Origin of the sequence: Noviherbaspirillum sp. Root189 (genome assembly GCF_001428545.1) — a bacterium.
Classification (GTDB): Bacteria; Pseudomonadota; Gammaproteobacteria; order Burkholderiales; family Burkholderiaceae_D; genus Noviherbaspirillum.
Genome location: NZ_LMHZ01000005.1, coordinates 1 through 57,671, shown reverse-complemented (window position 1 = coordinate 57,671; position 57,671 = coordinate 1). Strand labels below are relative to the sequence as shown.

The window sequence follows — 57,671 nt, the reverse complement described above, 5'->3', positions numbered from 1 at the left end:
GACACGTTCCTGTTCCTTATCACCGGTGCCGCATACATCAATACCCTGCCACAGCGGCAGGCTTCCAAGCTCGATATGCACCTGCTGCCTTGGCAAATCGACAGTGCCTGGAGCGAACACTCCTTGTCCAATGAAGTCGGCGACAAAGCGATCACCGGGTCGATGATAAAGGTTGTAAGCGTTGTCCCATTGGACGATCACACCCTGATGCATCACACCGATTTGGTCGGCAATCGCGAATGCTTCATGCTGGTCATGGGTGACCAGCACGGCAGTCGTCCCGAGTTCCTTGAGGATGTCCCGTACTTCCAGTGCAAGCCGTTCGCGCAGATCGACGTCAAGATTGGAGAAGGGCTCGTCCAGCAGAAGCAGGTCCGGTTGTGGCGCCAGCGCCCGTGCAAGGGCGACGCGCTGCTGCTGGCCTCCCGAGAGCTCATGCGGATATTGGCGTGCGTGGGTAGCCAGGCCGACAATACCCAGCAGGCGGTCGACACGTGTCTTGCGTTCGCTGGCAGACAATTTGCGCAAGCCGAAGGCGATGTTTTCCCAGACCGATAAATGCGGGAAGAGGGCATAGTCTTGAAACACCACGCCGACATGGCGGGTTTCCGGGGCATCTGTTCGGGTTGGATTGCTCAATTCGCGGCCGCCAAGCGAAATACTCCCGTCCAGCACGGACTCAAAGCCGGCGATGGCCCGTAACACCGTGGTCTTCCCACAGCCCGAAGGTCCGAGCAGGCAGCCAATTTCGCCCCTGCCCAAGGAAAAGGACAAGCCATGAACAATTTCCTGGATCGATCTGCCAAGTGGGTAGCCCACGCGGATGGATTGGACCCGTAAATGGACTTCTGGGACCTCGGGGACCTCTGAGACCTCTGGAGAAAAATACGGCGTATTCATAGGCATAGGATTGCTGGTTTGGAATTCGATATTGATTATAATTCTCATTTACCTACCTAGACAGGCGATTGTGGATTTCCAGCGTATTCCGATGGCGCTCCCGCGTGGCGGCCGCCAAAGCCACATAGGCAGAGGCCGTATCCATCCTTTGCTGCTCATATCCCTAGCAGTAGCCATTCTGGTTGGCATTCCGATTATTGGCGTACTGTCCAATCTGCTTGCCACAGGCGATGCGTCCGCAAGTGGTACAGGCACCTTTAGTCACCTGTGGGCAACTGTCCTGCCTGAATATCTTTTCAACAGTCTTGCCATTGCGGCAATTGTCGCGGTGCTGGGCGGCATGGGTGGAGTAGGCTGTGCCTGGCTCGTGGCTGTGTTTGATTTCCCCGGTAAACGGATATTCGAATGGGCCCTGATCCTGCCACTGGCAATGCCCGCGTACGTCGTCGCCTATGCCTATACGGATTTCCTGCAGTTTTCCGGACCGGTACAGTCAGCGTTGCGCGCAACATTCGGCTGGCAGGCGAGGGAATATTGGTTTCCCGAGATCCGTTCCATCGGCGGCGCCGGAATCGTGTTTGCGATGGTGCTGTATCCATATGTTTATCTGCTGGCCCGGACAGCCTTTCTGGAGCGTAGTCCCCGGATGTGGGATGCGGCCCGCACTTTGGGCGCTGGACCATGGGAGGCATTTGTCAAGGTCAGTCTGCCGTTGGCCCGGCCTGCTGCTGTCGCCGGCATTGCGCTGGCCCTGATGGAAACGCTGGCCGATTATGGCGCGGTGGCCTATTTCGGCGTGCCCACCCTGACCACGGGGATTTACAAGTCCTGGTATGCATTCTCTGACCGCGCCGCTGCAGCCCAGATTGCCGCCGTGCTGCTGATGGCCATCACGCTGCTCATGCTACTCGAGCAGACCAGCCGTGGGCGCGCACGTTATTACGCGGTGGGAAGTCGTACCCGGCTACAAATCCCACTGCGCCTCAACGGAATTCATGCGGCGGGCGCAGCGGTATTTTGCGCATTGCCGGTATTCGTCGGTTTTCTGGTGCCGGTTGGGATTCTGCTTCGCCTGGTCGCGCGTGAGGATTCGGTCGAGTTTGGGGAGCGTTTCTATGGCTGGCTATATAACAGCGTTCTGCTCGCCGGCGTGACGGCGCTGATCGCCATTGTGGTTTGCGTGCTTTTGGCTTATGCGGCGCGTGTGACACGCAGTCAGCTGCAGGCGATATCCAACCGCGTTGTCAGCATGGGCTACGCAGTCCCCGGCGCTGTCATTGCAGTCGGTATCCTGATTCCCCTGTCGCGGCTCGATGCCTGGAGTGCTGAACGTGGCCTGGGATTGGTCCTGACCGGTAGCGCGGCGGCGCTTGTGTACGCCTATCTGGTGCGCTTTCTGTCCGTGTCGTACCAGACTGTGCAAGCCGGCCTGACCAAGATTACACCCAGTATGGACGCCAGTGCGCGAGTCCTCGGGCATGGCATTGGCTCCATGCTGCTGAGGGTGCATGCGCCTTTGTTATGGCGTAGCGTTGCGACCGCCGGATTGCTGGTGTTCGTGGATGTGATCAAGGAACTGCCGGCGACACTAACGATACGGCCATTCAATTTCGATACCCTGGCCGTGATTACTTACCAGCTGGCCGCCGATGAGCGTCTTGGCGAAGCGGCGTTGCCGGCACTGACCATCGTATTGATCGCATTCATCCCAGTGGCTGTCCTTGCGCGTTCCATCGCAAAAGCCGATCGCTAAAGACAGCACGTTTCAACCTCGTGCGGATCGTCGTGTGGACAAAAAAATAGCCCCGCGTTGCGGGGCTATTTTACTTACCGGCTAATGCCGATTACTTTTTCGCTGTACGTGCCGCTGCCTTGGCAGCAGTCGCTGCAGGCTGTGCAAACTGCGTCACCGCATTGTTGACGTTCGCTTCAATCGTTTCGACAGCTTGCTTGGTGGACTTGGTGAACTGCTGGTAACCGGCGCTGGCGTTGCCGATCGCGGATTTAAACAGGGCGATCGCATTTTCTGAACCGGCGGGAGCATTCTTGGTGACTTCTTCCAGTAACTCAAGCAGCTTGCGGCTGTTGTCGGCGATCTGGCTTTCTGCAGCCTTGGCGAATTCGGCCTGCACGCCGCTGGTGATTGCGCTCAGCTGACGGCCGAATGCGAGGGCTTTTTCTGTGTTTGGCTGTGCTTGCGCAGTAGCCAGAGACAGCCATTCTTGCGGGTCCTTCACGCTCAACAATTGTTTCGCTGCAGCATTGGATTCTTCCAGGGAAGCTTTTGCGGTGTTCAGGTTGAGTTCGATAAGCTTCTCGACGCCTTCAAAGGTCTTGGCGGTCAGGCTGTTAAACAAGGCAAGCTGTGCTTCGAAGTTAGCTTTGGAAGTCGCGGAAAACTGCTCGGGAATGGCAAACATGACGGTCTCCTAAAGAGAAAATACGGCTCAAATTTGGGAAATGTGACACACAGCCCATCTCTTTTTTGTGCGTCGCAACAAACACATTTTTCATTAAAACTTGGGAGCAGTCAACAACTTTGTTGCGAAGCACAAAAATGACGAGACTGGCAGGTTGATTGACTTCTATTTAGATTTCTCTGAAAAGTGTTCGTTTGTGACTGCGTGATAAACTCGCCAGCTTGTCCCGATTACTCCGCCCTGCTCAGTGAAAGCGTTCTACAGCGATCATTTCGTTCTCCCCCTGCCTGAAGGGCATTGTTTCCCGATGCAGAAATATCGGCTGGTGCGTGAAGGCGTGCAGGTAAACGTCCCCTCGATAGAGTTTCACGAAGCCCCCTTCACCACGGACGGGGTTCTTGCACTTGCTCATCATCCCTCTTATATAGAGCGTGTCTCGAATGGCAGCCTGTCGACTGCGGAGCAAAAGGCAATTGGCTTCCCATGGACACCCCAGATGGTCGAACGCTCCCGGCGTTCCGCAGGCGCTACCATCAGCGCCTGCCGCATGGCGCTAGAATCGGGCGTCGCCGTTAACCTGGCAGGCGGTACACATCACGCTTACGCCGATCACGGCGAAGGCTTTTGCGTATTTAATGACGCAGCCATCGCTGCCCGGCTCATGCAAGCTGAGCGGCGCGCCAGGCGCGTGGCTATCGTCGATCTCGACGTCCATCAGGGAAACGGAACGGCATCCATCCTCGCCAGCGACGACTCCGTCTTTACGCTGTCGCTTCATGGCGAACACAATTATCCATTCAGGAAGGAGTCCAGCGATCTGGATGTCGCTTTGCCGGATGGGACCGGCGATGAGGCTTACCTGACTGCTCTGGAACAGGCGCTCGCCTCGATGAGGCATCGGTTTTCGCCCGACCTCATCATCTACCTGGCCGGTGCCGATCCGCACGAAGATGATCGGCTGGGACGCCTGCAATTGACCATGCAGGGATTGGCGGCACGCGACCGCATGGTACTGGACCATGCGGCTGAAAGGCAGACTCCAGTCGCCATTGCCATGGCCGGCGGTTATGGCAAGAACATCCAAGACACTGTTGCAATCCACGTCCAGACTATCGGTATCGCATCACACTATATATGGCCCACGCAGGTCACCCCCCATTCATGAGTTCTTCAGTATCATCCGAGTCCATTGTGCAGTCTTCGCAAAGTCCCTGGCTGTCGGCCATGCCGTTCGTGTTTGTCCTGATCTGGAGCACGGGCTTTATCGTCGCCAAGTTCGGATTGCCTTATGCGCCACCGCTGACTTTTCTGCTTCTGCGCTTCCTTGGCGTTCTGGCGGTACTGCTGCCGCTCGTGTTCATCATGCGCGCGCCTTGGCCGCATGGACGAATCGGTCATATTGCGCTGGCGGGAATTCTGGTTCAGGCCGGCTATCTTGGGGGCGTCTGGTGCGCCATCAAGCTTGGCATGCCGGCGGGCTTATCAGCCCTGATTGTCGGCATGCAGCCCATCCTTACTGCGTTTGCCGCACCTCTCGTCGGCGAATCGGTACGGGGACGCCAATGGATAGGATTGGGGTTCGGTATTTGCGGCGTTGGCCTGGTAGTCGCCAACAAGATTTCGCTGATCGGCTTATCATGGCAAACCATTGCACTGTGTGTGTTTGCGCTGCTGTCGATCACGATAGGGACGCTTTATCAAAAGCGTTATTGCGCAAGCTTCGACCTGCGAACCGGGACGATCATCCAGTTTGCCGCCTCCATTGTCGTCGTGTTACCGCTGGCGATCATGTTTGAGGGGCTTACTCCTCTGCTCGACACCGTGCAATGGACGCCGCGTTTCGTCGGTGCCTTAGTGTGGTCCATCCTGGCACTGTCGATCGGCGCGATATTCCTGTTGTTTGCCCTGATCCGAAAAAGCGCGGCGACGCAGGTGACCAGTTTGTTGTATCTGACCCCGCCAACCACTGCGGTGATGGCGTGGGCGATGTTCGGGGAGGCGTTCAGCATCGTTGGCATGTTCGGCATGGTGCTGGCCGTCATTGGAGTGGCTTTGGTAGTGAGAAAATAACGTATGCGGGTTGAAGCAAAAAAACGGTCCGACTTCAAGCACTTTCACACAATTACGACGCGTTGGATGGACAACGACGCTTATGGACACGTAAACAATGTGGTGTACTACAGCTGGTTCGACACAGTCGTCAATCAGTTCCTGATCGCCAACGGCGTACTCGACGTGGAACGTAGCCCGGTCATTGGGCTGGTGATTGAAACGCAGTGCAACTACTTTGCGTCGGTTGCTTTTCCTGAACCGATCACGGCAGGCCTTCGAGTAACAAAACTTGGTAATTCAAGTGTGCGTTACGAGGTCGGGATCTTTAAGGAAGAAGAGGATACGGCCTCTGCGCAGGGACATTTCGTGCACGTCTACGTCGACCGGGAGTCACGAAAACCAAGTGCCATTCCCGAGGCAATGCGCGCGCTGTTAAAGACAGTCGAAGTCGCACCCTCCTGAACCTCGACGGCCCCTGCCGGTATTAAAATCCTCTGTTGGCAGGGGGCGGACGGTACACCGTCGCTACGTTTCGTGCGTTGCACGCCGAGAGCACGCTGGGTCGATATAGCATTGATGGCAGCGTCGGAATGCGGTCGTCTCAAGATTGCGATTTCTCAACGACTTGTAAGAATTTTGTTTAATAGCCTGCGCTAAGCTCCTAATTTGCTTGCTGATTTTCACTATTTTGCTAGACTGCAAGATATAATGCCGGCATGTAAAATCAGGGAGAGGTGCAGATGTTCAGGTCCGCGCTGGGTGTCTTTATTTCTTTAGTTGCGTTGAGCGTGGCTGCACCTGCTGCGAGTGCGCAGAGCTCGACTGCCAAAACCGCTAAAACGGCGAAAACCGGCAAAAAGCAGGTGGTGAAAAAAGCGGCTGTCAAAAGTAAGAAAGCAACTGCACTCAAAGCCTCCCACCCGATTGTCAAGACTTCCATACGTGGTGCCGTCGCACACAAGCGTCCTCACAAGTCGGGATATCAACGTGTTTCATTTGCGCCGCCCATTCCGTCCACGCCGCCTGCTCCACCAGTTCTGACAGCCGGCGACATCGCTGGCCTGAATCTGACCCGCGACGCTGTCGGATTGAAATCCAGTGCTGCGGTAGTCATTGACCAAGTGACATCTCAGGTTCTGTTTGAGAAGAATGCCAAGGTTGCCCTGCCGATCGCTTCTCTGACAAAGCTGATGACTGCTGTCGTGGTCGTCGAAGCACGTCAAAACATGGATGAAATTCTTGAAGTTACATCCGATGACGTCGACCGTGAAAAAAACAGCAGTTCCCGCCTGCGTGTTGGAGCGCATATGACGCGTGCCAACATGTTGCATATCGCTCTCATGAGTTCCGAAAATCGCGCAGCGTCGGCGCTCGGTCGCCATTATCCGGGCGGACTGACTGCCTTTGTTGCGGCCATGAATGCCAAGGCAAAGGCACTCGGCATGGCGGATACGCATTTTGTCGATTCGACCGGTCTGTCCAGTCAGAACATCGCGAGCGCGCGTGATCTCTCCAGACTCGTGGTCGCCGCTTATCAGCACCCAATCATCCGCGAGTACTCTACCGATGCGCGCTATGCGGTCGCTACCGGCACTGGCCATCAGCTGCAGTACATGAATTCCAATCGTCTGGTGATGAATCCGGACTGGGAAATCGGCCTGCAAAAGACCGGCTATATTTCGGAAGCCGGTCGTTGTCTGGTCATGCAGACACGCATCGATGGCCGCCCGGTCGTCATGGTGTTTCTTGATTCAAAAGGCAAAGATTCCCGTCTCGCCGATGCTGGACGTATTCGCAAATGGCTCGCCAATATGCGGCCGGAGACGGTCGTTCAGGCCTCTGCAAATCAAAGCTGATCTCGATACTTAACTTGTTTGAAGGCGGGCTGCGCGTGTTGTCCGCGCCACGTGCGCGATGCACGCGCAAGAGGGGTAAGCCGATTTTATGTTACATTGGTTTGTGGTGATGGGCGGAATGTTTCTGTAATGTAATGCCAAAAAGGCGCTGAAGCCCGCTCATACAACTTCGTGCAGAAGTTTTTATTAACCATTACGAACGGCGGCCTCAAGACCTTCGCGCTGCAGTCATCGGCTGTGGACTTGCAGGTTAATCATGGCCGCCTTTCTATTGCAAAAGCCTTCATCACCTGTGTTTACACCCAAGGTCCTACTTGTCAATGACGATGCGGCGAGCCTGCTTGCCCTCGCCAGCCTGCTCACCGACCGTGAAGACTATGAAGTCATCACCGCACGCTCGGGCGAAGAAGCATTGCGTCAAGTATTGACCAATGATTTTGCGGTAATCCTGCTTGATGTCAGCATGCCAAGCATGGATGGTTTTGAAGCGGCCGAGGCAATTCACTCGCACCCTCGCTCCGCTGCGGTGCCAATTATTTTCGTGACCGCGCATTACGCTGATGAAATGAATCGGCTCAAGGGCTACCAGCGCGGTGCCGTTGATTATCTGTTTACGCCGATCATTCCGCAAATCCTGCAGACCAAAGTCGCCGTCTTCGTTGAACTGGCCAAGAAAAATCTACAGCTTCAGCATCAAAAACAAGAACTCGAAAAGCTGAACCTCGACCTCAAGGAACAGCGTAAACAGGATTTGGAGCATATCAACGAGCGGCGCCTTGCCGAAGAGGCATTGCGGCAATCGCAGGAAGAGCTGCGCCAGCTGGCTAGTTATCAGGAACGCATCAAAGAAGATGAGCGCAAGCGTATCGCGCGTGAGATTCACGACGAGCTGGGGCAGAACCTGCTGGCGCTGCGTATCGATATCGCCATGCTGCATGCGCGCACCGGCGCCACCCACCCCAAGCTGAACAAGAAGGTGCATTCGGTCCTTGACCATATCGACAGCACCATGAAAGCCATGCGCGCCATTATCAACAACTTGCGGCCGACTGTGCTTGATCTGGGCTTGAACGCGGCGTTCGAATGGCAGGTCAAGGAATTCCAGCGTCGTACCGGCATTACCTGCGAACTTCTCATGCCTGAAGCCGAATTGGTGATGGATGATGGCAGGGCGACTGCGTTGTTTCGTATTCTGCAGGAATCATTGAACAACGTGTTCCGGCACGCACGGGCATCCAAGGCCACGATTAAGCTCGAACATACGGGATCGCGTCTGCTGATGAGCATCGCAGACAATGGCGTAGGTATCTTCCCTGGATGCCGGCGAAAAGCAAATTCCTTTGGGCTTGTCGGTATCAAGGAACGCGTCAGCACCCTAGGCGGAGACTTTGCGATTAATACCGGGCAGGACATCGGCACCACGCTAACCGTATCGATCCCGCTCGAAAACACTGAGCATGGATCCGGCATATCTTTCGTCGCAGCGGACGGTTCGCCGGCCAATTATGACCGTCGTGCAACCGATGTTCCGCTTACTCAAAAACCGGCTCGCAAACGGACTTCCATCAGTCGGCGCAAGGTGGACGTAGCCTGACGGGACGCTTTCCGGTACGGATCACATAACCGGCGCATCTGCGACGTGTTGGCTAGTTTGATTTTCCTCAAATATCGGTCGTCTTGCCGATTTTTGCCAAGCGCTTTAATTGCCTGTCATCACTGTTTAGCACAAAATACGGGATTCCTTGCTTTTTGGAAATGAGCTCACGCGACATGTTGTCCGCAGTGACATTCTGCGTACGAGGCAATTCAATATGCACAACACTCTTTACCAGATTATGCTTGCGATAATGCCTTGCTGGCTGCTGGCTGTGCCGTTTCGGTAACGGTAGCCATGCTGCTTCATTCGTACTTGACCGAACTAATTAACAGGCTAACAGGCGGCCCGGCATGGGCGCTGCGTCACTCAATTTGAACCTTGCATGAAGCATCGGAGACTGTAAATGGATACCAGGACGAAGTTGACCGACGAGCTGGATGCCAAGCTGCTGCTTGGTGTTTTGACCGCGCTGAAAAAAGGCGATTTCTCGATCCGGATGCCGTCCGATCTGACCGGCCTGGCTGGCAAGATCGCCGATATCCTGAATGACATCATGGAAACCAACGAGCAGCTTACCCGTGAAATCACGGAAGTGAGCCGCGTTGTCGGTCGGGAAGGGCGTCTCACGCAGCGTGCATCGGTGCCAAGTGTCGCCGGCGGATGGGCGACCATCGTCAAATCGGTGAATACCCTGATCGATGACCTGGTACACCCAACTACCGAAATGGCACGTGTCATTGGCGCGGTCGCAAAAGGCGACCTTTCCCAAACCATGGCGCTCGATGTGGACGGCAGGCCGCTCAAGGGGCAATTCTTGCGTGCGGCATCCACGGCAAACACGATGGTGGACCAGTTGTCTTCATTCGCGTCGGAGGTAACGCGCGTGGCGCGTGAAGTGGGTACCGAAGGCAAGCTCGGCGGACAGGCCAACGTGCCGGGCGTTGCAGGTACCTGGAAGGACTTGACCGACTCGGTGAACTCGATGGCCGGTAACCTGACATCGCAGGTGCGTAACATCGCGGACGTGACCACAGCGGTGGCGGACTTGACCGACTCGGTGAACTCGATGGCCGGTAACCTGACATCGCAGGTGCGTAACATCGCGGACGTGACCACAGCGGTGGCCAACGGTGACTTGTCGAAGAAGATTACGGTGGACGTGCGCGGCGAGATCCTGCAGCTCAAGGACACGATCAACACCATGGTGGACCAACTGCGCTCCTTCGCATCGGAAGTGACCCGTGTGGCGCGTGAAGTGGGTACCGAAGGCAAGCTCGGTGGTCAGGCGTATGTGCCGGGCGTCGGCGGTACGTGGAAGGACTTGACCGACAACGTGAACTTCATGGCGTTCAACCTGACGGGCCAGGTGCGTAACATTGCGGAAGTGACGACGGCAGTGGCGAACGGTGACTTGTCGAAGAAGATTACGGTGGACGTGAAGGGCGAGATTCTTGAGCTCAAAGACACGATCAACGTGATGGTGGACCAGTTGTCTTCATTTGCATCGGAAGTAACGCGCGTGGCGCGAGAAGTGGGTACCGAAGGCAAGCTCGGTGGTCAGGCAAGGGTGCCTGGCGTTGCGGGTACCTGGAAAGACTTGACCGACTCGGTGAACTCGATGGCCGGTAACCTGACTGCGCAGGTGCGTAACATCGCAGACGTGACCACAGCGGTGGCCAACGGTGACTTGTCGAAGAAGATTACGGTGGACGTGAAGGGCGAGATTCTTGAACTGAAAAACACCATCAACGTGATGGTAGACCAGTTGAACTCGTTCGCGTCGGAAGTAACCCGTGTGGCGCGAGAAGTGGGTACCGAAGGCAAGCTCGGTGGACAGCAGGTACCTGGAAGGACTTGACCGACTCGGTGAACTCGATGGCCGGTAACCTGACATCGCAGGTGCGTAACATCGCGGACGTGACCACAGCGGTGGCGAACGGTGACTTGTCGAAGAAGATTACGGTGGACGTGCGCGGCGAGATTTTCGAACTGAAGAACACCATCAACGTGATGGTGGACCAGTTGAACTCGTTCGCATCGGAAGTCACCCGTGTGGCGCGTGAAGTGGGTACCGAAGGCAAGCTCGGTGGTCAGGCGCAGGTGAAAGGCGTCGGCGGTACGTGGAAGGACTTGACGGACAACGTGAACTTCATGGCGTCCAACCTGACGGGCCAGGTGCGTAACATTGCGGAAGTGACGACGGCGGTGGCGCGGGGCGACTTGTCGAAGAAGATTACGGTGGACGTGAAGGGCGAGATTCTTGAACTCAAAAACACCATCGGAAGCGGCAAAGGTGATCGAAAACACGCAGCGCGACCTGAGGACTTGACCGACTCGGTGAACTCGATGGCCGGTAACCTGACATCGCAGGTGCGTAACATCGCGGACGTGACCACAGCGGTGGCCAACGGTGACTTGTCGAAGAAGATTACGGTGGACGTGCGCGGCGAGATCTTGCAGCTCAAGGACACGATCAACACCATGGTGGACCAGCTGCGTTCCTTCGCATCGGAGGTCACCCGCGTGGCGCGTGAAGTGGGTACCGAAGGCCGTCTCGGTGGACAGGCGAACGTTCCTGGTGCATCCGGTACGTGGAAGGACTTGACGGACAACGTGAACTTCATGGCGTCCAACCTGACGGGCCAGGTGCGTAACATTGCGGAAGTGACGACGGCGGTGGCGCGGTACGTGGAAGGACTTGACGGACAACGTGAACTTCATGGCGTCCAACCTGACGGGCCAGGTGCGTAACATTGCGGAAGTGACGACGGCGGTGGCGCGGGGCGACTTGTCGAAGAAGATTACGGTGGACGTGAAGGGCGAGATTCTTGAACTCAAAAACACCATCAACGTGATGGTGGACCAGTTGTCTTCATTTGCATCGGAAGTCACTCGTGTGGCGCGAGAAGTGGGTACTGAAGGCAAGCTCGGTGGTCAGGCGCAGGTCGAAGGCGCGGCCGGTACGTGGAAGGATTTGACCGACAACGTGAACTTCATGGCGGCAAACCTCACTGCGCAGGTGCGCGGTATCGCGGGCGTGGTGACGGCAGTGGCGAACGGTGACCTGAAGAAGAAACTGACCGTGGCGGCGCGAGGCGAAATCGCGGCGCTCGCCAATACGATCAACGAAATGACCGATACCCTCGCGGTGTTCGCGGACCAGGCAACCACTGTGGCGCGTGAGGTGGGTGTCGAAGGTAAGCTGGGCGGGCAGGCATCGGTGCCGGGCGCATCCGGTACCTGGAAAGACTTGACGGAAAACGTTAACCAGCTTGCGGCAAACCTGACCACGCAGGTACGTGCGATTGCGGAAGTGGCGACTGCGGTGACGCGAGGCGACTTGTCACGCTCGATCCAGGTGGAAGCCCGAGGCGAGGTAGCGGACCTCAAGGACAACATCAATGAGATGATCCGCAACCTGAAAGAAACGACGCAGAAGAACGCGCAGCAGGATTGGCTGAAAACCAACCTTGCGCGCTTTACCCGGTTGCTGCAGGGCCAGCGCGATCTGACCGCCGTGACCACGCTGATCCTGTCGGAACTGGCGCCGCTGGTATCGGCACACCACGGCGTGTTCTACATGATGGACTCGCAGGAACAGGATGCCCGCCTGCGCATGATCGCCAGCTACGGTTATCGTTCCAGTCGCAAGCTGTCGACGTCCTTCCTGCCGGGCGAAGGCCTGGTTGGACAATGCGCGCTCGAGAAGCAGCGTATCTGGCTGACCAATGTGCCACGTGACTACATCCAGGTGTCGTCCGGCCTCGGCGCTGCGCCACCGACCAACATCGTGGTCTTGCCGATCTTGTTCGAGCAACAGGTCAAGGCCGTGATTGAAATTGCGTCGCTCGATCGCTTTACCGAAACCCACCTCTGGTTCCTTGACCAGTTGATGGAATCGATCGGCGTCGTGTTGAACACCATTGAAGCGAACAGCCGTACCGAGAGCTTGCTGACTCAGTCCCAGTCGCTGGCGCAAGAGCTGCAGCAGACCAACCTTGAGCTGGCGGAAAAAGCACGCTTGCTGTCTGAACAGAACATCGAGGTGGAGCGCAAGAACCGCGAGGTGGAACAGGCGAAACTGGCGCTGGAAGAAAAAGCCACACAGCTGGCCCTGTCGTCCAAGTACAAGTCCGAGTTCCTTGCCAACATGTCGCATGAACTCCGTACCCCGCTCAACAGTTTGCTGATTCTTGCCCAGCAGCTTTCGGACAACCCTGACGGCAACCTCAGCGAACGTCAGGTCGAATTCGCAAAGACCATTTATGGCTCGGGCAGCGACCTGCTGACACTGATCAACGACATTCTGGACCTGTCGAAGATCGAATCGGGTACCGTGACGCTGGAACTCAGCGAGTATCGTTTCCGTACGCTCTCCGGCTATGTCGAGCGGACTTTCCGTCACATGGCCGAAGCAAAACAGTTGAACTTCTCGGTCGATCTGGCCGACGAATTGCCGGTCGCGATGATGACCGACACCACGCGTCTCCAGCAGATCCTGAAGAACCTGTTGTCCAACGCATTCAAATTCACCAGCCATGGCGAAGTGTCATTGCACATTGGGCGCGCGCTGACAGGCTGGACGTCCGATCATCCGAACCTGAATCACGCCGACGCGGTGCTTGCATTCTCCGTCACGGATACAGGTGTCGGTATCGCGTCCGACAAGCTGCAACTTATCTTTGAAGCTTTCCAGCAAGCTGACGGCAGTACCGCGCGTAAATATGGCGGTACCGGCCTTGGTCTGTCGATCAGCCGTGAGCTGGCCCGTTTGCTTGGCGGTGAAATCCGCGTTGAGAGTGTGGTCGGAGTAGGAAGTACGTTTACTCTTTTCCTGCCCTACAACCGCGCCGGGTTCATTAACCAGGAAACGGTGAAGGCGTCAGCACCTGCCATGGCAATAAACGCGGCATCAATGTATACGTCTGCCGAGGTGACCGATGTCGAAGAACTGCATCCCTCGCAGATCAGCGTACAGGCTTCGATGGCCGGGTTTGAGAGCACATCGGATGACCGTGCGCTCGTCGCGCCTGGCGACCCGTCGGTGCTGATCGTCGAGGACGATGCGCGCTTTGCCGGTATCTTGCTCGACTACGCACGCGAAAAGAACTTCAAGGGCATCGTGACGCATCATGGCGATTCGGCGCTGACACTGGCCCGGGATTATCTGCCCGCCGCTATCCTGCTCGACATTGACTTGCCGGACATCGATGGTTTCACTGTGCTGGATCGCCTCAAGCGCGATCCCGGAACCCGTCACATTCCGGTGCATGTGATGACCAACTTGAAGGAGCGTGAGCGCGTCCTTCGGCAGGGAGCAATTTCTTACCTGCACAAGCCGGTGAATCGGGAACGGTTGCAGGAAGAATTTACCCGAATTCAGCAGTTCCTGATTCGCGGCAAGCGCAGCTTGCTCGTGGTTGAAGACGATGTGATGCAGCGTGACGCGATCGTTAATCTGATCGGCACCGGCGACGTGCATATCGTTGCTGTCGGAAGCGGCAAGGAGGCACTGGAAGCCTTGCATGCCAACCAGTTCGATTGCATGGTGCTTGATCTCACTCTGCCGGATATCAACGGCTTCGAATTGCTGGAAAAAATTGGTGACGATGCAAGCCTGCGCAATTTGCCGGTGGTGATTTACACGGCCAAGGAACTGAGCCGCAAGGAAGTCACGAACCTGAAGCGTATCGCGAAAACCATCGTGATCAAGGATGCGCGTTCGCCGGAACGCCTGCTCGACGAAACCGCGTTGTTCCTGCATCGCTCGCCGACCAGTCTGCCGGAAATGCAGCGCCGCATGCTGGCCGATATCCAGGAGTCCGATGGAGGGCTGGTCGGGCGCAAGGTACTGATCGTCGACGATGACCTGCGTAACATCTTTGCGCTGAGTTCTGTCCTCGAGCGTCAACAGATGAAAGTGCTGTTTGCAGAAAACGGCCGCGACGGTATTGAAGTGCTGGAAAAAGACCCGACTATCGAGATCGTCCTGATGGACATCATGATGCCGGAAATGGACGGCTACGACACCATGCGGGCGATACGCGCAATTCCGAAGTTCAAATCGCTGCCCATCATTACCTTGACGGCAAAAGCGATGAAGGGTGACCGCGACAAGTGCCTGGCTGCCGGCGCATCGGATTACATCACCAAGCCGGTGGACGTCGCTCAGTTACTGTCGCTCATGCGCGTGTGGCTCCATCAATAGTCTCAAGTCACGACGGACCAGAGGACTAAAGGACTAAAGGACTACTAAAGGACTACTAAAGGACCAATGCCATGGTACCTACAGGACCCATAGTGGAAGATCAGCCGCACGACGTTGAAGACCTGGAAGTCGATCTCCTGCTGGAGGGCGTCTTCCGGCTTTTCGGCCATGATTTTCGTGGATACCAGCGCGAGCCGGTGAAGCGGCGTTTGCACGCAATGATGAAAGACATCGGCGCAACCACCATCTCCGCATTGCAAGAGCAAGTCTTGCACCAGCCCGCCACTGCTGCAGCCTTGCTGCGCGGTCTCAGCACCCGTCCGGCCGCGTTGTTCGACGATCCGGATTATTATCGGTCGTTGCGTGATGCCATGGTTCCCTTGCTGCGTTCCTGTCCGTCGCCGCGTATCTGGGTCGCTGAATGCGTGGCTGCGGAAGATGTCTGCGGTCTCGCTATTCTGCTTGCAGAAGAAGGTTTGCACGACAGGACCCAGATATTTGCGACGGCGGAAAATCCTTGCCTGCTGGAAGAGGCTAGCGATGGCAGTTTTTCCCTTGATCGACTGTCCGCCTATGCAAAGAACTATGAAGAGAGCGGCGGAAAACGCAGCTTGAGCGACTATTGCGATGAACGGCACGGAAGGGCGGTATTCAGCGCGCAATTGCGCAGTAACATCACCTGGGCGCAATACAGCCTCGCAACCGATGCGTCGTTCAATGAATTCCAGCTGATTGTCTGTCGTCGAGCAATGCCCGACTTCGGCGCTTATTTGCAGCGGCGCACACTGCAACTGTTTTATGAAAGCATGCCGTTATTTGGCATCCTGAGTGTGGATCGAAGCGACGGATTGATGGCGGCGCCTTTCGTATCGCGATACAAGCCGCTTTCCGCTGAGAGCGGCTTGTACCGTCGGGTCGCCTGAGGTGTTGGTTGCGCGTGGTGCGGCACAGACTCGCGTGCTCGGGCGGCGCTTCTTCAGGCAGCCGCGCCCTGCGGTACGTGACCCAGCACGGACGAGATTTCGTTTGCGGTGGTGATCAGGTCTTCTACCCATTCTTCCTGCAGGCGGTCCGCCGGTGCAGAAATCGACAGGCCCGCGATCAGCTTCCCTGAATCGTCATGGATTCCGGCTGCCATGCAGCGTACGCCGAGTTCCAGTTCCTCGTTGTCCCTTGCATAGCCGCGTGCTCTGACCAGGCTCAGTTCCCTTTCCAGTTTCACCAGATCGGTAATTGAATTTTTGTTATGGCCGGCAAGACCGGTGCGGGTCGCATAGGCACGCACCTGTTTCGGGTCATCGGCGGACAGGAACAGCTTGCCGGTCGATGTCAGATGCAATGGTGCGCGCCCACCGATCGCACGTACCACCTGCATGCCCGAACGCTCCGAAAAGGAACGGTCGATATAGACGATCTCGTCGCCCTGCCGGACCGACAGGTTGATGGTCTGGTGTGTCTTGCGGTGCAACGCTCGCATGTACTCGAGCGCGGCTTCGCGTACATCCAGTCTGCTTTTGACGATATTGCCCAACTCCAGGAGGCGCATACCGAGCCGATAGGAACCCGCTTCCGCACGGTCCACGAAACGCTTGACGACAAGGTCGTTCAAAATGCGGTGGGCGGTTGACGGATGCAGGCCAGTTACGGTCGACAGCTCTTTCAGGCTGACAGGATCCGGATATTGCGCGAGTGCATCCAGCAGCGAAACCATGCGCTCAATCACCTGAATCGAAATCTGACTATTTTCGTTAGTTGGTTCAGTTTTCATAATGTGGTTGGTGCGTTGCAATAACAAGGTTATACCACAATGTGAAAAAATGAAAAAGTCGTATTCGTTCTGTTTGGAGTGTTTTTGCCTTGCCGCGTTTTTCTCGTATAAAACATCTTTGCCGCTTCATGGGAGGCCTGAAGAATCCGCATCGGTCAACCATATTGTCAAATGGGTGTACGCTTCGGGATTCCTGAATATCATTCACCCAATGAACGAAGTATGTTTGTTGGCAATGATTCAACATCCAATAGCTGCCACATGAACGACAGTCAGTCACAGATTAGCGAATTTAAAAGCAAGAGCGGTTTGAAAAGAATCCTTTGCGCATTTCATTATTCCGTCGCTGGCTTGAGAACCGCTTGGAGAAGTGAGCACGCCTTCAGACAGGAGCTGATGGTGGTCGTACCTGGCTGCATCATCGCATTTCTGGCGCCTGTGCCGGGGTTGCAGAGAGTTGCGCTGATCGCGGTTCTGTTTTTGGTACTGATTGTGGAATTGATCAATTCTGCAATCGAAGCAGTGGTTGATCGTGTCTCCTTTGAACGTCACCCTTTGTCTAAAAACGCGAAGGACTTTGGTAGTGCCGCTGTATTTCTTGCATTGACCTTAGCAGTGATTACCTGGGGAATTATTCTTCTCCCAGTCATTCTAGGAAGGCCAGCGCATTGAGCTGCGAAAGCTTTTGTCCGGCAGGGCAAGTTCACAAATGATGATTAATAATCAACAGTAAAAATACGCGTTCAGGAACGACCGCCTCCTTTATTCCTCATCCATATAAGCAAAGCAACTTAAAGTCGTTGTAGTGGAAAGTCATTGTCATTAAAGTCTCATATAGAAAAAAGTAATAAGAAACCGCATCGTAGTACGTAAATCAAATGTATTTACGTCCAGGAGAAACTGTTTCCATGAAGTTAAACTTTAACAATATCCAGAAACACTACAGTGACCTGCACGTCATTGAGGATTTCAGCCGAGAATTTGAAGAAGGCCAGCTTGTTGCCTTGGTGGGACCTTCCGGTTGCGGCAAGTCGACCTTGTTGCATATTGCCGCCGGCCTTGAGAAACCAACCGCCGGTACAGTGCTTGCCAACGATCGACCAATCGAGGGACCACATCCGGAACGCACCTTGATGTTCCAGGAAAATGCCTTGTACCCCTGGCTGACCTTGGCGCAGAACGTTGCGCTGGCACTCGAGTTCCAGAAGGTAGGCAAGAAGCAGGCGCATGATAAAGCGTGCGAGTGGCTTGAAAAGGTCAGCCTGAAAGGCTTCGAGAATTATTTCCCGCATCAGGTTTCGGGCGGGATGCGCCAGCGGGCCGCACTGGCGCGCGCGTTCGTCTCCAATCCGAAAGTGCTGCTGCTGGACGAACCATTCGGCGCGCTGGACGCACTGACGCGAATGACATTGCAGGACGCGCTGCGCGACCTGATTCGCGAAGTGCGGCCGACCGTCCTGCTGGTGACGCACGATGTGGATGAAGCATTGTTCCTGGCCGACCGGATTCTGGTGTTCAGTCACCGTCCCGCAACGGTACTGAGGGAATTCAACCTGACACAGCATGAGAAGACGCATGACTTGTCTGAGTTCGCGTCGATGCGTAGACAAATTCTGGGACTGCTCGGCATTCATGCGGAACAGGACGAAGTGGCAAAATTACTCGAAGGAGCAGAAGTATGAAATTCACGAAACTCGCAATTCCTGCATTGCTGGCGCTGGCATTCGCAGGGCAGACCTTGGCAGCCGATAAATTCAAGGTGGGTTACTTGCGCGTCATGGATGATGCACAGGCCATCGTCGCGCACGAAGCCGGCTATTACAAAAAGCAGGGCCTCGATGTCGAACTGGTCGAATTCAAATCCGGTACCGATCTCATCAAGGCCATCGTCGGCGGTCAGCTCGATTCGGGTGTGCTTGGATTCACCAACGCCGTGGCCTGGGCTTCCAAGGGTGCGGATCTCAAAGTCGTGGGTGGCGCCCAGCATGGCTACCATGCCATCATCGCGCGCGACGACACGGGTATCAACAAGGTGTCCGACCTCAAGGGCAAGACACTTGCATCGCAAGCGGAAGGCAGTACTGCCGACACCGTGCTGAAAGGTGTGGTCCTGAAGGATGCCGGCCTGAAGCCGGATGATGTCAACGTGATGGGTGTGAGTCCGCAGGTCGCCGTGCAATCGCTAGTCGGCAAGCGTGTCGATGCGGCTTTCCTGTTTGAGCCCCAGGCGAGCATTGCGCAGCTGATCGCACCGGTGAAGCAAGTATATGAAATCGGCGAAGTGTGGCCTTTCCCCTGCATGGTCGTCATCACCTCAGGCGAAACGCTGAAGAAGCGCAAGGATGACGTCTGGAAGTCGCTCGATGCGCAGAAGGAAGCCATCGATCTGCTGCAAAAGAAGCCTGCCGACGCATCCAAGCTGATCGCCGGCTATTTCATCTCGGAACCGACCCTGAAGACGCTGAAGAAGGGAGACATCCCGCGCGAAACAGTGATTACCGACGCGATCAAGAGCCAGACGTTCAGCCCGGTTCTCAATCAAAAGGAGCAGGCGCGCATGCAGGAAATCGCCAACATCCTCCAGGAGCAGGGTTCGCTGAAAACACGGGATGGCAAGCCGTTTAATGTAAACTCCATCCTCGATCTGAGCTGGCAGAAGGACCGCAAGCTGTAAGGTCACCAAGCCGCAAGGAAGGTAAACTGTTGTGTCCGGTGTGCGGTATGCATGCCGCCGGACAAACCATGCGGGCTTCGACAACCGCCAATAACATTATCGATGGCCGGCATACGCCGGCCATCTGACTTGATAGACTATGAGTACTCGCAATCGCATTCCCGGACACCAGAAGAAACTCGCTTTCGCTCTCGCGGTCGTCTTGATTCTTTTGGGTTGGCAGGCCGCTGCATGGGTCCTGCCTGACTTTCTGATGCCAGGTGTGCCTACAGTCATCGCCCGCCTGGTGCAAGAACTGCAGTCGGCGAACTTTCTGGAAGCGCTGCAAGGCAGTCTCGGCCGGCTTGGTGCAGGCTATGGCGTGGCCCTCGTGCTTGGCGTGGGTTTCGGCTTGTTCGGTGCAGTGCAGTTTTTCTTCCGTGAAGTGCTGAAATCCGCGATTATCATCCTGCAATCCATTCCATCGATCGCCTGGGTACCTTTGCTGCTGATCGTCATGGGGTTCGGCAGCATGCCGATCATTGTGGTGGTGGCTATTGCCGCGTTTTTCCCTGCGGCCTTGTCAGTGATGAACGCAACAGAAAGTGTGCAGCACGTTCATGTATCGGCGGCACGCGTCATGGGCGCATCGCGCTGGGACATGCTCAAGCGCGTGTACCTTCCTGCTGTCATGCCGGAACTGATTACCGGCGCCCAACTGGCGTTTGGCAATGCATGGCGCGCACTGATTTCAGCGGAAATGCTGGTCGGCTTTGGCAAGGGTCTCGGGCGTTCCCTGTCCTATGCCGGGGAAACCGCGGACATGGTTGGTGTCATGACCAACATTCTGGCCATTGCCATTCTGGCGCCGCTGATCGATCAACTGCTGCTTGAAAACCTCAGGCATCGGGTACTGCGCTACCAATATGTTTAATCGTTCCGTTTAATAAAATTGTTTGTCATGCGCGCCTTCAGTCACAGTCGTTTTCAAATTCTGGTCATTGCCGCCGCTGGCATGGTAATGACGGGGTTGGCCGTGTCGGCATCGGCCGAAGGTTTGCTTGACCGGGCAAAGAAACGTCATGGCCTGGTGGTCGGTGTCCACTACGTGGTTCCGGAATACAAAGGCGGGATGAAATTTCGAACCGCCGAGGCGCCCGATGTCGAACTGATGCACGACGCTGCACAGCAACTGAAATTGCCTGTCTCCTTCATCCGTTCGGATCTGCCATCAGCCAATGGAATGCTGGCGTCGCGGAAGGCCGATGTGGTGCTGGCGGCTATTTCAGATCGTGCAGCGATTCCTCCTTCCATGATGGCGATTGACACTGGCTATACCTCAAGACCGATGGCGATCATGCGTTCCGATACCGATATCAAGGCATGGGAGCAGCTGAAAGGCCGGAAGGTCTGCGTTTCGGAAGGCGGCTTATACGCTGGCACACTGTCAGCAAAGTACGGCGCCATCGAGCAAGTCGTCAGGGCACCAGCGGACTCGCTGCTGGCTTTGCGTACCGGCGCCTGTGATGCGGCGGTACATGACAGTGCGTTGCTGGAAGAACTCAACCGACTGCCGGAATGGAAAAAGTTTTCGGCACGTTTATCGCCGGGCTCGCCGAGTTCACTTGTATTCCTCATTCCCGCTACAGATAGTCAAGGGCAGGCGAGCTTGAAGCGGGTTGTGAATGCATGGTCGTCCAGTGACGCCATTAACCAACTGAGCAAAAAACGCGCACGTCAGATTGCCTTCGAGGTTTATCTCGATCAGGACGTGCCTGACTGTCATTAACAGCACTAGGTAGTGTGTACTGTCGCCTTGGGCCACCATGCCGCGCAGGGCGGTGTTATGTGTCGTTACCCAACCGAACCCCTCAACGGAAGTTCTCCAAAAGCCAAAATTAAAAAAGCTTGTCCACCGGGTGGACAAGCTTTGCGTTGCCGTGTAGCTCGGCGTAGCGCGACACTACGCGCCACCGTGGCAATAAGATTTAACTAACGATTGTAAATACGGCGTTGGGATTGACGGTAACGGTGTTGACTCCGGTAAGCTGCACCGAGGTAGCCGAATTAGTCAGCATGTTGAAGTAAGTCAGGTTATCGCTTGCTGCGTCAAAAAACCATTCGCCGCGTACATCCACGGCTGCCGCGCTGCCGGCGGATACGAGCTGGTAGTCGCCGTTGGTATCTGCCGGGGTTGCAACGTTGACCATGTCACCTGGAGCAAGGCCGTTAATGACGTCGAAGTTGTTTGCTTCAACGTTACCAAACCTGAACAGGTCCGTGCCGGCAGTTGCGGTTACGGTGTTCAGTCCAGGAGCCGCGTCGATCGGTGTTGCTACCGCGCGATCAAGCGCCGCATGACCAGCAGCATAGCTCTCGGGTGAGCCATCGATGCTGGTGATGATTTCGATCAGCTTGTGCTGATCGACGGTGGTGCCGCGGATCAGCTGCAGTTCGGCGACATATTTTGCTGCCTCAACGCGATTCACGATGAAGGCTTTACCTTCGGTGCCGTCCGGCGAACCGAGGCCGGCGTCGATCATCGCAGTGACAACCTGACCACGTTGCTGGCCCGCGCCAATCTGCGCGTTCCAGAATGCCAGGCCCTGTGCATCCGGTGCTTTGCCAAACACGTTGGTGTAGACGGCGGTTAGGAACTGTTCATTGCTCATCGAATCCGGGTAAATCGCTTTTACCACTGGCAGGCTGAACACCGTATTGACAATTTCCGGGAACGGTGTGCCGCCGGACATTTGCGTATCCCAAAACATCAGGCCTTCACGTTCAGGAGCGCGAAGGAATGCGCCGACATAAAGTTTTGTGATCGCGGTTTGATTTGCGGTGAGTGCCATCTGTATCCCCCTATTAAATTAAAAACATGTTTGTTGACTCGGTTGCGTCCGAGCGCGTCAGGCAATGCTGCTGAATGCAAGCGTGTCTGATTGCGGTATGGGAAGTGTATTGAGTAGCACTCAGGAATTTTTGATGGATTGCAAACCTAAGTGGCGAATTGTGCGTAGACGAAATAGTTATTGGACATTGCGCAAAGGGATGAACTAATTAGCAATCCGTATGTCGCGCCTCGTCCGCCTCTTGTATTAACAATCTAAAGAGGCTGTGCACATCTGGTTATTTCGTCTATTCAATTTTTTTTGCGATGAGGAACATATGTGTGCGACCGCACACTAATCGTTCGCAACTGACGTTTCCATGGTGAATGGTGACTGCTGGTTACGGCTCGCCGGCGCGACAGAGCGAAGAAGGAGCGAAGGGCTATAAGGATTGGGCAGTTTTTGACGCTTACTCGACCTACAGCTGAAAGCCTTTGCAAGTCACATCGCGTGGCGCATAGGCCACTTTTTTTCCGTGCTGAAAAAGTCTGGTAGTCAAGATTGTGCTGTGGTAAGCTTCCAAAAATGTGATATCCGTCACATTTTTGAGGGGCTCTGAGAACTTGCCTTTAGGCGACAATCAAAGCCGCTCGAGCGATTTGCTCCAGAAATCGTGGTCGGATTGCTCATTTGCCCGTGTTTTTGCACGGAACTGCCACTTTTCTGCATACATAAGCCATTCCCATACCGATGAAACCCAAATTTCAGATTCCGCAAAATGAGATTGGCCAGGCACTGGCCAGTTTTAAAGGCGCATTTAGAACGGTAGGCGTCTTCAGCGCGATCATTAACCTGATCATGCTGGTGCCATCGATCTATATGTTGCAAGTATATGATCGTGTGCTGCCTAGCCGCAACGAAATTACGTTGTTAATGCTCACATTGATCATGCTTGGTGCCTATCTCTTCATGAGTGCACTCGAATTTGTGCGTAGTTTCGTACTGGTTCGGGTCGGCGCCAAACTTGACATGCAGTTAAACAAACGTGTCTACACTGCGGCCTTCGAACAGAATCTGAAGCGCGGCGGCGGCAACGCCGGACAGGCGCTTGCCGATCTGACCAACCTGCGTCAGTTCCTGACCGGGAATGCATTGTTCGCCTTCTTCGATGCGCCCTGGTTCCCGTTCTACCTGATTGTCATCTTTTTGTTTGAACCCTCGCTCGGCGTATTTGCGCTGGTCGGTACCGCGATTCTGGTCGTGCTTGCGTTCATCAATGAGAAGGTCTCGAAGAAGCCGCTGAGCGAAGCCAATACGCTGGCTATCGCGTCCAATACGCTCGCCACCAATAATCTGCGCAATGCCGAGGTGATTGAGTCCATGGGCATGCTGCCAAACCTGATGCAGCGCTGGTTCAAGCTGCACGGACGCTTCCTGCAACTGCAGGCCGAAGCCAGCGAAAAGGCCGGCATCGTGACGGCCATTACCAAATTTTTCCAGACATCCCTGCAATCGCTGGTCCTCGGCTACGGAGCATTGCTCGCCGTGGAAGGCAAGATCACCCCTGGCATGATGATCGCTGCTTCCATCCTGATGGGTAAGGCGCTTGGTCCGGTACAGCAAGTGATCGGCGTATGGAAATCCTGGAGCAGCACACGCAGCGCCTATGAGCGCCTGTCCAAGCTGCTGACCGACAATCCGGCGCGTCAGGCTGGCATGTCGTTACCGAAGCCGCAGGGTGCGTTGAGTGTTGAAGGCGTCATGGCCGCGCCGCCTGGTGCACAGGTCGCCGTGATCAAGGGCCTGAGCTTCGGTATCCAGCCGGGTGATGCGCTCGGCGTGATTGGCCCCAGCGGTTGCGGCAAATCGACGCTGGCCCGTCTGCTGGTGGGGGTCTGGCCCGCTGCAGCAGGCAAGGTGCGTCTCGACGGCGCTGACATTTACCAATGGAACAAGGACGAGCTCGGTCCGCATATCGGCTATCTGCCGCAAGACATCGAGCTGTTCGGCGGCACGGTCAGCGAAAACATCGCCCGTTTCGGTGAGGTCGATTCCGAGAAGGTCATTGAAGCGGCAAAGCGTGCCGGCGTACATGACATGATCCTGCACTTCCCGAAAGGCTATGACACGCCGCTTGGCGAAGCTGGCGCAGGCTTGTCCGGCGGTCAGAAGCAACGTATCGGCCTGGCGCGCGCCATGTATGGCGACCCGTCGCTGATCGTGCTCGACGAGCCTAACTCCAACCTGGACGACGTCGGTGAACAGGCGCTGGTCGCCGCAATCCTCGATCTGCGTCGCCGCGGCAAGACCATTGTCCTGATCACCCATCGAACCAGCATCATTGGCGTCACCAACAAGCTCCTGCTGGTACGCGAAGGCGTGGCGCAGATGTTTGGTCCGACCAATGATGTGCTGGCCGCGCTGACCCAACAGGCGCAACAGGCACAGCTCGCCCAGCAGCAGGCTCAGCAGGCGCAACAACAAGCTCAGCAGGCGCAACAGCAACAGCAAGCCAAGGCCGCTGAAGCCGTTGCGGCAGAACAGGAATAACCAATATGAAACTGTTGAAAAGCAAAGAGGCGACGGAAGTCGTCGCCCATGACGTTACCCCGATCGAGGTCGACACCGATCCTACCGGCCACGCTCGGCTCGGCTGGCTGATCGTCTTGCTCGGCGTCGGCGGCTTCCTGTTGTGGGCAATGTTTGCGCCGCTCGACAAGGGCGTGCCGGTTAGTGGAACAGTCACTGTCTCGGGCAACCGCAAGGCGATCCAGCACCAGACCGGCGGTACCATCCAGGAGATTCTGGTCAAGGAAGGCGATGTGGTCAAAGCCGGTCAGACCCTGGTGAAGATGAACGATGTGCAAGCCAAGGCTGCAGCGGAAATGACCCGTGTGCAGTACTTCACCGCACGTGCGGCTGAGGCACGCCTTGTCGCAGAGCGTGATGGCAAGAAAATCATCGCTTTTCCGACGGAACTGGAAAGCGCCAAAAACGATCCGCGCGTTGCCAACAACATCAGCCTGCAGCAGCAATTGTTCACGTCCCGTCAGGCATCGCTGCAAAGCGAGATTTCCGGCGTCGACGAAAGCATCGCTGGCCTGAAGGCGCAGGTTGCCGGTTTGAAGGACGCGCTCGAAAGCCAGAAGCAGCAGCAGAATTTCCTCAAGGAGCAACTCGACGGCATGCGCGATCTGGCCAAGGAGGGCTATATCGCACGTAACCGTTTGCTGGATGTCGAGCGTACCTATGCCCAGGTCAATGCCGGCATTTCTGAAAACGTCGGCAACATCGGCCGTTCGCAGCGTCAAATCGCGGAACTGAGCCTGCGTCGTCTGCAGCGCCAGCAGGACTACCAGAAGGAGGTCCGTACGCAACTGACCGAAGTGCAGAAGGAAGCGGAGGCGCTGGAAAACCGCTTGAAGAGCCAGGATTTCGAGTTGAACAATGTGCTGGTCAAGGCGCCGGTGGATGGCACGATCGTCGGCATGAATGTCTTTACCCAGGGTGGTGTGGTCCCGAGCGGTTTCCGCATGATGGATATTGTGCCAACCGACGACCCATTGATCATTGAAGGCCAGGTGCCGGTACATCTGATCGACAAGGTGCATTCAGATCTGCCGGTAGAGCTGATCTTCCCTGCATTCAACCAGAACAAGACACCACACATTCCGGGCAAGGTCACGCAGGTTTCCGCCGACCGCCTGGTTGAAGAAAAGACTGGCCAACCTTACTACAAGATGAAGGCCATGGTAACGGCGGAAGGCAAGCAGTTGCTGAAGGATCACCAGATCCGTCCGGGTATGCCGGTGGAATTGTTCGTCAAGACCGGCGAGCGCACCATGATGAGCTACCTGCTCAAGCCGATCTTCGATCGTGCCACGACATCACTGACTGAGGAGTAATTGCGAGTGATGATGAAGAAGCGTGTAATTGCTTCCGCGCTGGCCGCCGCGCTGCTCGCGCAGGCCGGCCAGGCCTCGGCGATCGGATTGATTCAGGCGTATGAATCGGCACTGCAGAATGATCCGACTTATCGTTCGGCGGTCCATGAAAACGAAGCGGGGCAGCAGAACAGGATCCTTGGACGTTCGAATTTGCTGCCCAGCCTGAGCGCAAGTTATTCGACCTATAAGAATAAGGGCGACCTTACGCAGCCAACTACCGATTTTCTGGGGCGCCCTACCGGTGAAACAACCAATCCCCTGGACTATACGAGCAAGGCCGGCGGCGTGACATTGCGTCAGCCGCTGCTCAACCTGGATGGCCTCGCCCGCTATAACCAGGGTATTGCGCAGACCAACTATAGCGATGCGCTGTTTACTGCGCGCGGCCAGGATCTGGTGTTACGCCTGGTCAGCGCTTATGCAGAAGCAAAGTATGCCGAAGACCAGCTTGCATTAGCGACCATCCAGCGCGATACCTTTGCCGAACAGCGCCAGGTCAACGACCGTATGTTTCAAAAGGGTGAAGGCACCAAGACCGACATGCTGGAAACCCAGGCGCGCTATGACCTCGCCGAGGCACAATTGCTCGAAGCCCGCGACAGCATGACGAACGCGCGCAACAACCTTGCGGCCATTGTTGGCACTGATGTAACACAGCTTGATCCGTTGGCAGATGACTTCCGTATCCGTCCAATGCAGCCTTCGTCATTTGACGAGTGGAAGGCATTGGCCCTGGAACGTAATGCAGAAATCACTGCACAGCGCTACGCAGTGGAAGTGGCCGAGCAGGAAATCAAGAAAAACCGCGCTGGACATGCTCCGCGTGTTGATTTCATTGCTGCCTATAACAAGAGCGGCTCTGAGACCGTCAATGCGCGTAATCAGGATTCCACCGTACGTGCAGTGGGCTTGCAGGTCAATATTCCGATTTACTCTGGCGGTGCGGTCAGTGCGGCAACCACCCAGGCGGTCTTTAACCATGAGAAGGCCAAATCCGATCTCGACGCCAGGACGAGCCAGATTCTGGTCGAACTGCGCAAGCAGTTCAATCTTGCCCTGAGCAGCACTTCACGCATCGATGCACTGGTGAAGTCGGTTGATTCGGCTCGCTTGCTGGTGCAGGCAACGCAACAGAGCGTCAAGGGCGGCGTCCGTATCAACCTCGACGTGCTCAATGCACAGCAACAGTTGTACACGGCTCAGCGCGATCTTGCCCAGGCACGCTATAACTACCTGATCAGCTATCTGCGCCTGCGATTTGCGGCAGGGACATTGAATTCGGACGACCTGCAGACGGTTGCCAGCTATTTCGTTCCGGGAGGGCGTGCCGATGCAATGCCGGTCGGTCCGGGCACACATGGCAGTATGCCGAAAGTGTCGATGGACTTGTCACGTACAGTGACAGTGAGCGATGCGACAAAAGGCGGGAAGCAATCGGCAAACAACAAGTGATTTCGCTGGTTTCGCCGTAATGGTTTTCAAATAAAAAAGCCGGTCTTCGTAAAATACGGAGACCGGCTTTTTTGATGCTGCAAACTCTCGGTGCCGACCGAAGTTTTTCTCAGGCCTGTTCTTGAACCTGCTGAGCGTCTTCCTTCATGTCCTTCTTGCAGTGCGGACAGGAACGGCCCGGAATGTAATACGGCGACAACTGTTCGCGTGGCGTGACGACGGCGCGGCAGGCAAAGCACTGTTTGGTGTCCGTCGCTTCCAGCTTGGGATTGAGCGCGGTACGGTAATCGAAAACAAAGCAGTCGCCTTTGTAATGTGCGCCGCCCACTTCCTCAAAATACTTCAGGATGCCGCCTTCCAGCTGGTACACGCTGTCATAACCGACATTCTGCATATGGATCGCCGCCTTCTCGCAGCGGATGCCGCCGGTGCAAAAAGTCACGACGGTTTTGTCCGCGAGTTCGTCCTTATGCCGGGCGACAATCTCGGGGAATTCGCTGAATTTTTCAATCCGGTAATCCAGCGTGTTTTCGAAGGTGCCGACGTCGACTTCGAAGGCGTTGCGGGTGTCCATCATGACCACCGGTTTGCCGTTGTCGTCCACGCCCTGATCGAGCCAGCGTTTGAGTGTCTTGGCGTCGACCGCTGGTGCACGACCTTCTTCCGGCTTGATCAGCGGGTTTTTCATCGTAATGATTTCGCGCTTGAGCTTGACCAGCATCTTGGTGAAAGGCTGGCGGTCGGAGTAGCTTTCCTTGACTTCGATATCCTCAAAGCGGGGATCGGCGCGCAGAAACGCGAGGAACTGGTCGATCGATTCGCGCAGGCCGGCGAGAAACAGGTTGATGCCTTCGGGACTGAGCAGGATCGTACCCTTGAGGTTCAATTCCTCGCAGAGAGCACGAAATTGCGGGCGCTTTTCCGCAGTGTCATCGAAGGTAATGAATTTATAGGCGGCGATGTTGACGTAAGTATTGCTTGACTGCATAAGTATTTAGGTAAGTCTTTGATTTGCCGACATTATATACGTTGCGCCAGTCAATCAGGTAGTCTGCCGCGCTACAAAATCAGTCTAACTGCCGCCACAGACGCAGAACGCGATTCCGGCTGTCAATAGCCAATGTCGCCACAATTCTCGCCAGGTTGCGGGTAACGTCACAATCGCTTGCTTTCCGGAAGGAGGGCTCGCGGTAAAATATCAGGATGACCTCACCGCAATTCATCCATCTCCGCCTGCATTCCGAATTCTCCATCGTTGACGGCTTGGTCCGTATCGACGACGTGGTGAAGTCGGCATCCAAGGACGCTCAGCCCGCACTGGCCATCACCGACCTTGTCAACCTCTTTGGCATGGTGAAGTTTTACAAGGCGGCGCGCGGCAAGGGTATCAAACCAATTGCCGGTTGCGACGTATGGATAACCAACGATGACGACCGCGACAAACCGTCGCGGCTGCTGCTGCTGGTAAAGAATCATAAAGGTTACCTGCAGCTTTGTGAGTTGTTGTCCAAGGCCTGGCTGACCAACGTCCACCGCGGACGCGCCGAGATCCGCACCGAATGGCTGGAGCAGGGCGGCGCAAGCGACCTGATCGCCCTGTCCGGCGCTCATTCCGGTGATGTCGGCATGGCGCTCGACAATGGCAACCCGGCAGCCGCGCAACGCTGCGCCGAAAAATGGGCAGCCATTTTCCCGAACCACTTTTATATCGAAGTGCAACGCTATGGCCAGCCCAATATGGAAGCACATGTGCGGCAGGCAGTCGCACTGGCGACCAGGCTCAAGCTGCCCGTCGTAGCCACACATCCGATTCAGTTTCTGAAGCGGGAAGAGTTCATCGCGCATGAAGCGCGTACCTGTATCGCCGAGGGCGAAATCCTCGCCAATCCGCGCCGTGCCAAGCGCTTCAATGAACAGCAGTGCTTCAAGACCCAGGCCGAGATGGCCGAACTGTTCGCAGACATGCCGGCAGCCGTACAGAACTCGATTGAAATTGCCAAGCGCTGCAACCTGCAGCTTGAGCTCGGCAAGCCGAAACTGCCGCTGTTCCCGACGCCGGATGGCGTGTCGCTCGACGAGTTCCTCGTGCAGCAGGCGAAGCAGGGCCTGGAAGAGCGCCTGGTCCAACTGTTTCCCGACGAAGCCAAGCGTGAGAAGAACCGACAGCGTTATGAAGAGCGCCTGAAGTTTGAAACCGACACCATCATCAAGATGGGCTTCCCAGGCTACTTCCTGATCGTGGCTGACTTTATTCAGTGGGGCAAGAACAATGGCGTGCCGGTTGGCCCCGGACGCGGCTCCGGTGCGGGTTCCCTGGTCGCTTATGCGCTCAAGATCACCGACCTCGATCCACTCGAATATAACCTTCTGTTCGAACGATTCCTGAATCCCGAGCGGGTATCGATGCCCGACTTCGATATCGACTTTTGCCAGGAAAACCGCGACCGCGTGATCCAGTACGTGAAAGACCGATACGGCCGCGAAGCGGTGTCGCAGATCGCGACCTTCGGCACCATGGCGGCAAAGGGCGCGGTGCGCGATGTCGGCCGCGTGCTCGATATGGGTTACAACTTCTGTGACGGTATTTCGAAACTGATTCCCTTCAAGCCAGGCAAGCTGGTGACGATTGCCGACGCAATTGAAGAAGAACCGCTGCTCAAGGAGCGGATGGAAAAAGAGGAAGAGGTCAAGCAGCTGCTCGATCTCGCTCAGCAGGTCGAAGGCATTGCCCGTAACATCGGCATGCATGCCGGTGGCGTGCTGATCGCGCCCGGCAAGCTCACCGATTTTTGTCCGTTGTACACCCAGGGCGGCGATTCCGGCGTCGTGTCGCAGTACGACAAGGATGACGTGGAAGCGGTCGGCCTGGTCAAGTTCGACTTTTTGGGCCTGACCACGCTGACCATCCTGGACCGCGCGGTCCGTTACATCAAGCAGCTCGACCCGGCGATGGCGGATTTCTCACTGGAGAAGCTGCCGCTCAACGACAGGCCATCCTATGAACTGCTGACCAAGGCCAGAACGGTCGCCGTGTTCCAGCTGGAAAGCCGCGGCATGCAAGGCATGCTGAAAGATGCGCGTCCCGACCGATTCGAAGACATCATCGCGCTGGTCGCGCTCTATCGTCCGGGCCCGATGGACCTGATCCCGGATTTCTGCCGACGCAAGCACGGCGAAAAATTCGACTATCCGGACCCGCGTACCGAAGGCATCCTCTCCGAAACCTACGGCATCATGGTGTATCAGGAGCAGGTGATGCAGATGGCCCAGGTGATCGGCGGTTACTCGCTCGGCGGTGCGGACTTGCTGCGTCGCGCGATGGGCAAGAAAAAGCCGGAGGAAATGGCCGAGCATCGTTTGATCTTCCGCGAGGGCGCCGCCAAGAACGGTCTGTCCCAGGAAAAGGCCGACGAGATCTTCGACTTGATGGAAAAGTTTGCGGGTTACGGCTTCAACAAGTCGCACGCCGCTGCCTATGCATTGCTGTCGTATCACACCGCCTACCTGAAAGCCCACCATCCCGCCGCGTTCATGGCAGCCAACTTGTCGCTGGCCATGGACGATACCGACAAGATCAAGATTCTGGTCGAGGACGCGATCGATATCTGCGGCCTGAAACTGCTGCCGCCGGACATCAACCTGTCTGATTACCGCTTTACCCCGGTTGGCGAGTCGGGCAAAAAGGCCACGCAGATCCGTTATGGGCTGGGTGCAGTCAAGGGCTCGGGACAGAACGCCATCGAAGCCATCCTTGCGGCGCGCGAAGAGGGCCCGTTCAAGGATTTGTTCGATTTCGTCAAGCGTGTCGACAAACGACAGATCAATCGCCGCACCATTGAATCCTTGATTCGTGCGGGGGCCATGGATTGCTTTGGCGTCGATCGTGGCGTGCTGATCGCATCCGTCAATTACGCGATGGAGTGCGCGGACCAGGCGGAAGCGTCGGCCAACCAGGTCAGCCTGTTTGGCGGACCCGATGATGGCATGGAAGCCCCGCTCGAATACGTGAAGGCAGTGCCCTGGACCGAGAAGCAACGCCTCACCGAAGAAAAGACTGCGCTGGGTTTTTATCTTTCCGGCCATCTGTTCAATGCTTACGCACAGGAAGTACGCAAGTTCGCGCGCGCCAAACTATCGAGCCTCGAGCCATCACGCGAGCCGCGCCTGATGGCCGGCATCATCAGTGCGCTGCGTACCCAGATGACGCAACGCGGCAAGATCATCATCGTCACGCTCGATGATGGCACGGCGACGGTCGACGTCACGGTGTACAACGAACTCTATGAGCCCAATAAGCAGCTCTTCAAGGAAGACGAATTCCTTGCCGTGCAGGGCAAGGTGTCGGAAGACCGTTTCGCCGGAGGGATCCGCGTGTCCGCCGACAAGGTCATGGACATCGCCATGGCACGCGTGCAGTTCGGACGCCAATTCTGCTTCTCTGTAAATACGCGCATCGACGCGGCGCAAATCAAACAGATTCTTGCGCCATACCGCTCCGATACGGGCTTGCCTCTCACGATGCGCTACATGCAGGAAGGTGTCGGCAGTTGCGAAATCCGTCTGGCCGACGACTGGCGTGTCGCGCCCGCGGATGGATTGAAGCAACTGCTGGCCGATAAGCTGGGAGTGAAGGGCGCCACCGTCGAATATTGATGGATAGAGTGCGATTCATCGCGTGCCGTTATGCTGAGCGCAGGGCCACTGCGGTGAAACTGCGCCTATCTGTTGATGATTACGATGCTGGTGTTCCTGCTCAAAGGCTTGATGGAAAGCGTTTGCCGATCCGATGTTGCCTTCCATCATGTCTCACCTCGTAAAGCTCGCCTAGGGCTCGGTGGCCACTCAAGCCGCACATTGTCAAATGCTTTAGTATCAACTTCGCGGGCGCGATGCATGCCCCGAATACCTGATTACACACGCTTATGTTTCCCTCGGACCGGAGGATGTCATGCAATACACCAAGCTTGGGGCTACAGGCCTCACTGTTTCCCGCCTTTGCCTCGGCACCATGACTTTCGGACTGCAAGCCAACGATGCAGGTGCAGTCGCCATCATGGACAGGGCCGCAGAGGCCGGCGTGAGCTTCATCGATACCGCTGATGTTTATCCACTTGGCGGCAATGATGCCAGTATCGGTCACACCGAAGAAATTGTCGGACGCTGGCTAAAAGGAAAGCGAAACCGCTTCGTCCTCGCGACCAAGGCCGTCGGCAGAACCGGCCCTTGCGCCTGGGACCAGGGCGCATCGCGCAAGCATTTGCTCGACGCCATTGAAGCATCGTTGCTGCGACTGGGGACCGACTATGTCGATCTTTACCAACTGCATTCCGACGATCCGGCCACGCCGCTGGATGAAACGCTGGAAGCCCTTGACGTCATTGTCCGCTCCGGAAAGGCGCGCTATATCGGTGTGTCAAACTTTCTCGCGTACCGGATTGCCAAGGTGCTTGGACGTGCGGAAGTGCGCAACCTGACCAGGATCGTGTCGGTACAGCCGCGCTATAGCTTGCTCTTTCGCGAGATCGAACGAGAACTGTTGCCGCTTGCGGCGGAAGATCGATTGGGTGTGATTCCGTACAACCCGCTTGCCGGCGGATTGTTGACGGGGAAACACAGCTTGCAGGAGGGGCCTGCGCAGGGTACACGCTTCACATTGGGCACTGCGGCAGAACGCTATCAGAAACGTTACTGGCACGACCGTGAATTCCGCACGGTCGAAGCCTTGCGTGCTGTCGTTGAAGAGGCCGGCCTGCCGTTGACGACGGTTGCGGTCGCGTGGGTGCTGGCCAATCCTGTGGTGACTTCGGCAATTATTGGCGCCAGCCGTGCCGAGCAGTTGGACGATACATTGCGCGCCGTGGAATTGCGGCTTGATCCGGCACTCAAGAATCAACTTGATGAAATCACCGCTGAGTACCGCCGCGGGGACGCGCCAAGGTAATAATCATTGGTTTGCAAAAGATGTATTGCCGTTAATGCAAATGCACAGAAGATGCAAACGCACAGAAGCGCATATAGGTGTATATAAACGCGTCGTTGTTGCATCAGCGCGGCGATTACCGTTTTTTATGCGATGAATGAACGACCCGCACCACACGCGGGTCGAACCATGTCTGGCAAATTTCAGCAATGCGTTGTTAACGCCATTGCTAACTTTATTGCGAAATTTGCCACTGGTATCTGGTGTGGGCAACAAACTGTCGGTCCCTCCAAAGTATCTCTTCCGCCTTCCGAAAAAAGTAACCAGACGCAGTACCCGCATTGTTGCGGCGCCGTGAGCGCTGCATGGAGCAATATGACTATCCAGGAAAAAATTCAACGTGCCCCTGGCGCGCCGGCACTGCCCGTTACGCCATTTCGCTTCATCTGGCACTTTGTGTCTGCCTATCGCTGGCGCTACCTTGCTCTCATACTGTGTGAGACCGCCACGTCAACCTGCGGCATCATGGTTCCGTATGCGCTCAATGTCATTATTAAAAGTGTCACAGGTGCGAAAATCCATTCGATGGAACTGGTCGCTGCCCTGCATGCCCCGCTCATGCTGTTCATTGCCTTGTCCGCCGGCGAAGTGATATTCGGACGTATTGCCGGCAGCATCCATATTCGCCTGGGACCGCGGCAGCGACAGAACGTCACGCGCGCGGTTTATCACTATTTGCAGTACCACTCGCATCGCTACTTCAGCAATAACTTTGCCGGGGCGGTTGCGCATCGCATCAGTGAGACATCGATGGGCGTGACCCAGACACTATGGGCCATCATTACCGAGTTCTGGCCGGTAGCCATTGTGTTCAGCGTCTCGATTGTCCTGTTATTCCATGCGCATACGCAGCTCGGCGTCTTCGTCTCGGTATGGGCGTTCTTCTTCATTGGTATTTCCTACCTGCTGGCCCGGCGCTGCCAGCCCTATGCACTGAAGGCAGCCGCGGCGCGCAGCGAGACGACAGGAAAAGTGGTGGACTCGGTGACCAACCTGAGTAGTGCGCGCCTGTTTGCCCGCCTGGGTTTTGAACGTGAACTGCTGGAGCAATCCCTGTCCAGCGAACTCAAGGCAATCCGCAAGTCCAACGGCTATAACGAGCGCGTGCGCTGGTTCCAGTTTTCCGCCGCGGCGCTGCTCAAGGTCGGCGTGCTGTACTACTCCCTGACCTTGTGGGGGAAGGGGGAAATCGGTGTCGGCGATTTTGTCATGGCAGTCAGCCTGTCGCTGCTGATCATCAACGAAGCGCGTAACCTGAGCCGGCGCTTCCTGGAGTTCTTTGAATACATTGGCAACGTTGCCAACGGTGTGCAGACCATCCTGCGTCCGCATGAACTGGTCGATGCGCTGGATGCCGGGTCGCCAATCATCCGGCGTGGCGAGATCACGTTTAAAGATATTGAATTCGGCTACACACCGGATCGTAAGGTGTTCGACAAGCTCAATGTGCATATTCCGGCAGGACAGCGGGTCGGACTCGTGGGTTTTTCGGGTTCCGGGAAATCAAGCTTTGTCAGTCTCATCCTGCGGCTTTTCGACAGACAGTCAGGCCAGATCCTCATCGATGGTATCGACATCCGCGACATGCGCCAGGAGGCCTTGCACGCGCAGCTGAGCCTGATTCCGCAGGACCCCAGCCTGTTCCATCGCAGCCTGCTCGACAATATCCGCTATGGTCGCCTTGACGCCACGGATGAGGAGGTGATTGACGCTGCGCGCAAAGCGTATGCGCACGACTTCATCATGCAAATCAAGGAACAGTATCAGTCCATGGTCGGCGAGCGCGGAGTCAAATTATCCGGCGGCCAGCGGCAGCGCATTGCGATCGCCAGGGTCATTCTGAAAGACGCGCCCATCCTTATACTTGACGAAGCAACGTCCAGCCTGGATACCGTGACCGAAAAGGCGATTCAAGACACACTCGATGAAGTCATGAAAGGCAAGACGGTGCTGGTAGTCGCGCACAGGTTATCTACCATTGCGCATCTCGACCGGATTCTGGTCTTTGAAAAGGGACGGATTGTCGAAGACGGAAGCCATGCCCAATTGCTGGCGAAGAAGGGGACCTATTACCAGCTATGGAGCAAGCAGTCCGATGGTTTTCTTCCGGACAACAGTGTCGTTCCAGTCAACGGCAATGTATCAGACGCACAGGAAGATGCATTGGAGCAGGACGATAGCGAATTCCCCGGCCAGGACGCGGTAGATGACGCTGAGCCAGGCCGGCGCCGCACCTGCACCTATCGCGACGTCTCGGCACTGAACTGAATATTGTGACGATTGCCATTGCCCGGCCGGATTGGTGAATTAACGCGGCACGTTGCGCTCCACCCACTGTGCAAATGACTGCAGGAATTTCTGCATGAAGTCACGTGTGGAATCGTTGGCGATGTCACCGCTGTCGTTGAACAGATTACCCGCTCCACCGATATAAGCTTCCGGCTGCTGCAGCACTGGAACATTCAGGAATACCAGCGACTGGCGCAGATGGTGATTGGCGCCAAAACCGCCAATCGCCCCCGGCGACACGCTGATAACCGCACCTGGTTTTCCATTCCACGCACTCTGCCCATAGGGCCTTGAGGCAATGTCGATTGCATTCTTCAGGACGCCGGGCATGGAGCGGTTGTATTCCGGCGTAATGAACAGCACGGCATCCGCATTCTGAATCTGCTGCTTGAAGTCGCGTGCCGGTTGCGGCGGGTCGGGGTCGAAATCCTGGTTATACAGTGGCAGATTGCCGATTTCAACAATGTTGAGTTTTAGAGAATCAGGTGCTATTTTCTGGAGGGCAAGTGCCAGTTTGCGGTTCAGCGACTCCTTGCGCAAGCTGCCGACGATGACGGCAACGTTTCTTGTTGTACTCATGGTGCTCCTTTGTTCTGAAATGAGAAGGCTGAAGAGGCCGGCTTGAAACCGTTCTGCCTGGCCCATGATTGACGAAACTGCATGTACATAGCAAATTCACTGTACTGATTCGCCGGACGAATCTCTTGCTAAACAAATGCCGTTTAGCTGCGACTTCAACGACCCAATTTGATCCTCGTAAGAGCGATTGGATATTGCACGGAAGTTTTTCAACAGAATCAGCTGTAGACCGATCGCTCGAATGTTTGTTCTGTCCAAACGGTCAACCCAGCGGCAATTGCATGATGTGACGCATGCCAAGGGTTGTTCAGACAGGCAGAAATATGGATTCGGCGATATGATGCAGCTGAAACTTGTCGAAGTAATCATCCCGCCAAAGACCGGACAACTCCGACCAACTTAACGTCGATGGCTATATTTGAACAAAACGAAGGGAACAATATGATGAATAACAGGCAGACCGGCAATGTATCCGAAGATTTTGGAAAGCTGATTCTCCGCGCCAGCCTTGCGCTGCTGATCCTTTTCCATGGGGTAGCCAAGATTATGAATGGACCGGATTTTATTACCGGCCTTGTCGCCAAAGCCGGTATGCCGCCCGCTCTTGGCTACCTCGTTTATGTTGGTGAAGTCATCGCTCCCTTGCTGGTTCTGTTTGGCCTGATGACCCGGCCCGCTGCACTTGTCATTGCGGGCAATATGGTTGTGGCGGTTGTGCTGGTGCACATACCGGACCTGCTGAGCATATCCAAGACTGGTGGCTGGGCACTGGAGCTGCAAGGTATGTTCCTGGCTGCGGCGCTGGCCGTGGCTTTCCTGGGTGCGGGGCGCTACAGTGTTGCCGGACAAAGCGGCCGCTGGAATTAGCAACAGAACAACAGGCTGGCGAGCCTAAGTCAAACGCTCATCAAATAACTTCATTCCGTGCAGCGCGATCCCCTTTCTTAAGGGCATGGCGCTGCACTGCTTTCAAAATCTCAGTGTTTACCTCTTGAACTCTACGCTCCCGTCCTGATCTACCATCCATACAGATGGTAAATGGATGGTATACAGATGGCGGGTAGTAAGAACATTGTTTCTACAGAGCAGAGATTGAAGGCTGGCGATAGCGAAAAAATCACTATCAACCTTGGCCCCGTCGATTTGGGACAGATCGATCTGCTTGTACAGGAAGGCTTTTACACAAACCGCACGGACTTGATCCGTACGGCAATTCGCAACCAGCTGCAATCTCACGGCGAAGCGATCCGGCAGACGGTCGCCCGCAAAAGCCTGGTCTTGGGCCTTCAGCATTATTCAAAAGCGGATCTCGAAGCAGTACAGGCTGCAGGACAGATGCTGCAGATCCAGGTGTTGGGATTGGCCAGTATCGCCGCCGATGTCACGCCTGAGCTCGCCGTCGCCACCATTGAATCTGTCACGGTACTGGGTGCGCTGCACGCCAGTGCTGCCGTCAAGGCCGCCTTGGCCGGACGGATCCACTAAACCTCATGAAGGAATTCCATGAAGATCGATGAAGGCTTTCTCGCGCGGATGCGCGAAGCCGCCCAATTGCTGCAAAGCGCCGGCCCTATGGCGGCTACCGAGGCAATCCAGCGCGCCTTGCATGGCGAAACGCCAACTGATGTCCAACCGCAGCCAGAGGCAAGGACTGATACAAGCACGCAAACAGGCACGCAAGCGCCCAACGCGAACGCATCCGGCACAGTCCGGCGGCCCGGAAATCCGTTTCGAGCCGGTAGATGGGCCGGCAAATGGTCTCCCTCGGCAGATCGCCAGCCGGTTGAAGATGTGGAAACGCATACCGCATCAGAGCCGGGCAAATTCCTCTCCGGCTCTGTGACCAATGCGGCCGGCCGTCGCGACTATAAGCTTTATATTCCGACCAGCTACAACGGCCAGGCGATGCCCCTGATCGTTCTGCTGCACGGATGCAAACAAAACCCGAGCGATTTCGCGGCCGGCACCGGCATGAACAAACTGGCGGAAGAACAAGGCTTCCTCGTGCTTTATCCTGGCCAGGCGCAATCCGCCAATAACTCTGGTTGCTGGAACTGGTTCCAGCCGCAGGATCAACGACGTGACGCCGGCGAGCCATCGATCATCGCCGACATGACGCGCAAGGTGATTGCCGAATACCGCATTGACGCACAACGCGTCTATGTGGCGGGCCTGTCCGCCGGCGGTGCAATGTCGCTGGTGATGGGGGCTACCTATCCCGACCTGTATGCGGCGGTCGGCGTTCATTCAGGTTTGCCTTACGGTGCTGCGCAGGATATACCGTCTGCCTTTGCCGCCATGAGCGGCGCCAAAATGAAAACCGGTCTGCCGAAAAGTCCCACGAAGCCCTTGGCGCCGTTGCCGAAAGCCGTTCCCGTCATCGTGTTCCATGGCGATCGCGACACCACGGTCCATCCTATGAATGCGGAGCAGGCATTCATGCAAAGTGCCGGTGCTTCGAAGCAGGCTGCCGATATGGTCAGTGAAGAGTCAGGCGAGTCCGGTGGACGTCGTTATACGCGACGTTTGCGCAAGAATGCGGAGGGCGCCACGACCGCTGAACACTGGCTCGTGCACGGTGCCGGCCACACCTGGCTCGGCGGCAGTTCACGCGGTTCCTATACCGATCCGAACGGCCCGAATGCCTCGCAGGAAATGCTGCGCTTCTTCCTGTCGCAAAGCTTGCGCAAGCAGTAATGCGAATGCTCCCCACACCGGCCATTGTGTCGGTGTGGAAAGGAGCCTGTTTGCGCTCTCTGAACGCGGAGCTCCGAAGTCTTGCATAATAGGCATGCTTGCCGGACAAGGCGCCTTCCAGAGGACATATCGTGACAACGACACCAACGCAGACCTTCGCAGCAGCCACCACACCGGTGGCACAAGACACCGTCATCACAACCGATACGCAAGGCCTGGAGACCGGCATGACCGAGGTCGCGACCAGCGACCGGGCGATTCCCGCCTATTACGCCGCGCCGGCGGCTAGCGGTCCGCATCCGGTGGTTCTCGTCGTGCAGGAGATATTTGGCCTGCATGAACACATCAAGGATGTCGTGCGGCGTTTTGCGAAGCTTGGCTATCTCGCCATCGCACCGGAGCTCTATGTTCGCCAGGGTGACGTGGCATCGTTGCAAACCATTGATGAAATTCGCAAGATCGTCGCTACCGTGCCCGATGCACAAGTGATGACCGACCTCGATGCCTGTGTCACATGGGCCGGACAACATGGCGGCGATACGCGCAGGCTTGGTGTGACCGGGTTTTGCTGGGGCGGACGGATTACCTGGCTGTACGCGGCGCATCAACCGAACCTCAAGGCGGCTGTTGCCTGGTACGGCAGATTGGCCGGCGATACCAATTCGCTTAATCCAGTCCATCCGGTTGGCGTCGCTGCCCGATTGCATGCGCCGGTACTGGGACTATATGGCGGGCAGGACCAGGGGATTTCGCTGTCCACCGTGAAGCAAATGCAGGATGCGCTCGCACAGGCAGGTAACCACGCATCGAAGATTCACGTGTACCCGGACGCCCCGCATGCTTTCTATGCGGACTACCGTCCCAGCTATCGTAAAGATGACGCGGAAGACGGCTGGCAGCGTCTGCAGTCGTGGTTCGCGCAACATGGCGTGTGATTGCGGCGTGACAAGGACCTGAAAAAGACCCTATAGTTGCACCGTGACACCAGTGACAGCAGTGATAGCGAACATGAACATCGAGATACGAACAGCCAGACCGGACGACGCCCATGATGCCTGCAACGTGCTTCGCCGTTCGATATCCGAATGTTGCACGGATGACCATCGCAATGATGCTGCCATCCTTGCAGCATGGCTTGGCAACAAGACCCCCGATACGGTAACCAGCTGGTTCGCTGCACACGCCAATTATTCGATCGTGGCCTTGACCGACGGCGTACTCGCCGGAGTTGCCATCATGACGAGACAGGGAAAGATCGTCCTCTGTTATGTCAGCCCTGAAGCGCGCTTTCTCGGTATCGGCAAGGTTTTGCTCCGGACCCTGGAAACGCGTGCGTCTGAACTGGGCCTGTCAAACCTGCAGGTCACGAGCACGATTACCGCCAAATGTTTTTATGCACGCAATGGCTATCTTGAGGGCACTACCGCCCAGACCGCCTTTGGTACTGAAGGCATTGTGTTTACCAAGCGGCTCACTGCGAGTTATGGCAAGAAAGCCCCATGCCGGTGCGGCGCTGCCGAGGCCTAGAGCGGATTTCATCGTGTGTACTGTCGCTTGTGTGGCCCGCCACACGGCACTTCGCGCGCCTTGTCCTGCACGCCAAGTCGACCCGATTCTCCGTACACCACGATGAAATCCGCTCTAGCATTTCAGCCGGATGAATCCGTACAGGCTGTTGCACATCGCAAGGCCATCTGAATTTATATATTCATCTGGAAATTCTTTAATGCTCAGGTATGACGGTCCGCGAGCCGGTCTCTTGCATCATCGAGTTGCCTTTCCAGGTCCTCGATCGCTTCCAGGCTTGCTGCGATCATATCTCGTACATGCATCGGCTGATCAGACTGTTTTAGCAGATTGCGCAGGTCGGCTTTCAACTGTTCATAATTAATCGGGTGCATGACATGGTTTCCGGTTATCTGGTTATCTTGCAATTTACACCGGTTTTGAATCGGTGGACTGACACAAGAGGAAACTTCCGTCTCGATCTAACGATTATTTCGATTCTATCGATGCCGGGGAGCTTGATATAGATTAAAGACTTCACGCCGCGCATCATCGACAGTCAAACCAAGTTACCGGAAAAAGGAATGGCAATGATGAAATCCCGGCATATTCCAGCACTTCTGTTTGCACCCGGCTCCGAATCGATGATGGCAGGCTTGACAGTGATGACGCCATGGACCGTCGCAACCTGTCTGGCACCTGTTGCCGTAGTGACCGCAGTCGGTATGTTTCAGCGCCGAGGGATGGTAAAGTCGGCTCGCGAGCACGATGCGAGAAAGGCGATCAAGGACTTTATTGAAGGTCGTTGATGGGCTTGCCGATTCGGGGTGCTTAACGTACTGCCTGGTTCTTGTAACCAACGCACTGCGGTTTAATTCCTAACTGCGTGACGCGGCGCGGTGGACATTGCGGCTTAATACGAAAAGCGCATAAAGAACCGCAAAACTATTCGTTCTTATTTCACAAGCACTTCTTTAACCTGACGACTTCTGAAACCGGAATCATCGCCAGGGAGAATAAAGATGTTGCTCAAGAAATTTGTCCAGTCCGCCTTGCTGCTGGCCTTCGCCGCGCCCGCTGTTTGGGCCGCCGATACGAGCCTGCTCAACGTATCTTATGATCCGACACGTGAGCTCTATCAGGACGTCAATAAAGAATTCGCCCGGCAATGGAAAGCCAAAGCCGGCGACAACATCGGCATCAAGCAATCACATGGCGGTTCCGGCAAGCAGGCGCGCTCGGTCATCGACGGGCTGGACGCCGATGTCGTCACCCTGGCGCTGGCTTATGACATTGATGAACTCGCCGACAAGGGCCTGCTGGCCAAGGACTGGCAGAAGCGTCTGCCGCATAACAGCTCGCCTTACACCTCCACCATTGTCTTCCTGGTTCGCAAAGGCAACCCGAAAGGCATCAAGGATTGGAACGACCTGGTCAAACCCGGCGTATCCGTCATTACCCCAAATCCCAAGACATCGGGCGGTGCGCGCTGGAACTACCTTGCGGCATGGGGCTATGCATTGAAGCAACCCGGCGGCAGTGACGCCACAGCCAAAGAATTCATCGGGCGCCTGTTCAGGAACGTTCCCGTTCTGGACTCGGGTGCACGGGGCGCGACGACCACCTTCGTTGAACGTGGCATCGGTGATGTGCTGATTGCGTGGGAAAACGAAGCGATCCTCGCGATCAAGGAACTCGGTCCCGACAAATTTGAAGTGGTCGCGCCGCAGCAAAGCATACTCGCCGAGCCACCGGTCGCCGTCGTCGACAAGGTCGTCGACAAGCGTGGTACCCGTAAACTTGCTGAAGCATACCTGCAATTTCTGTACACCGATGAAGGCCAGGAAATTGCTGCGCAAAACTACTATCGTCCAATTTCGGAAAAGGTCGCGAAAAAATATGCCGCGCAATTCCCGAAAGTAAAGCTGTTCACGATAGACGAAACCTTTGGTGGATGGAGCAAGGCGCAGAAGGCACACTTCGCCGACGGCGGCTCGTTCGACCAGATTTACCAGCCGGGCAAAAAATAAACACCACAAGAATCGACACCGACTGGATTCATCATGAGCATTCTTCTGTTAGCGGGCAGTCCGTCCATTCCTTCGCGTTCGACGCGACTGCTGCACCATGTCGGCGAGCGTCTGGCTTTGCTTGGACATCGTTACAGCAAGCTGCACGTCCTTGACCTGCCGGCGCAAGCGGTGTTGCAGGCTGATTTCAGTAATCCGGACATCAGGATTGCGAAGTCCCAGGTCGAACAGGCCGATGCAGTCGTCATCGCGACACCGGTCTACAAGGCGGCATACAGCGGTGTGCTGAAGGCTTTCCTCGATCTGCTGCCGCAGGACGGGCTGGACGGCAAGCTGGTCCTGCCGATCGCTACCGGCGGCAGCCAGTCGCATATGCTTGCTCTTGATTACGCATTGCGTCCTGTGCTGTCAGCGCTCGCAGCGAGGCATGTGTTGCCCAGTATTTATGCAACTGAAGCGCAGGTTGCCTGGACCGCGGATAAGGGGCTGACCGTCGATCCCGCAATTGCCGAGCGCATTACCGAAGGAATCGAACATCTTTCGGAAAACCTGTATGCGCTGCGGCGCGCAAAAATTTCTTCCACTACCGAATTCACTCCGGTGCCTTTCGCCCAGGTGCGATGTAGCGTGTAGAACACTTTCGGCGTCATCCGGCCCAGTCAGGCCAGAAGTGTTCCAAGTACATCGCCTGCTCTAGTCCCTCACTGATTACACCTCACCGCCCGATCCTGATCGTGGCGGGAGCGACCATCGCGCCTAACGCGTGCGATGGCAGGAAGGACTTTTGCCTGATCAATCAACACACAACACCCAACACACGCAACGGAAATACAGCATACCAACTGCAAGAGAGGACATGACATGGACAACAACAATACACGCAATGCCCGGCGCCGTACCCTGGGGCTTCTTTCAGCGGCCGCACTGGGAGCCATTGCCACGACATTGCCGGGTGCCGCATTGGCACAAGCGAAAGCCGGCAGTCTGCGCATCGGTTATCAGAAGTACGGCACGCTGACGATCCTTAAAGCGCGAGGTACCTTGGATAAGCGTCTTGCAGCACAAGGTATTGATGTCAAATGGACGGAATTTCCGGCGGGGCCGGTGCTGCTGGAAGGACTGAACGTCGGCAGCATCGATTTCGGTACCGTTGGCGAAGCACCGCCGATATTTGCACAAGCGGCGGGCGCAAACCTGGTGTATATCGCCAATGAACCGCCGGCGCCCTTATCGGAAGCAATCGTGGTGCCGAAGACTTCCACGCTGAAAACAGTGAGGGATTTGAAAGGCGAGAAAGTTGCCCTCAACAAGGGCTCGAACGTGCATTACCTGCTGGTCAAGGCTCTGGAAAAGGCCGGGCTCGACTACAAGGATATCGCGCCAATCTATCTTCCCCCTTCCGATGCACGCGCAGCCTTTGAACGTGGCAGCGTTGATGCATGGGTGATCTGGGATCCGTTCCTCGCCGCCGCCGAAAAGCAGCTCGGCGCCCGCATACTCGCTGATGGCCAGGGATTGGTCGCGAACCACCAGTTCTTCCTTGCTTCGCGTCCTTACGCAGAGAAAAATCCCGACGTCGTCAAGCTCATCGTTGATGAACTGGTCAGGACAGATGAATGGAGCCGTCAGAACGTGAAGGAGGTGGCCGCCATTCTGGCCGGGCAGATTGGCTTGCCAGCCGATATCGTCGAACTCGCCGCGTCACGTTACGCGTATGGCATTACGCCGGTCAACGATGCGGTCCTACACGAGCAGCAAAAAATTGCCGACGTGTTCGCCAATCTTAAACTGATTCCGAAGAAGATCAACGTGCGCAGTGCCGTAACTGGCGCCAGGCTGTAATCAGGAGAAAAAATGAGCCTCAACGTTTTCTGGTTCTTACCCACACACGGCGACAGCCGCTATCTCGGCACCTCCCATGGCGCGCGTCCCGTTAATTATGATTATCTCCGTCAGGTCGCCGTAGCGGCCGACACGAACGGCTATGACGGCGTGCTGATTCCCACCGGGCGCTCTTGCGAAGATCCATGGGTGGTGGCGTCCAGCCTCATCGGTGCGACAAGGAACCTGAAGTTTCTTGTCGCGATTCGACCGGGTCTCAGCACCCCTGGCCTCGCCGTGCGAACTACGGCAACCTTTGACCGCTTATCTAACGGGCGCCTGCTGGTAAATGTCGTCACCGGCGGGGACCAGGGTGAACTGGAAGCCGACGGCCTGTTTGCCGATCACGAGACCCGTTATGAAATCTCTTCGGAGTTTTTGCGTGTCTGGCGTAGCGCGCTCGCCGGAGAAGGCGGTGACAAGGGCTTTGATTTCAATGGCAAACATATCAAGGTAAAGGGAGCCAAAACCCTGTACCCGGCAGTACAAAAGCCGCATCCTCCCTTATATTTCGGTGGCTCATCGGACGCTGCCCATGAACTCGCCGCGGAGCAGGTCGATGTCTATCTCACCTGGGGCGAACCCCCGGCTGCAGTCGCCGAAAAGATCGCGGATATCCGGGCGCGTGCGGCAAGGCATGGGCGCACCGTACGGTTCGGCATTCGCTTGCATGTCATCGTGCGTGAAACCAATGAAGCCGCATGGAAGGCGGCGGATGAGTTGATCAGCCACCTCAGCGATGACGTCATTGCCAAGGCCCAGGCCGCGTTTTCGAAAATGGATTCGGTCGGGCAGAAACGCATGGCCGCGCTGCATGGCGGGCGACGTGACAGGCTGGAGGTCTCGCCCAACTTGTGGGCAGGAGTCGGACTGGTGCGTGGCGGTGCAGGCACCGCCCTCGTGGGCGATCCGGAAACCGTCGCCGCACGCATGAAAGAGTACGCCGAGCTCGGGATCGACACCTTCATTTTTTCCGGTTATCCACATCTTGAAGAGGCGTACCGTTTTGCCGAACTGGTGTTCCCGTTGATCGGTAAGCGAGCCCCCGGCCAGTTGCATCAGGGATCGCTGACCGGACCGTTTGGTGAAGTCGTCGCCAACGAAATTCTGCCACAGGTATCGCAAAGCTAAAGGACCATCATGCATGTCACTACCGCAGATTTCGAGGCATTGACGCCGCCTGCCACTGATGCGGCACGCCTGTCGTGGAGCAGGATCGTGGCCACACGGTTGGCTCCCTGGATCGTGCCAATCCTTATGATGACAACATGGCAGCTTGCGGCACAGTTCGGCTGGCTGTCCAGCCGTATCCTGCCGGAGCCAGTCGCCGTCCTCAAGGCAGCATGGGAATTGACTGTTTCGGGTGAGCTATTCGTTCATGTCAGGATCAGCACATGGCGTGCACTATCGGCATTTGCCGTCGGCGGCGGGCTCGGCTTGCTCCTGGGACTGCTGACCGGCAGTTTCCGGCAAGCGGAAACCTTGTTCGACACCACCATACAGATGGTGCGCAACATCCCGGCGCTGGCGCTCATTCCTTTGGTGATCCTCTGGTTTGGCATCGATGAGACTGCCAAATTATTCCTGGTATCCGTCGGCGTATTTTTTCCGGTGTACCTGAATACCTTTCACGGTATCCGTTCGGTGGATAAAGGATTGATCGAGATGGCGCAGAGTTACGGCCTGTCGGGATGGGCACTATACCGTGATGTGATCCTCCCGGGTGCGCTGCCATCCATCCTGGTTGGCGTGCGCTTTTCACTGGGTCTCGTTTGGGTGCTGTTGATCGTATCCGAAACCATCTCCGCGCAATCCGGCATTGGATACATGACGATGAACGCACGTGAATTCCTGCAGACCGATGTGGTTCTTGTCGGCATCCTGCTCTACGCACTATTGGGAAAGTTTGCCGACGTGCTCGCGCGTCTGCTGGAACGTTACACGTTGCGCTGGCACCCCGGTTACCGTTGAGTATGTGCCCATCGATGCAATAGGGATTACCAGACAGGAATAGAACAATATGATCAATGACTCGACTGAGCATCACCAGGTGGTCAAAGCGGGCACGTCCGGCCAGCGTGGCGTGCGCGTCACCGTGCAAGCCCTGTGGAAATCGTACGCCGGCAGGCCGGTGCTGAAAGCGGTGGAACTTGATATCGCTCCCGGCGAATTTATCGCCATTGTCGGACGCAGCGGTTGCGGGAAAAGCACCTTGCTGCGGCTCATTGCGGATCTCGAAAGGCAAGATAACGGGCAGATTGCTTTTGGCATCGCAGACAATGCCGGCCGGCGGCCCGATACCCGCATCATGTTTCAGGACTCGCGCCTGCTGCCATGGAAGCGTGTCCTGGATAACGTCGCGCTGGGCCTGGACGATCCCGGCGACAAGGCTGCGCAGGCGTTAAGCAATGTGGGCCTGAAGGACCGCGCCAAAGAATGGCCGGCGGTCCTGTCGGGTGGTCAACGTCAGCGTGTTGCGCTGGCCCGCGCTTTGGTGCATGACCCGGAATTGCTTTTGCTGGACGAGCCGCTCGGCGCACTCGACGCATTAACCCGCATTGAAATGCAACAGCTTATCGAAGGCTTGTGGCAGGAAAGGGGTTTTACCGCTGTGCTGGTCACTCATGATGTACAGGAAGCGATTGCGCTCGCCGACCGCGTCGTGCTGATTGAGGATGGCAGGATCACCCTCGACGAACGGATTACGCTGGCACGCCCGCGTGCGCGTGGTAATCCCGCATTTGCCCGGTTGGAGGAACTGATTCTTTCGCGCGTCCTGCGGCATCCTGCATCGCGGCCCGATAGTTCCCTTGGCGACCTCTCCTTGTTAAAGACGGTCAACCAGGTGTCGTGGGCGGTGTAGGACCAGTCCTACCCGCCATTTCGATAGTCAATCATAGTCAACCATAGTTAATCATGGTTAAGCGCTAAGGCCCGGCAACAACCGGCATTCTTTTATCTTTTTATCGCTCTTCCAAGGAGAAATCATGAGCATCCAGGCAATCAACGTACGCAATCAATTCCGTGGCAAGGTCAAGGCCATCATCGACGGTCCGGTGGTCTCGGAAGTCGACGTGGAAACACCTGCCGGCATTGTCACTTCCGTCATTACGACACGCTCGGTGCGGGATCTGGGCCTGGCGCCTGGTGTGGAAGTCGTGGCGCTGGTCAAAGCCACCGAAGTGTCGATCGCTAAGCTCTAAGCCTGTTCGCGGGTGAACTGATTTGCAAGCCGTTCACCCGCTTCAAATACCAGCATGCCGGCCAGCATTGATATCACGTATAGCAGAGGGTAAATCCTCCATGCGTCAATATATCGGCTTACAATACAAGCGGCGCAAGCCGTGCAAGACAGGCATGACGACCATCGCTTCCTTGCTTGCGATGGTATAGAAAATCTGCTTGCCCTCATTCGCGTACCGACCAGCTTGAAATGCATTTCCCGTAATCATCAGGAGTTGCCATGATTTTTCGCCAGCTGTTTGAGCCACTGTCGAGTACCTACACTTACCTTCTCGGCTGCGAAGAAACCGGACAGGCGATCCTGATCGATCCAGTCGTTGTCGCCATGGACCGCGACCTCGCTGAAGTCAGGCGCCTCGGACTCACACTGGCTTACACCGTTGATACGCATATCCATGCAGACCATATCACTGCCGCGCTGGAACTGAAGAGGACAGTGGGAAGCAAGATTGTCGCGCCGGCGCATGACTGCTTGCCTTGCGCCGACATCGGCCTGGAAGAGGGACAGCCGTTTCGCGCGGGCAGCATTGAACTGCAACCCCTGCATACGCCGGGTCACACGGATGGGCACTTTGCTTATTTGTTGGGCGAGAGGGTCTTCACAGGCGATGCGCTGTTAATCGATGGTTGTGGCCGTACCGACTTCCAGAATGGTGACGCAGATACCTTGTACAAAAGCGTACGTGAAAAATTGTTCACCTTGCCGGAGGACGTACTTGTTTATCCGGCCCATGATTACAATGACCGACGCGTCTCCACCATCGCGCAGGAAAAGAAGCGGAATCCCAGATTAGGAGAGGCACGGTCGCTGGATGAATTCAAGCAGATAATGGCCGGGCTGAATTTACCCTATCCGAAGTTCATTGATTATGCCGTTCCCGGCAACCGGCAGTGTGGCGTGTGCCCTAGCGGTCTACCGGAAAACCTGGAAAAATATTGCAGGCAGATGACCGACAGCCCGCAAGGGTAAGGTTTGCATCTGGCGTTGCCGCGGATCCCAATGCGTAGTGGCTATTAACCGGAACCACCAACAACCATGAAACGATCGCTTATTCTTGTTGTTCTTGCCGTAGCCATTCCTGCAGCAACAGTATTTGCCCAGCACGCCACGCCGTCACACCAGCGGCAGGCTGAAGTGGCGCAGCGTGGCGCCGACGTCATGCCTTTCGACCTTGCTGCAACCACGCATGTATTTAGCAAAACAAAAGGCGGCGGAATACAACGCGTGATCGCTAAGCGCCTTAACGACAAGGCGCAGATCAAACTCGTGCGCCAGCATCTTCGTGATATTCAACAGCAGTTCAAGGCAGGCGATTTTGCCGGTCCGTCGCATATTCATGGTGAGGACATGCCGGGTCTTTCCACACTGCGTGAAGCCAGGCCGGGACAGATTTCAATTGCATACCGAGACATAAAAGGCGGGGCCGAACTGCAATACCATGCTGCCGACGCAAAGCTCACCACCGCGCTGCACCAATGGTTCGATGCGCAGCTATCTGATCATGGCGATGACGCGACGGATGGCAATCATCAACTGCATCACCATCATGACCAACACCGGCATTAAGAATTGTTATCGCACCACATCGGTATAAGCACCACTTGCAGTCCATCTCAGTGTCTGATGAATCGGGACGCGAGGCCGCACATCGTCTTTATGAACTGCTGAATATCCATCGGTTTAACGACGTATTCTTCAATACCCAGCGCTACCGTCGTATTGATATCCGCTTCCAGCGCCGAGCCGGTTAGGACGACTACTGGGATGGAGGCCAGCGCAGGCGTGGCCCTTATCGTACTCAGCACGGCAATGCCGTCCACTGATGGCAACTTTAGATCCAGCAACACTAAGCCCGGGTTACCCGGTGACCTATGCTGAAATTTTCTCCTGCATAGAAGATAATCAAGCGCCTCCTCGCCATCGTTAGCGACGATTATCTCATTGCTTACACCGCACTTCTTTAGTGCAAGTAGGGCAAATTCAATGTCATTCGGAGCATCTTCTACAAGCAGAATCGGGCGGGTCATCTCATCAGAAAAATAGGGTATAAATGTAGAATCGGCAATTTATAGAAGATGCCCGCCAGCATGTCTTGCTTTCCCTCAAGTATCGGGCCTGACGTTTGGGCATGCCGAGCGGTAGAAGTGTAACATTGCGCCTCAGCCGCGCATGTCCGGCAGTTTTACAGGGATAAGCCTACTATGAACGACATGACCACCTCGACGTCCCAAAAATCGACAGACGAGAACCGGTTTCAACTGCTTGTTTCAGGAATCAGTGATTACGCAATTTACATGCTGAGCACAGAGGGCATTGTGACAAGCTGGAATGCCGGCGCGCAACGCTTTAAGGGATACACTGCAGACGAAATTATTGGCCAACACTTTTCCCGTTTCTATACGCCTGAAGACCAGCAAACCGGCTTGCCGGCCAAAGCACTTGAGACCGCCTTAAGAGAAGGCAAATTCGAGGCGGAAGGCTGGCGGGTCCGCAAAGACGGTACGCGGTTCTGGACTAGTGTGGTCATCGATCCTATTTACGATACCAGCGGTCAGCATATCGGGTTCGCCAAAGTCACACGCGATATCACCGAACAACGCCGGGCCCAGGAAGCATTGCGGCAGAGTGAACAACGGTTTCGGATGCTGGTGCAGGGTGTGACGGATTACGCGATCTACATGTTATCGCCAACCGGCGAGGTCACCAACTGGAATGCAGGGGCTGAGCGGATCAAGGGCTATAGCGCTAACGAAGTCATCGGTACTTCCTTTTCCCGCTTCCATACACCGGAAGACCAGGCCGCAGGATTACCCGCCGTTGCCTTGGCCACCGCCGCGAAGGAAGGCCGCTTCGAGCGCGAAGGCTGGCGGATGCGCAAGGATGGGAGCAAGTTCTGGGCGCATGTCATCATTGACGCGATTTATAACGATGACGGGTCATTGGCCGGCTTTGCCAAGATTACCCGCGACATCACGGAAAAAAAGAATGCCGCCGAAGCGCTGGAGCGTGCGAACACAGCGCTGTTTCAATCCCAAAAAATGGAAGCCATCGGCCAGCTGACCGGTGGCATCGCACATGACTTCAACAATCTGCTTTCTGTGATTAGCAGTGGGCTGGAAGTGCTGCCGTTGAAAACGCAGGAGCCTGGCGAACTGAAAATTGTTGAGAGTATGAAACGCGCCGTCGACCGTGGCGCAACGCTTACCCAGCAATTGCTGTCTTTCGCCCGACAGCAGCCGCTGCGCCCGGAAAAGTACAATCTGAATAGCGTAATCAACGGATTTGAAGCGGTACTGCGCCGCGCGGGCAATTCGACAATCTCCTTCAACCTCGTCCTCGCCAATGGGCTGAATAGCGTGATGGTCGATGCGCCGCGTTTCGAGACCGCATTGCTGAACCTGGTAGTGAATGCACGTGATGCCATGCCACATGGCGGACAGATCTCGGTTTCCACATCCAACGTGACCTTATCCGATCAACAGGTTTCAGGTCTGGCAGCAGGTCAGTATGTCAAGGTGGCGGTATCGGATACTGGTTCGGGCATGCCGCCTGAAGTCATCTCAAGGGCGTTTGAGCCATTCTTTACAACCAAGGAAGTTGGCAAGGGCACCGGTTTAGGCTTGAGCCAGGTATATGGTTTCATGAAGCAATCCGATGGAGGCGTGGACGTTGAGTCAAGAGTGGGTCACGGCACGACAATCAACCTGTATTTGCCTGCCCTTGATGAACGTAGCAGTGACGCTGCTCCGTCAGAAGACGGTAGCGAGAAGGTACTGGTTGTCGATGATGAACCGGATGTCATGGAAATGGCAGCGGCACTGTTTCGTAGTATCGGCTATGAGGTCTTTACGGCCAATAATGGGCCTGCCGCCCTAGAAGTACTGGAGCGGACCAACGATATTTCGGTGCTGTTTTCAGATGTCATGATGCCAAGCATGAGCGGTATTGAATTGGCGAAAAGAGCACGCCGGCTGCGGCCGGACATGAAGATATTATTGGCTTCAGGCTATCCACTGCCCGCGTTGAAGGCGCAGCATAGCGGAGTCGATGAGTTTGCTTTTATAAACAAGCCTTATAAACTGGCCGACCTCGCCAAGAAATTACGGTTGTCATAGTCGATTTCCATATTGCACGGAGGTACGCACTACTTGAAATTGTGCATTTTTGGGTTAAGCCAGCATCATTTCGATCAGCTATGATGCAGGCGATGCAGGCGATGCACGCGATGCACGCGAGGCGCTGAGAATTCTGGAGGCAACTTCCACGCTGGACGTATTCGTTACCGATATCGGCTTGCCAAATGGCTTGAACGGGCGCCAACTTGGCGACCTGGTTTGCACGCACTGGACTGAGCTTCCGACTCTACTCATTACGGGCTATGCGGACGAAGCAGTCATGAAAAACGAGGCGCTGCCAGAAGGTACGCATTTGCTGACTAAACCTTTTTCGATGAATTCCTTTACCGCAAAGTTTGCTACCCTCACCAGTTAGCTTGTCAACAGATTCGGCTTTAGGTAACCTGGCCTGGTCACCCTCAGTACGCCTTGGCTGATACCGGTCAGGGCGTCGTGCAATCGATCCCATTGCGGTATTCGTAGAATTAAATGTTTGTGAACAGATTGTTCGGACAAGGGTGTATCGGCCTAACTATTGCCCATCGTCATCGTTAGACTCATGCGTTATCAACGTTAGACTCTGACACTATTGTGTCTCTGCGTCGTACTCGCAATGACCGCTTGACGTTTCCAGTGACAATAGAAAACACGGACATGCCGGCAATCGGCCAATACCGGTCAGTTGTCAGGCAGTGTCGATTCTCCAAAGCAGACGCTCATTCAATGCCAAAACCCGACCTGAGAAGATAAGGGTGGCGAACCTTTCTCAGCATCATGTGGCGCCGCGATGTCGACTTTCCGACATGCAAAATTATGTGTATTTTGCTCGTTGATGACAACGTGGACGCGCTCAACGGCGTATCTCATTATTTGAGGCAGCGCGGGCACGACGTGCAGTCAACAAGCGACCCAGTCGAAGCACTGCAAATAGCGCCTGGTTTCCTGCCTGAAGTAGCAGTGCTCGACATCGGCCTACCAGTGCTTGACGGCTATGCACTTGCAAAAGAACTACGTAAGCAGGCCAATTTACAAAAATTACCTCTAATTGCATTGACTGGGTATGGGCAGCCAAAGGACGTGGAGAACTCACGGCGATCCGGTTTCACTGCCCATTTAGTAAAGCCCGTATTGCTACATGATTTGGACAGAGCAATTGCTAGCGTTACGGCCTAAACGCTGAGTACAAAAAGGCGCTGCTTAGGCTAAAAGAGATTTGGGCGATCCGTATACGCCTACAACTGGCCAATAAGGCGCGAGACTTCAGCCGGCTGTGCGGCATCTGGCAGTTCTACGGGCAATCAGGTAGCTTAGGCGAGTTTCAGAATAGTGCGGTTCTTTTTGAATCTTTGGAACCGGTGAAAGTCTCTGAATTCTGATGGGTTTAAGTGTATGAGGACACATGGCTGTACTGCCATACATGTAATCTGCTTGCTTTCCCAAGCAACATCAAAGGCCGGATTGCGTACCGACCTTCTGTGCGGATAGCGAGGCTAGTAAAGCTAACAATTCGCTGATATTAACCGGCTTCACAAAGTGATAGTCAAATCCAGCAGCGCTTGACTCTTGCTTGTCGTGCTCCTGTCCGTAGCCGGTCACTGCAATGAGAACAATTTTTGCCGCTTCCGGCATGGCTCGCAGCCTTCGTGCAAGGTGTTTTCCATCCATATCGGGCAGACCGATATCGAGCAGCATGACGTCCGGTTGTCTCTCGCGAAATCGATCGATTGCACTAGCAGCAGTGTACTCAGTAAAAACTTCATGGCCTGTGGCCTTGAGTAGCAGCGTCAATGTATCTGCTGCATCGGCATTGTCGTCCACTATCATCAATCTCAATCCCTGCGTTGATCTGGGGGCTTGTTCTTCGGAGATAGATGAACCCTTTACATCGTTCGACGCAATGACAATTCCCGGCACCCTGATGGTGAATGTACTGCCCTGGCCGAGACCTGCACTATCGGCATGCGCTGTTCCTCCATGTAACTCGACCAAGGTCTTGACCAAGGCAAGGCCTAGGCCCAAGCCTCCTTGCGATCGATCGGATGTTCGTTCGCCTTGAGAAAATAAATCAAATGCCTGAGTCAGCAAGTCCGGTGCCATGCCAATTCCGTTGTCCGAAATCTCCAATATCACTTCACCTGATGATGCCTGCAGCCGTGCGCTGATATTGCCACCCTCCGGCGTGTACTTTGCAGCGTTAGCCAGCAAGTTTGTGACAATCTGCACTAGCCTTTTATGGTCTCCGACCACATTGGCTGGCTCAGGCGGAAGGTGTAGCGACAGACTGTGTTGCCGCGCGCTGATGTGGGGAGTCATCTGCTCAATGGCGTCAGAGAGCACCTGACGGAAATCGACTGGATTCTTGTCGATCACAATGAGGCCTCTTGTTACCCGTGCCACATCGAGTAAATCGTCAATAAGGACGGTCAGATGTCTAGCCTGCCTGCTGATGACCCCGGCGGCCTGTTTCACCTTCACCGGGTCGGAAGCTGCCAGCTCCAGCAATTGTGCTGCTGCACTAATTGGTGCGAGCGGATTGCGCAGTTCATGTGCCAACATCGCCAGAAATTCGTCTTTGGCCCGGTTGGCTCTGGTGAGTTCGGCGAGCAGAGCTTCTCGCTCAACGTAGGCCTGTTCCAGTTGATGGCGTTCCGTTGCATCGCGCGTAAAACACCGGGTATAACGCAGTTGGCCGTCTTTGAAGCTCCCGTTCGAATGGATGACTACGTGCTTAATCGAGCCGTCTTTACACCGTAGCCGCGCCGGCTGGTCATATAAGGTTTCACCAGCCAGCAGTTTCGCAAGAATAGCCTCAATCGTCGACCGATCCGCATGAAACTCCGCAATATGATGGCCAATGTACTCTTCCCAGCGATAACCGAGCATCGCTAGTTCGGCTTTGTTCGCCCAAAGGATTGTTCCATCCGGGCCGACGCGATGCAGGCCTTCGGCAGCGTTCTCGACAAAATCGGCAAATTCTTTTTCACGATGCTTGAGTGTCTGCTCCGATTCTTTCAGGCGATCAACCTCTGCCTGCAGGGCGCGCGCCCTCTGTTCTAGCTGAGTTGTCCTCGATTGGATGTCATTCAACTCAAGGGGCGAGTGCAGATGGCCGCCATGCGAACAAACATGGTCATGTTCGGCGCATACCTGCTGGAAAGACTCTGCCAGTTCGAGCGTTGGGAATAAGTGCCACGGATAGGCGCAGAAGAGAGAAAAGGAACAGTTGTCACGAAGGCTGTTCCACAATTGCTCAAGCCTTATGGCGGCATCGTATAAGCCTTGGGCGCACAGCAATGCGACCATTTCGCCGAAAGCATTAACTGTTTGTCCTTTGGCGCACGCTTCGCCTACGATCTTTCCAACGGTGTCCCGGAATCGCGCCTCATCGGGCCAACCGTCGACCATAAACTGGGCAAGTGCAGTTTCGGCGTCAAGCGCAATCAGCTTCCCGGAAAACCAGTCCGGCTGCCCTGGCAGCGATCCAAGGCCCATCAGATGCTGGCGCAAGCCGGCGATATGATCCGGAGTTGCAATGACAATAGCTACTCCGCCTTTGCGAAGTGCACTGTCAAGGAAATCAGCGACTTCCTCGATCAGGTGCGCATCTTCATCATAGAAGCGAGCAAAGTGTGTTGTTTGAGGTGATTCATCAAAAACCGATTCTTGTGTGGCTAATGGCAACATGTGTCCTTGGATCCTAAAAAGCCGCTATGGCGGCGAAGTACCGCAAACATGCTACGATCCTCCTATTGTAAGCCACGCTTGAGATGCATTCTCGTTAGTTGCTTTCAGTCATCAAATTACCTTATATTCTCGTCGGAAAGAGACCTCTATCAGCTTCGCCATCCACTTTCCCAAACCAAGCGAGTAATACCATACGTCTCGCCTGATTGGACTTGTCCGTCCTCAAAACGCTTTTCGAGATTGGTGCCGATCTGGGCTTCTTAGCAGGTCACGCTATGCTCAGGATGCTCGCCAAATAAAAATCATACTCCCCCGATACAGCATTGCATAACGTAAGTCCGCTTTCGAGAAAGGCAAGAGACTGCTCAGGGTCTAGGCTAATGGAATGGTCGCCCTCTCCCAAGATTGCATCGCAGTAATATGTAGAGGAACTGCGACAACCATCAACCAAGGGAGCGACGAATGCAAATTGCNAGTTTCCCGGCATTGATCCTTTTCATCTCCATGGTGAACTCCATTCGTATCGATGAATGTCCGCATACCGCCAAGGCTAATGGAATGGTCGCCCTCTCCCAAGATTGCATCGCAGTAATATGTAGAGGAACTGCGACAACCATCAACCAAGGGAGCGACGAATGCAAATTGCGACGATTGGCCTAGACTTGGCAAAGAATGTAATCCAACTCCATGCTGTGAATCAGCATGGAAGAACGGTAGCCAAGAAGGCACTCAAGCGTGATCAGGTGTTACCGTTTCTGGCCAAGCTTACTCCGTGTTTGATCGGCATGGAGGCATGCAGCAGTGCACACCACTGGGCAAGGAAGTTGCAAGGACTCGGACATACCGTGCGTCTCATGGCTCCTCAGTTCGTCAAACCCTACGTCAAGACCAACAAGAACGACGCTGCCGATGCCGAGGCAATTTGTGAAGCCGTAACCCGGCCAAATATGCGTTTTGTACCTATCAAGAACATCGAACAGCAGGCGGTACTGTCTCTGCACCGGGCACGCCAGGGCTTCGTCAAAGCACGTACTGCACAAGCTAACCAAATTCGCGGAATGCTGGTTGAGTACGGCATCGTACTGCCCCAGGGTATATGCCACATATTGAAACGGGTGCCGGACATTCTTGCCACTGCTTCAGCGGATTTGCCCAGCACTTTCCTTCAATTGCTGCAGCGGCTAGTAGAACATTTGCGTGAGCTTGATCGGCATGTTGAGGAACTTGAACAGCAGATTCAGCGTTGGCACCGGGAGAACGAAGCAAGCAAAAGGCTGGCAAAAATTCCAGGCATTGGCCCCATTACCGCCAGTGCGCTTGTAGCCTCCATTGGTGACGCGCGCAATTTCAAGAGCGGCAAGGAGCTGGCAGCTTGGCTGGGATTGGTGCCTCGTCAGCATTCCAGCGGCGGCAAGCAAAACCTTCTCGGAATCAGCAAGCGCGGCGACTCCTACCTCAGAATGCTATTGATCCACGGTGCGCGTTCCGTATTGCGCGTGGCAGAGCGAAAGGCGGACTACGTGAGCGGCTGGCTGTCCAAACTAACCGAGCGCAGGCATCACAACATTGCTGCTGTGGCGCTGGCCAACAGAAACGCCAGGATCATGTGGGCGCTGCTTGCGCATGACCGAACCTTCAATCTGGCTTTTAATACTCCACGGTGACGAGCCAGATGCAGAACACATAAACATGAAAAAAAGAGTGCTGTAGCAGAACAAGTAATACGAAGGGAAGGAACCCTCCAGCGATTGCACGGGCAATCATGAAGTGATGGCAAAACAGGTCAGACCGAGGCAGGCTAAACCTATTTCACACGGGGAGCATCAAGCTCGATAGGCTGATTAGGAACCTGCCAGCATATTCCATCAGGGACGGAGGCAACAGCCTCGATCATAAGTCCGGATCTATGGCTGCAATCTCCACCTGCGCGACATCATGAATTGAACGCTTGGCAAACCGGGGGCGACCATCTATGTGTGAAA

Annotated in this window: 50 protein-coding genes (1 of these 50 running past the window's edge); 41 read left to right on the top strand and 9 right to left on the bottom strand. The window is 55.6% G+C overall.

Translation table 11 applies throughout. The features are described from left to right. Nucleotides 1-900, bottom strand: partial view of an ABC transporter ATP-binding protein gene (locus ASE07_RS03860; protein ID WP_057289596.1) — the 5' portion only. The gene continues 237 nt to the left of window position 1, outside the view; only the first 900 of its 1,137 coding nucleotides appear in the window; its start codon is at nt 898-900; its stop codon lies beyond the left edge, outside the window. Nucleotides 901-991: 91 nt separating this feature from the next. On the opposite strand from ASE07_RS03860, the gene ASE07_RS03855 reads away from it, so the two are divergent. After that, the gene (locus tag ASE07_RS03855; RefSeq protein ID WP_057289493.1) at nt 992-2,653 is read left to right on the top strand and encodes an ABC transporter permease; all 1,662 of its coding nucleotides are present in this window, start codon (nt 992-994) and stop codon (nt 2,651-2,653) included. Nucleotides 2,654-2,744: 91 nt separating this feature from the next. On the opposite strand, the gene phaP is transcribed toward ASE07_RS03855, so the two are convergent. After that, nucleotides 2,745-3,320 (bottom strand): TIGR01841 family phasin, encoded by a 576-nt coding sequence (gene phaP / locus ASE07_RS03850; RefSeq protein ID WP_057289492.1) that lies wholly within the window; start codon nt 3,318-3,320, stop codon nt 2,745-2,747. A gap of 247 nt (nt 3,321-3,567) precedes the next feature. Between phaP and ASE07_RS03845 the strand changes: the two genes are divergently transcribed. The 9 genes from ASE07_RS03845 to ASE07_RS03815 all read left to right on the top strand — a co-directional run bounded on the left by ASE07_RS03845 (nt 3,568) and on the right by ASE07_RS03815 (nt 15,956). Continuing rightward, the gene (locus ASE07_RS03845; RefSeq protein WP_057289491.1) at nt 3,568-4,485 is read left to right on the top strand and encodes a histone deacetylase family protein; all 918 of its coding nucleotides are present in this window, start codon (nt 3,568-3,570) and stop codon (nt 4,483-4,485) included. Nucleotides 4,486-4,544: 59 nt separating this feature from the next. Continuing rightward, nucleotides 4,545-5,390 carry a DMT family transporter gene (locus ASE07_RS03840; RefSeq protein ID WP_442946051.1) on the top strand — a complete coding sequence of 282 codons (846 nt, stop codon included), beginning with the start codon at nt 4,545-4,547 and terminating at the stop codon, nt 5,388-5,390. 3 nt (nt 5,391-5,393) lie between these two features. Next, nucleotides 5,394-5,834: an acyl-CoA thioesterase gene (locus ASE07_RS03835; protein ID WP_057289489.1), complete on the top strand. Its 441-nt coding sequence runs from the start codon at nt 5,394-5,396 to the stop codon at nt 5,832-5,834. Nucleotides 5,835-6,112: 278 nt separating this feature from the next. Continuing rightward, a complete protein-coding gene (gene pbpG / locus ASE07_RS03830) occupies nt 6,113-7,228 on the top strand; it encodes a D-alanyl-D-alanine endopeptidase (RefSeq protein WP_057289488.1) in 1,116 nt (371 codons plus the stop codon). A gap of 256 nt (nt 7,229-7,484) precedes the next feature. After that, complete coding sequence (locus ASE07_RS03825; protein WP_057289487.1) at nt 7,485-8,822, top strand: ATP-binding response regulator; 1,338 nt, start codon at nt 7,485-7,487, stop codon at nt 8,820-8,822. Between the two features lie 406 nt (nt 8,823-9,228). Further along, nucleotides 9,229-10,683, top strand: coding sequence for a HAMP domain-containing protein (locus tag ASE07_RS30615; RefSeq protein WP_442946047.1), 1,455 nt, complete (start codon nt 9,229-9,231; stop codon nt 10,681-10,683). Next, the gene (locus ASE07_RS30610; RefSeq protein ID WP_442946046.1) at nt 10,680-11,576 is read left to right on the top strand and encodes a HAMP domain-containing protein; all 897 of its coding nucleotides are present in this window, start codon (nt 10,680-10,682) and stop codon (nt 11,574-11,576) included. Before ASE07_RS30615 ends, ASE07_RS30610 begins: the two co-directional genes overlap by 4 nt. Beyond that, entirely contained in the window at nt 11,524-15,033 is a 3,510-nt protein-coding gene (locus ASE07_RS30605; protein WP_442946045.1) for a response regulator, read from the top strand. The genes ASE07_RS30610 and ASE07_RS30605 overlap by 53 nt, the downstream gene beginning before the upstream one ends. A 71-nt stretch (nt 15,034-15,104) precedes the next feature. Then, nucleotides 15,105-15,956, top strand: a complete 852-nt coding sequence (locus ASE07_RS03815; protein ID WP_082583941.1) for a CheR family methyltransferase — start codon at nt 15,105-15,107, stop codon at nt 15,954-15,956. 53 nt (nt 15,957-16,009) lie between these two features. On the opposite strand, the gene ASE07_RS03810 is transcribed toward ASE07_RS03815, so the two are convergent. Then, nucleotides 16,010-16,801, bottom strand: coding sequence for an IclR family transcriptional regulator (locus ASE07_RS03810; protein WP_057289485.1), 792 nt, complete (start codon nt 16,799-16,801; stop codon nt 16,010-16,012). A 261-nt stretch (nt 16,802-17,062) separates the two neighbouring features. On the opposite strand from ASE07_RS03810, the gene ASE07_RS03805 reads away from it, so the two are divergent. From ASE07_RS03805 to ASE07_RS03785, 5 genes are all read left to right on the top strand, one after another. Beyond that, nucleotides 17,063-17,473 carry a diacylglycerol kinase gene (locus ASE07_RS03805; RefSeq protein WP_057289595.1) on the top strand — a complete coding sequence of 137 codons (411 nt, stop codon included), beginning with the start codon at nt 17,063-17,065 and terminating at the stop codon, nt 17,471-17,473. Nucleotides 17,474-17,709: 236 nt separating this feature from the next. Beyond that, nucleotides 17,710-18,483, top strand: coding sequence for an ABC transporter ATP-binding protein (locus tag ASE07_RS03800; RefSeq protein ID WP_057289484.1), 774 nt, complete (start codon nt 17,710-17,712; stop codon nt 18,481-18,483). Beyond that, entirely contained in the window at nt 18,480-19,475 is a 996-nt protein-coding gene (locus tag ASE07_RS03795) for an ABC transporter substrate-binding protein (protein WP_057289483.1), read from the top strand. The genes ASE07_RS03800 and ASE07_RS03795 overlap by 4 nt, the downstream gene beginning before the upstream one ends. A gap of 139 nt (nt 19,476-19,614) precedes the next feature. Continuing rightward, entirely contained in the window at nt 19,615-20,388 is a 774-nt protein-coding gene (locus tag ASE07_RS03790; protein WP_057289482.1) for an ABC transporter permease, read from the top strand. Between the two features lie 27 nt (nt 20,389-20,415). After that, nucleotides 20,416-21,243, top strand: coding sequence for a transporter substrate-binding domain-containing protein (locus ASE07_RS03785; protein WP_057289481.1), 828 nt, complete (start codon nt 20,416-20,418; stop codon nt 21,241-21,243). A 199-nt stretch (nt 21,244-21,442) separates the two neighbouring features. Here ASE07_RS03785 and ASE07_RS03780 read toward each other — a convergent pair whose 3' ends face one another. Beyond that, a complete protein-coding gene (locus ASE07_RS03780; protein WP_057289480.1) occupies nt 21,443-22,306 on the bottom strand; it encodes a DUF4214 domain-containing protein in 864 nt (287 codons plus the stop codon). Nucleotides 22,307-23,035: 729 nt separating this feature from the next. On the opposite strand from ASE07_RS03780, the gene ASE07_RS03775 reads away from it, so the two are divergent. Genes ASE07_RS03775 through ASE07_RS03765 form a run of 3 tightly spaced genes read left to right on the top strand, consistent with a single transcriptional unit; the run spans nt 23,036 to nt 27,684 of the window. Continuing rightward, nucleotides 23,036-24,835: a type I secretion system permease/ATPase gene (locus ASE07_RS03775; RefSeq protein ID WP_057289479.1), complete on the top strand. Its 1,800-nt coding sequence runs from the start codon at nt 23,036-23,038 to the stop codon at nt 24,833-24,835. A gap of 5 nt (nt 24,836-24,840) precedes the next feature. After that, nucleotides 24,841-26,190: an HlyD family type I secretion periplasmic adaptor subunit gene (locus ASE07_RS03770; RefSeq protein ID WP_057289478.1), complete on the top strand. Its 1,350-nt coding sequence runs from the start codon at nt 24,841-24,843 to the stop codon at nt 26,188-26,190. 9 nt (nt 26,191-26,199) lie between these two features. Next, nucleotides 26,200-27,684 (top strand): TolC family outer membrane protein, encoded by a 1,485-nt coding sequence (locus ASE07_RS03765; RefSeq protein ID WP_156396358.1) that lies wholly within the window; start codon nt 26,200-26,202, stop codon nt 27,682-27,684. Between the two features lie 109 nt (nt 27,685-27,793). On the opposite strand, the gene ASE07_RS03760 is transcribed toward ASE07_RS03765, so the two are convergent. After that, nucleotides 27,794-28,672, bottom strand: coding sequence for a sulfurtransferase (locus tag ASE07_RS03760; protein ID WP_057289477.1), 879 nt, complete (start codon nt 28,670-28,672; stop codon nt 27,794-27,796). A 215-nt stretch (nt 28,673-28,887) separates the two neighbouring features. On the opposite strand from ASE07_RS03760, the gene dnaE reads away from it, so the two are divergent. The 3 genes from dnaE to ASE07_RS03745 all read left to right on the top strand — a co-directional run bounded on the left by dnaE (nt 28,888) and on the right by ASE07_RS03745 (nt 35,932). Then, nucleotides 28,888-32,337 carry a DNA polymerase III subunit alpha gene (dnaE, locus tag ASE07_RS03755; RefSeq protein ID WP_057289476.1) on the top strand — a complete coding sequence of 1,150 codons (3,450 nt, stop codon included), beginning with the start codon at nt 28,888-28,890 and terminating at the stop codon, nt 32,335-32,337. 295 nt (nt 32,338-32,632) lie between these two features. Beyond that, entirely contained in the window at nt 32,633-33,625 is a 993-nt protein-coding gene (locus tag ASE07_RS03750; protein ID WP_057289475.1) for an aldo/keto reductase, read from the top strand. Between the two features lie 354 nt (nt 33,626-33,979). Further along, nucleotides 33,980-35,932: an ABC transporter ATP-binding protein gene (locus ASE07_RS03745; protein ID WP_082583940.1), complete on the top strand. Its 1,953-nt coding sequence runs from the start codon at nt 33,980-33,982 to the stop codon at nt 35,930-35,932. Between the two features lie 39 nt (nt 35,933-35,971). Here the strand turns inward: ASE07_RS03745 and ASE07_RS03740 are convergent, their stop codons facing one another. Continuing rightward, a complete protein-coding gene (locus ASE07_RS03740; RefSeq protein ID WP_057289474.1) occupies nt 35,972-36,532 on the bottom strand; it encodes an NADPH-dependent FMN reductase in 561 nt (186 codons plus the stop codon). 444 nt (nt 36,533-36,976) lie between these two features. On the opposite strand from ASE07_RS03740, the gene ASE07_RS03735 reads away from it, so the two are divergent. From ASE07_RS03735 to ASE07_RS03715, 5 genes are all read left to right on the top strand, one after another. After that, on the top strand, nt 36,977-37,399 hold the full coding sequence (locus tag ASE07_RS03735) for a DoxX family protein (RefSeq protein WP_057289473.1): 423 nt from the start codon (nt 36,977-36,979) through the stop codon (nt 37,397-37,399). 171 nt (nt 37,400-37,570) lie between these two features. Then, a complete protein-coding gene (locus ASE07_RS03730) occupies nt 37,571-38,017 on the top strand; it encodes a CopG family transcriptional regulator (protein WP_442946044.1) in 447 nt (148 codons plus the stop codon). An 18-nt stretch (nt 38,018-38,035) separates the two neighbouring features. Next, complete coding sequence (locus ASE07_RS03725) at nt 38,036-39,229, top strand: extracellular catalytic domain type 1 short-chain-length polyhydroxyalkanoate depolymerase (RefSeq protein ID WP_057289471.1); 1,194 nt, start codon at nt 38,036-38,038, stop codon at nt 39,227-39,229. 131 nt (nt 39,230-39,360) lie between these two features. Continuing rightward, nucleotides 39,361-40,164: a dienelactone hydrolase family protein gene (locus tag ASE07_RS03720; RefSeq protein ID WP_235548344.1), complete on the top strand. Its 804-nt coding sequence runs from the start codon at nt 39,361-39,363 to the stop codon at nt 40,162-40,164. 73 nt (nt 40,165-40,237) lie between these two features. Further along, entirely contained in the window at nt 40,238-40,756 is a 519-nt protein-coding gene (locus tag ASE07_RS03715; protein WP_057289470.1) for a GNAT family N-acetyltransferase, read from the top strand. Between the two features lie 203 nt (nt 40,757-40,959). Here ASE07_RS03715 and ASE07_RS28620 read toward each other — a convergent pair whose 3' ends face one another. Beyond that, nucleotides 40,960-41,130 (bottom strand): hypothetical protein, encoded by a 171-nt coding sequence (locus ASE07_RS28620; protein WP_156396356.1) that lies wholly within the window; start codon nt 41,128-41,130, stop codon nt 40,960-40,962. A 189-nt stretch (nt 41,131-41,319) separates the two neighbouring features. On the opposite strand from ASE07_RS28620, the gene ASE07_RS03710 reads away from it, so the two are divergent. From ASE07_RS03710 to ASE07_RS03665, 10 genes are all read left to right on the top strand, one after another. Continuing rightward, nucleotides 41,320-41,544, top strand: a complete 225-nt coding sequence (locus tag ASE07_RS03710; protein WP_156396355.1) for a hypothetical protein — start codon at nt 41,320-41,322, stop codon at nt 41,542-41,544. 213 nt (nt 41,545-41,757) lie between these two features. Beyond that, nucleotides 41,758-42,765, top strand: a complete 1,008-nt coding sequence (locus tag ASE07_RS03705) for a sulfate ABC transporter substrate-binding protein (protein WP_057289468.1) — start codon at nt 41,758-41,760, stop codon at nt 42,763-42,765. A gap of 33 nt (nt 42,766-42,798) precedes the next feature. After that, entirely contained in the window at nt 42,799-43,398 is a 600-nt protein-coding gene (ssuE, locus tag ASE07_RS03700) for an NADPH-dependent FMN reductase (protein WP_057289467.1), read from the top strand. A gap of 228 nt (nt 43,399-43,626) precedes the next feature. Continuing rightward, nucleotides 43,627-44,607: a sulfonate ABC transporter substrate-binding protein gene (locus ASE07_RS03695; RefSeq protein ID WP_057289466.1), complete on the top strand. Its 981-nt coding sequence runs from the start codon at nt 43,627-43,629 to the stop codon at nt 44,605-44,607. A 12-nt stretch (nt 44,608-44,619) separates the two neighbouring features. Continuing rightward, entirely contained in the window at nt 44,620-45,777 is a 1,158-nt protein-coding gene (ssuD, locus tag ASE07_RS03690) for an FMNH2-dependent alkanesulfonate monooxygenase (RefSeq protein WP_057289465.1), read from the top strand. Between the two features lie 9 nt (nt 45,778-45,786). Next, nucleotides 45,787-46,617 carry an aliphatic sulfonate ABC transporter permease SsuC gene (gene ssuC / locus ASE07_RS03685; RefSeq protein ID WP_057289464.1) on the top strand — a complete coding sequence of 277 codons (831 nt, stop codon included), beginning with the start codon at nt 45,787-45,789 and terminating at the stop codon, nt 46,615-46,617. Nucleotides 46,618-46,666: 49 nt separating this feature from the next. Then, complete coding sequence (locus ASE07_RS03680) at nt 46,667-47,509, top strand: ATP-binding cassette domain-containing protein (protein ID WP_057289463.1); 843 nt, start codon at nt 46,667-46,669, stop codon at nt 47,507-47,509. 124 nt (nt 47,510-47,633) lie between these two features. Further along, on the top strand, nt 47,634-47,849 hold the full coding sequence (locus ASE07_RS03675; RefSeq protein WP_057289462.1) for a TOBE domain-containing protein: 216 nt from the start codon (nt 47,634-47,636) through the stop codon (nt 47,847-47,849). 260 nt (nt 47,850-48,109) lie between these two features. Then, nucleotides 48,110-48,859, top strand: coding sequence for an MBL fold metallo-hydrolase (locus ASE07_RS03670; RefSeq protein ID WP_057289461.1), 750 nt, complete (start codon nt 48,110-48,112; stop codon nt 48,857-48,859). Nucleotides 48,860-48,925: 66 nt separating this feature from the next. Further along, a complete protein-coding gene (locus ASE07_RS03665) occupies nt 48,926-49,456 on the top strand; it encodes a hypothetical protein (protein WP_057289460.1) in 531 nt (176 codons plus the stop codon). 47 nt (nt 49,457-49,503) lie between these two features. Here the strand turns inward: ASE07_RS03665 and ASE07_RS03660 are convergent, their stop codons facing one another. Then, nucleotides 49,504-49,917 (bottom strand): response regulator, encoded by a 414-nt coding sequence (locus ASE07_RS03660; protein ID WP_057289459.1) that lies wholly within the window; start codon nt 49,915-49,917, stop codon nt 49,504-49,506. Nucleotides 49,918-50,091: 174 nt separating this feature from the next. Here ASE07_RS03660 and ASE07_RS03655 point away from each other — a divergent pair, with 174 nt between their 5' ends. The 3 genes from ASE07_RS03655 (at nt 50,092) to ASE07_RS03650 (ending at nt 53,178) form a co-directional block, all read left to right on the top strand. After that, nucleotides 50,092-52,005 carry a hybrid sensor histidine kinase/response regulator gene (locus ASE07_RS03655; protein WP_057289458.1) on the top strand — a complete coding sequence of 638 codons (1,914 nt, stop codon included), beginning with the start codon at nt 50,092-50,094 and terminating at the stop codon, nt 52,003-52,005. A 64-nt stretch (nt 52,006-52,069) separates the two neighbouring features. After that, nucleotides 52,070-52,381: a response regulator gene (locus ASE07_RS30600; protein WP_082583939.1), complete on the top strand. Its 312-nt coding sequence runs from the start codon at nt 52,070-52,072 to the stop codon at nt 52,379-52,381. 398 nt (nt 52,382-52,779) lie between these two features. Next, nucleotides 52,780-53,178, top strand: coding sequence for a response regulator (locus ASE07_RS03650; protein WP_082583938.1), 399 nt, complete (start codon nt 52,780-52,782; stop codon nt 53,176-53,178). A 273-nt stretch (nt 53,179-53,451) separates the two neighbouring features. Here ASE07_RS03650 and ASE07_RS03645 read toward each other — a convergent pair whose 3' ends face one another. Beyond that, nucleotides 53,452-55,689: an ATP-binding protein gene (locus ASE07_RS03645; protein WP_057289456.1), complete on the bottom strand. Its 2,238-nt coding sequence runs from the start codon at nt 55,687-55,689 to the stop codon at nt 53,452-53,454. A 474-nt stretch (nt 55,690-56,163) separates the two neighbouring features. Between ASE07_RS03645 and ASE07_RS29575 the strand changes: the two genes are divergently transcribed. Continuing rightward, the coding region (locus ASE07_RS29575; RefSeq protein WP_235548342.1) for a hypothetical protein at nt 56,164-56,349 on the top strand (186 nt) is incomplete at its 5' end. Then, nucleotides 56,325-57,353: an IS110 family transposase gene (locus ASE07_RS03640; protein ID WP_057289455.1), complete on the top strand. Its 1,029-nt coding sequence runs from the start codon at nt 56,325-56,327 to the stop codon at nt 57,351-57,353. The genes ASE07_RS29575 and ASE07_RS03640, both read left to right, overlap by 25 nt. Nucleotides 57,354-57,671: the final 318 nt, after the last annotated feature.

Coding starts and splice junctions, on each gene's coding strand:
- ASE07_RS03660 (WP_057289459.1), bottom strand. CDS start 49,917: ATGACCCGCCCGATTCTGCTTGTAGAAGATGCTCCGAATGACATTGAA.
- ASE07_RS03785 (WP_057289481.1), top strand. CDS start 20,416: ATGCGCGCCTTCAGTCACAGTCGTTTTCAAATTCTGGTCATTGCCGCC.
- ASE07_RS28620 (WP_156396356.1), bottom strand. CDS start 41,130: ATGCACCCGATTAATTATGAACAGTTGAAAGCCGACCTGCGCAATCTG.
- ssuE (WP_057289467.1), top strand. CDS start 42,799: ATGAGCATTCTTCTGTTAGCGGGCAGTCCGTCCATTCCTTCGCGTTCG.
- ASE07_RS03770 (WP_057289478.1), top strand. CDS start 24,841: ATGAAACTGTTGAAAAGCAAAGAGGCGACGGAAGTCGTCGCCCATGAC.
- ASE07_RS03670 (WP_057289461.1), top strand. CDS start 48,110: ATGATTTTTCGCCAGCTGTTTGAGCCACTGTCGAGTACCTACACTTAC.
- ASE07_RS03725 (WP_057289471.1), top strand. CDS start 38,036: ATGAAGATCGATGAAGGCTTTCTCGCGCGGATGCGCGAAGCCGCCCAA.
- ASE07_RS03835 (WP_057289489.1), top strand. CDS start 5,394: ATGCGGGTTGAAGCAAAAAAACGGTCCGACTTCAAGCACTTTCACACA.
- pbpG (WP_057289488.1), top strand. CDS start 6,113: ATGTTCAGGTCCGCGCTGGGTGTCTTTATTTCTTTAGTTGCGTTGAGC.
- ASE07_RS03805 (WP_057289595.1), top strand. CDS start 17,063: ATGAACGACAGTCAGTCACAGATTAGCGAATTTAAAAGCAAGAGCGGT.
- phaP (WP_057289492.1), bottom strand. CDS start 3,320: ATGTTTGCCATTCCCGAGCAGTTTTCCGCGACTTCCAAAGCTAACTTC.
- ASE07_RS03655 (WP_057289458.1), top strand. CDS start 50,092: ATGAACGACATGACCACCTCGACGTCCCAAAAATCGACAGACGAGAAC.
- ASE07_RS03855 (WP_057289493.1), top strand. CDS start 992: ATGGCGCTCCCGCGTGGCGGCCGCCAAAGCCACATAGGCAGAGGCCGT.
- ASE07_RS30615 (WP_442946047.1), top strand. CDS start 9,229: ATGGATACCAGGACGAAGTTGACCGACGAGCTGGATGCCAAGCTGCTG.
- ASE07_RS03790 (WP_057289482.1), top strand. CDS start 19,615: ATGAGTACTCGCAATCGCATTCCCGGACACCAGAAGAAACTCGCTTTC.
- ASE07_RS03825 (WP_057289487.1), top strand. CDS start 7,485: ATGGCCGCCTTTCTATTGCAAAAGCCTTCATCACCTGTGTTTACACCC.
- ASE07_RS03640 (WP_057289455.1), top strand. CDS start 56,325: ATGCAAATTGCGACGATTGGCCTAGACTTGGCAAAGAATGTAATCCAA.
- ASE07_RS03740 (WP_057289474.1), bottom strand. CDS start 36,532: ATGAGTACAACAAGAAACGTTGCCGTCATCGTCGGCAGCTTGCGCAAG.
- ASE07_RS03735 (WP_057289473.1), top strand. CDS start 36,977: ATGAATAACAGGCAGACCGGCAATGTATCCGAAGATTTTGGAAAGCTG.
- ssuD (WP_057289465.1), top strand. CDS start 44,620: ATGAGCCTCAACGTTTTCTGGTTCTTACCCACACACGGCGACAGCCGC.
- ssuC (WP_057289464.1), top strand. CDS start 45,787: ATGCATGTCACTACCGCAGATTTCGAGGCATTGACGCCGCCTGCCACT.
- ASE07_RS03715 (WP_057289470.1), top strand. CDS start 40,238: ATGAACATCGAGATACGAACAGCCAGACCGGACGACGCCCATGATGCC.
- ASE07_RS03780 (WP_057289480.1), bottom strand. CDS start 22,306: ATGGCACTCACCGCAAATCAAACCGCGATCACAAAACTTTATGTCGGC.
- ASE07_RS03645 (WP_057289456.1), bottom strand. CDS start 55,689: ATGTTGCCATTAGCCACACAAGAATCGGTTTTTGATGAATCACCTCAA.
- ASE07_RS03795 (WP_057289483.1), top strand. CDS start 18,480: ATGAAATTCACGAAACTCGCAATTCCTGCATTGCTGGCGCTGGCATTC.
- ASE07_RS03665 (WP_057289460.1), top strand. CDS start 48,926: ATGAAACGATCGCTTATTCTTGTTGTTCTTGCCGTAGCCATTCCTGCA.
- ASE07_RS03810 (WP_057289485.1), bottom strand. CDS start 16,801: ATGAAAACTGAACCAACTAACGAAAATAGTCAGATTTCGATTCAGGTG.
- ASE07_RS03750 (WP_057289475.1), top strand. CDS start 32,633: ATGCAATACACCAAGCTTGGGGCTACAGGCCTCACTGTTTCCCGCCTT.
- ASE07_RS03840 (WP_442946051.1), top strand. CDS start 4,545: ATGCCGTTCGTGTTTGTCCTGATCTGGAGCACGGGCTTTATCGTCGCC.
- ASE07_RS03650 (WP_082583938.1), top strand. CDS start 52,780: ATGTGGCGCCGCGATGTCGACTTTCCGACATGCAAAATTATGTGTATT.
- ASE07_RS03680 (WP_057289463.1), top strand. CDS start 46,667: ATGATCAATGACTCGACTGAGCATCACCAGGTGGTCAAAGCGGGCACG.
- ASE07_RS03815 (WP_082583941.1), top strand. CDS start 15,105: ATGGTACCTACAGGACCCATAGTGGAAGATCAGCCGCACGACGTTGAA.
- dnaE (WP_057289476.1), top strand. CDS start 28,888: ATGACCTCACCGCAATTCATCCATCTCCGCCTGCATTCCGAATTCTCC.
- ASE07_RS03710 (WP_156396355.1), top strand. CDS start 41,320: ATGGCAATGATGAAATCCCGGCATATTCCAGCACTTCTGTTTGCACCC.
- ASE07_RS03765 (WP_156396358.1), top strand. CDS start 26,200: ATGATGAAGAAGCGTGTAATTGCTTCCGCGCTGGCCGCCGCGCTGCTC.
- ASE07_RS03800 (WP_057289484.1), top strand. CDS start 17,710: ATGAAGTTAAACTTTAACAATATCCAGAAACACTACAGTGACCTGCAC.
- ASE07_RS03695 (WP_057289466.1), top strand. CDS start 43,627: ATGGACAACAACAATACACGCAATGCCCGGCGCCGTACCCTGGGGCTT.
- ASE07_RS03730 (WP_442946044.1), top strand. CDS start 37,571: ATGGATGGTATACAGATGGCGGGTAGTAAGAACATTGTTTCTACAGAG.
- ASE07_RS03745 (WP_082583940.1), top strand. CDS start 33,980: ATGACTATCCAGGAAAAAATTCAACGTGCCCCTGGCGCGCCGGCACTG.
- ASE07_RS03705 (WP_057289468.1), top strand. CDS start 41,758: ATGTTGCTCAAGAAATTTGTCCAGTCCGCCTTGCTGCTGGCCTTCGCC.
- ASE07_RS03675 (WP_057289462.1), top strand. CDS start 47,634: ATGAGCATCCAGGCAATCAACGTACGCAATCAATTCCGTGGCAAGGTC.
- ASE07_RS03760 (WP_057289477.1), bottom strand. CDS start 28,672: ATGCAGTCAAGCAATACTTACGTCAACATCGCCGCCTATAAATTCATT.
- ASE07_RS03775 (WP_057289479.1), top strand. CDS start 23,036: ATGAAACCCAAATTTCAGATTCCGCAAAATGAGATTGGCCAGGCACTG.